Origin of the sequence: Pseudomonas sp. ok266 (genome assembly GCF_900110195.1) — a bacterium.
Taxonomy (GTDB): Bacteria; Pseudomonadota; Gammaproteobacteria; order Pseudomonadales; family Pseudomonadaceae; genus Aquipseudomonas; species Aquipseudomonas neuropathica.
The window spans coordinates 283,967-341,637 of the sequence record NZ_FOCU01000006.1; the positions used below are offsets into that span (position 1 = coordinate 283,967).

The following is a 57,671-nucleotide window of genomic DNA, read 5'->3' on the forward strand; positions in this document are numbered from 1 at the left end:
CGTTGGTGTGTAAGTTCGGCTGCCACTGGGTGAATGCACGGTAATATTACATCCCAGATTTCGAGCCAGTGAACGAATACCCCCTGCGCCCGGCAACCCACAAGCCTTGCACGGATCGCGGTCGACCCACATTTCGGCACTTTCGGCTTTACCTGCCATGCCCGCATTCACGGCATGTTGCACCGCTTCAGCCTCCGCGTGGGTTTTGGTTTGCGCATTTACCCGATCGAGGGTAATCGCCGTCTTGGGATTCTGATCACCTGAGTTTATACCCTCGAAACTCTGACCATTGACCCTCAATAAAGACAATGTCGATGTGTCATTGGCAGAACCTGCGACGGGTAGACCCAAGGCTTTCCTGCGGTCAGCCAGTTGCTGCCGTGGATCACAGGTTTCCAGGCCCAGCGGATCGATCCAGCCCGTCGGGTTTGGTGCATAGACATAAAGATTCAAGCCACCGGCATAGCTGATCGGGTCTTTGCTGATGAAACGACCGACCTGCGGATCGTAGTACCTGTAGCGGTTGTAATGCAGGCCCGTCTCATGGTCATGGTACTGCCCCTGAAAACGCAGTGGATTCGTCAGCCCTTGTTGCCTGGCACGATCTGAACGCTGTTCCTGAACTTGGCCCCACGCCTTGTATTGCGCACTCCAGACGATTTCACCTCGCTGGTCAGTCAGTTCCTGTGGCGTGCCCAAGTGATCGCACTGATACCAGCTCAACTCATCGATCGGTTGGGCCTTGGGTGCGTGGTTCCACAACGGATCATCGTCCAGTCGATATTCGTCGCTGTAGTCGGGCTGCTCCGACAGTTTGATTGCCTGATGCCGCAGTGCCTGAACGACAGGCACAAAGGTGCCAGGCTCGTACACGTAATGCACGGTACGACCATAGTCACCATCCACCTGTGCCAGGCTACTTTCCCAGGCTAGAACGTCACCGTCCCAACCGTATAACGTGAAGCCGCAACCCGACTCGCGCTGCTTGCGTGCGTATTCGTGATGGTTCCATTGAGAGCCGGCTTCAGGGTGCTGTTTAAAGTGCGCACGGGAGTGTTTGTAAACCCTGCGGCCCAGCGCATCGTAGGCGTAATCGACCTCCAGACGGGCGTCGTCAAAATGCACCAGACGGTCGAACAGATCCCAGCGCAGCCGGCTGTAACTGCCGTTATGCCAGCGCTGGATCAGGTTGCCCCGCTCGTCATACTCATAATGAGTGCCGGCGTACTCGCGCAGCAGGTTATCCAGAAGCTTGCTGCGGGTCGGGTCCTGATCCAGCGGGCGTCGGGTTTGCCGGGCCGTATCGTCGAGCAGATTGCCAGCCGGGTCGAAGGCAAAGGTTTCCACACCCAGGCGACTGCTCGCCTGAAGCAGACGACCGACCGGGTCGTATTGATAAGCCAACGTCCCTCGGCGAGTATCGTCAATACCGCGCAACTGACCTGCCGCATCGTACTGATACTCGCGTTTGAGGACAGTGCGCTTATCGTCGGCGCGCCCCAGCAGTTGCTCCTGCAAACGTCCGGCGGGGTCCCACTGCTGGGTTTGCAACAGATGATTGCCCTGATGCCGCGCAACTTCACGATGCAGGTCGTCGCGCTCGAAACCGATAAGGTCATGTTCATCGAGGCGCATGCCCAACAGATGACCGCTGCCGTAAGTCAGCCAACTGACCCGATGACCGTCCGGACGCAGCGTGGCCACTCGCTGATTGAGCGCATCGTATTCATGTCGCCAGATCGCGACCGAGGGTTTTTCCAACCCCAGAAAATGCTGATGTTCGCGCAGCAGGTTGCCAGCCGGGTCATGGAACCACTGCAAGCGGCTCTGATCGTTACTGGCCAGCACCAGGTTGCCGTTACCATCGTAGGCGAAGGTTTCCGCTTGCGACTCGCTGCCCTGCGTCGCCAAACGGCTGATCATCCGGTTCATCGGGTCAAACTGGAATTCGGTGAGGCGCTCGCCGTCGCGAATGGAGGCCAATCGCCCGGTCTCGGTGTCATAGCGATAGTGTTTGCTGCGCCCATCGAAGCCGGTTTCATGGAGCAAGCGCCCTACCGGATCGTACTCGAACTGCACCCGCTGCTGGTTCTCGTTTTCCAGGGCGGTCAGCCGCCCCAGTCGGTCCCAGCGATAGCGCAACGTCTGCTCCGTGGCATCCACTCGCTCGGCCACCAGCCCCGCAGCCGTGTAACGCCAGGAGGTGCAGCGGTCCAGCCCGTCGACATGCGCCAGCAAACGACCTTCAGCATCGTAAGTGAAACGTTCTTCGGTTTTATCCGGATGCCTGATCAGCACCCGCTGGCCGGCACGGTATTGGTACTCGGTACTTTGCCCGGCCGCGTCGGTGAAGCAAATCAACTGCCCAAGACTGTTGTACTCCCAGGTACTGGCCTTGCCGGAGCAGTCGGTATATTTCGTCAGTTGACCGGCATCGTTGTATTCAAGTTTCTTCTCGGCGCCGTTGGCGTCCTTGATCGCTTTGAGCAGGCCTGCCGAGGTGTAGGCGTATTCGGTCTGGTTGCCCAATGGGTCAATGGCTTTCTCCAGATTGCCGTGAGCATCATAGTCGCGCAGCCAGAGCCCGCCTTCGGCGTCGCTGATCTTGATCAACTGATCTTGATCGTCATACGCAAAATGCACGACGGTGTCGTCGGCACGAATATGCTCAAGCACATTGCCCCGTTCGTCATAGCTGAAGCGGTCGATGCTGCCGTCGGTGTGCACATGGCGCACGACGTTTTTCGCCTCATCGCGAAACAGCCATTCCGAGCGTTCATCCGGGTGTCGAATGCGATAGGTGTAGCCAAGGATGTCGTAGTAGTGCCAGGTCTCGTTGCCATGGGCATCGGTGACATACGTCAGGCGGATGTTTTCGTCCCATTCCAGCCGGGTATCGAAACTGCCGTCATCCGCCCATTCGCGGACGGCTTTGGCATCAGCGCCCTGACCTTGCCATTGCAGGTTCATCCCGCGCCCGGTGCGATCGGTGTAACGCGTGACCAGATGGTGCTGGTATTGATAATTCCAGGCCGCGCCGTTTTCATCCTGGGCCTGGATCAGATCACCGCTGGTGTCGTAGCGATAGGCACACAATTGACGCTTGGGTGCACCGTCGCGAATTTCCCAGAGACCGATCAGGTGTCCTTGCGCGTCGAGCAGGGTGCCGAGCTGCAAGTGGACGTTGCTGATATCGCCTTCGTAGGTAATCAGATCCGACAACACCGCCTCGTCGTCATGACGGTGTTCGTAGTGAAGCATGACCCCGGCACCGCTGCGCAGGACGATACCGATCAGCACGTAACGCTGACCGCGGCGCACGTAGGTTTCCTTGCGCTCGATACCGCTGCACAGCACCAGCCGGTTTTCGTCGACCCGCACCAGCGTCAGGCTTTCAACCGGGTCGTAATGGGCCTCACCGACTTTGGGCAGTGGGTAATTGTGGCTACGTCCATCTGCCGCGTGAAACACCAGGCCGTCATCGACGCGATCGAAACGGGTGGTGAATTCGGTAATCCAGCGAGCGCCCATGTCCCCTTTGTCATAGGCCTCCAGGCGCGAGTAATACGTGCGCGTCCAGTTGATCGGGAACGGGCCCGGCAGGCTGAAATCAGTGTGACGGAAAGTCTCCGAGCCCATCGAGAAACTGATGCTGTGCGCGGTAATCGGGCACACCACGTTTTTTCTGCAATTAGGGTCGGCTTTCGCCCCGGCTTGCTTGGACTGCATCTCAAGCTGACCTTCCCCGGCCTTGCGCTTGGCCTGGGTGGTGCCGCCGGGTTTGACGTTCGTACTCTGACCATGCGCCTTGCGCTTACGCCAGGTGACCACGGCGCCACCGAGCATCTGCAACAGCCAGCCGATGGAGTGTTGAACACCCGGATCGCTGAGCTTCTTCAGCTGTGTTCGCAGCTCTACGCCCAAAGTCCGCAGCATGGACGTATTGCTGAGCACCAATGCCTTGGCTTTTTCCGGCAGCAGGTTTTTCGCTGCGCTGTTGGCTACGCCTTTGCCGGCGGCCTTGTAGGCACTGAACGCTGCACCAAAGATGTTGCCGATGGCCGCTTTGGGGTCATGCAGTAACTGGCTGCGCGCCGCCGTGATCTTTGAACCCGCAGCGTTGAGGTCGCCCTTGGCATCGAGTTTGCCATTGACGACGGTTTCCAGCCCCTTGGCAATCTCGTTCACCGCGCTCTGGCCCAGTTTGCCAGCGTCGTCGAGAATGCCAGCGAGTTTGGGCTGCGCCTGTTTTACGAAGTCATCGATCGTGCCGACAATGGTCGCGTTCAAATGCCCGATCAACACTTCGATCAGCGAATCACCCAGAAGCATCTTCGCGCTGTTACGCAGTTCCTGGCGCACCAGGCCCAATGTCGGACGCAGCGTCATGCGTGCCGATGCCATGGTTGGAGGGGCCGGCAGTACGCCAATCAGGTTGATCCCCAGGCTGACCCAGTCCAGCACTTGGCGCTGCTTGCTTTTGGCCAGGGTCACGATGTCGCCAAGGGCGTCGACCAGCGCCATGATGTTACCCACCACCGGCAAGGCGCCGGCAACGTTCTTCACACGGTCGAGCGTGACAACCCCGCCACTGATCGACTGCAGCCAGGCATCGAATTTGGCGGCGCCGCGACCGACGTCTTGAATATCGATGGTGTTGAGCGGAACGACAGCAACCTGGGGTTCACGTTTTTTATCGGGCGCAGGAGTCGGAGTAGTCATGACATGAACTCATCTGGCAGCAAGCTTGAGGCCGGACTCAGGCCGGGCGTTTGAATCGCGTTTTTGGGCAACGAAACGGCAGGCAAACTCGGCAACTTGCCGTTCTTGCTCGCGGCGCCGAGGATGCTCGACGCACTCGGCAACGCCGCACTCGCCAATTTCGGCAATCCAGCCGCGCCACCCTGCACAACACCCTTAACCTGCTGCGCTGTTTGCATCGCACCTTGCGCCGTCTGCATCGCACTCATCCCTGTTTGCGCCATGTCCTTGCCCTTCTCCAACATGTCCCAACTCTTGCTCGGCAAGACCTGCGCGACCATCGCCTGCACTTGGCTCGGCACGTCTTCAGCCCCCGGCGGATTCAACGGCCACTCAGGTTTGCCGATGTAACTGCCATCGCTCCACGTATCCGCCGGATCCTTGCCGAACAGCACTTGCGCCGGCCCCGGTGCGGCGCCGGTGACGCTGGCGAAACCTTTGCCATCGAGCTTGCCCTTGATGCTTTTGCCCAGGGCATCGATGACTTCATAATCGCCTTCCTTGATGCCCTGACGCCCGGCGTACTGGTTGAACAATTCCAGGTTGCCCTTGCCCGGTTTCGGCGGTTCCGGGAATATCCCGGCCAAAGATTTCGCGCCGGTGTAGGCGAAGTTCGCCGCGTGCGCGGTGTACGGGCCGCTGGTGGCGTGGGTGATGCCGCCGGCGTTGTAGGTGGTGGCGCTGCCGCCGCCCTGGATCACCAGTTCGGTTTTCGCGGTGATGGTGATGCGGTCGGCGTTGGCGGTGATGTTGAGTTTGGCCAGCAGGTTGATGCTGTCCTTCAGCGCGCGCACATCGATGTCGCCGGAGGCCGCGACCAAGCGCCAGCCCATGCTTTGCACGAACAGGCGCATGCCCCGACTGGCGCTGGCCAGCAGGCGTTTGCCGATCGACAGGCTGGTGTGGCCGGTGCTGCTCAATGCCAAATGTTCGCCAGTGGCGATGTGGCTGGAGCGCGGCGTGGACAGGGCGATGCCGGCCGGGCTGGCGAGAACCAGATGCGGCTCGGTGAACTCGGGAAATTCGTTGGCGGTGAGGTTTGCCGGACCGCTGCCGAGCACGCCTTGATGCTGCGCGTGCAAGGCCTTGGCCACGTCGTCCTGGTCGCCCGCCTCCTGGGCTTGCAACTCTTTGGCTTGAACGGCGAATCCATCTTGCTGATCGCTCGCAGTCGCGAGACGCTCGGCGGTTTCCGGCAGATCCTTGTGGTGCTTCGATTCGTTTGGACGCGGCTCAGTCGTTATGAGAAGGCCGGCGGCCGCACGCACCGCACCTTGGCGGTCGGTTCGCAACTCGAAACCTTCACCGCGCGGCTGACCACCGCTTGGGCGCGGATGGGTCAGGTAACCGAGGTTGATCGCGCTCGCGCCGTGATCACTGCGCAGCGCGATGCTGATCTCGCTGGTGGTGTCGTCGATGCGCAGTTCGTTGGCGCGGCTGCCCTTGTATTCCTTGCTCTTGACCGTGGCCAGGGTCTTGAAATCCGGCAGCTTGTACGGCGGTAGATTCGCGCCGTGGTACAGGCAACCGGTGATCAGCGGCTGATCGGGATCGCCCTCGAGGAAGGTGATCAACACCTCCATGCCAACCCGCGGAATATTGATCGAACCAAAGGTTTCCGCCGCCCAGCTCGATGCCACCCGCATCCAGCAACTGGTCATGTCGTCGTGCTTGCCTTCGCGGTCCCAGAAGAACTGCACCTTGACCCGGCCATACTGGTCGCAGTAGATCTCTTCGCCTTCCGGGCCGCAGACCACGGCACTCTGGGTGCCGAGGACTTTTGGTTTCGGGTGATCGAGCGGCGGACGGTATGGCACGTCCCACGGGATCGCGCTGAAGCGGTTGCGGTAGCCCTGATGGAAATCGTCCTTGAGGTCGGTGGTGTCGCTGGTCACCGACTCTTCCAGTACTTGCGGTTGTTTGCCCTCGTGGAAGATTTCGGTGAGCAGCCACAGGTCGTTCCAGGTCGAGTTGGCGTGCTCGGTCAGGGCAAGGAAATGTCCGCTGACCAGAATCGGCTGATCGCTGTTGCCTTCGGCCAGACGATAGTCGCTGCGATGACGTTCCAGCGCGCGATTGGCCAGGTGTTTGCCGCGCTCGCGATCAACGAAACGACCCGGGTAATCGTAGTCCTCGAGGTCCGGCTGCGCGCTGCTTTTGGCGTCGCTTTCCAGCTCGATCTTCGGTTTGACGAAGTCGTAATCGCGCCGCGTGGTGCGGCTGGTGCGGGTGGCCAAACGCAGGCCGAAGCGCTTGACCACCGGTTTGTCGGCGACCAGTCCGGAGTCCTGCTGATAGGCCACTGGCGCGAGTTTCGGGAACACCGTCTGGTCATCGCCGAAGGTAAGTTTGTGGCCGCTGGCGGTGTGCTGGAAGTGGTAGTGAATGCCCTCTTCTTCACACAGGCGCTGGATGAAATCCAGGTCCGATTCGTCGTACTGCACGCAGTAGATCCGTTCCGGATAAATCGCGCTGAGCTGGAAGTGGTAATCGCTGGCGAGAATGCCGTGCTCTTCCAGCACCTGGCTGATGATCTGCTGCACGGTCATCTGCTGGAAGATGCGCTGGTTGACTCGATGCGCGAGGTAGGCCAGTTGCGGGCGCAGGTAAATCTTGTAGCGCGTCAGGCGCTTGCCCGCCTCGCCCTGGGCAATGCTGTAGACCAGCCCGTGAATGCCAGTGCCAGTTGGCGACAGCTGAAGAAACGCCAGTTTGTGCAGCACGCTTTCGAGGTTGATCGAGGCCTTTTCGCTGACCAGTTCCAGCTCGAATTCGAACGGCGTGTTAAGGGCCTCACGACCGGTGAACGACAGCACCTGAAAGTCGCTGTCGACACCATCAACGGTCAGATTGAAATGAGGCTGGTTGGCCGGTGAGAACATTCCCTTGTCCCTCGCGCAGTGCTGCAACACGCCTCAGGGTGCAAGAGCCTGAGGCGAAGAATTGCTTGATCGAACAGTGAACTCGACCAGTCAGACTGGTCGAGTCGGTATCACTATCAGCCGCGATTAAACGACTGGAGCACGCCAGTCATCGGAGCCCGAAGTACCGGAGACTTCGTGGGTCCAGGTGATTTTGCGGTAGGTGAACTGCACTTCTTCCAGGTGGGTGAAGTGCGCGTTGCCTGGATCCTGGCAGTTGTGCATTTTGTTGTTGATGGCGACGATGATCGCGTCTTCCAGTTTGGTGGTGTAGTAATGCTCTTGGGTGCCTTGCGCCGAAGTGCGGTACCACTGGATAACGATTTCGCTCATGCGCTCGCCGGAGGTCAGCGCTGCTTGCAGCAGCGGCGAAGCCTTGTCGTAGACCTTGGTGATCACAACTGGCTTGTGCACGCGCTGACCGGTTGGCTGACCGGATTGCGGGTCACGCGGGATGATCACGTCGTGGGTGAACGCCTGAACCATCACCTGGTCTTCGTGGCCTTCTTGAAAGGTGTTGCCAACGGAATCGGCAGTAAATGCGCCGGCAGTGATCAGGCCTTGTTTTTCGCCAGTGACGGACATGTACGCGGGGGTTGCCATGGAATGCTCTCCTTGCTCAAAAGACACAAGCGACAGGCACCATTGCCTGTCCGTGCGAATTTGGATATATCAACTTTCATGCCAGTCATTACATTGCCATTGTTCATCAACAACTTGTGTAAACAACTTCAACAAAAGTAGCTATTGCAGCCAGGAAGAGTCGTCGTAAGTGCGCAACTTCTTGCGCAGTACTGCGCAAGAAGTTGCGCACTTGGCTGCACGCCCTGAACGGCGTGGCCTGTAGCGATTTTCAGGAATGTTTTCTGGAAACAACTGCGCAACTTCTTGCGCAGTTGCTAAAAAGCGTTTTCATTGTCAATCGACGAAAAATTTCCAGATAGCCTTACTCTCGTTGACGTTGCATCAACGCAGTTTTGCTGAATAGGCAAAACATCGCGCGTAAAGAAAAGCCAGGCAACTGCCTGGCTTTTCTGGTCAGCGGAAATAATGTAGTCAGTGCGAAGAAGCCGTCACATTCGCCCGCGCCGTGTGCAGCTTTTTATAGCTCTCGATCAAGCGCAAATGCCGATCCAGTCCTTCCAGCTTCATGCTCGTCGGCGTCAGGCCATGGAAACGCACGCTACCGTTGACCGAGCCAATCGCTGCATCCATACGCTCGTCACCGAACATCCGGCGGAAGTTGGCTTCGTAGTCTTCCAGCTCGAGGTCTTCATCGAGTTCCATCTCCAGCACCACGTTGACCGCTTGATAGAACAAGCCGCGCTCAACGGTGTTGTCGTTGTATTGCAGGAAAGCTTCAACCAGATCCTTGGCCTGCTCGTACTTCTGCAGCGCGAGGCAGATCAGCAGGCGCAGTTCCAGAATGGTCAGCTTGCCCCACGGCGTGTTGTCGTCGAACTCGACGCCGATCAGTGTGGTGATCTCGGTGTAATCGTCCTGCTCGCTGTTTTCCAGGCCTTGGGCGAGGTTGCGCAGGCCGACCTTGCTCAGGGTGTGCAGGTTGAGGATGTCGGCACGGAATTGCAGGGCTTTGTTGGTGTTGTCCCAGATCAGGTCTTCGACCGGGTAGATCTCCGAGTAGTCTGGCACCAGAATCCGGCAGGCCTTGGCGCCGATATGCTCGTAGACCGCCATGTAGACTTCTTTGCCCATGTCTTCAAGGATACCGAACAGCGTTGCAGCCTCTTCGGCGTTGGAGTTTTCGCCATCGCCTGAGAAGTCCCACTCGACGAATTCGAAGTCCGGTTTGGCACTGAAGAAGCGCCACGACACCACACCGCTGGAATCGATGAAGTGCTCGACAAAGTTGTTCGGTTCAGTGACAGCCTGGCCGGAGAACGTCGGCTGCGGCAAGTCGTTCAAACCTTCAAAACTGCGGCCCTGCAACAGCTCGGTGAGGCTGCGCTCCAACGCCACTTCCAGGCTCGGGTGCGCGCCGAACGAGGCGAACACGCCGCCGGTGCGTGGGTTCATCAGGGTCACGCACATCACCGGGAATTCGCCGCCCAGCGACGCATCCTTGACCAGCACCGGGAAGCCCTGCTCTTCCAGGCCTTTGATGCCTGCGAGGATGCTCGGGTATTTCTCCAGCACTTCTTGCGGCACGTCCGGCAGGGCCATTTCGCCTTCAAGGATTTCGCGTTTGACCGCGCGCTCGAAGATCTCCGACAGGCACTGCACTTGCGCTTCGGCCAGGGTATTGCCGGCGCTCATGCCGTTGCTGAGGTAAAGGTTTTCGATCAGGTTGGACGGGAAGTACACCACTTCGTTGTCGGACTGGCGCACGAACGGCAGCGAGCAGATGCCACGCTGGGTGTTGCCGGAGTTGGTGTCGAACAGGTTCGAGCCACGCAATTCGCCGTCACGGTTGTAAATCTTCAGGGTGTACTCGTCGAGAATTTCGCTCGGCAACTCGTCCTTTGGCCCTGGCTTGAACCACTTCTCGTCCGGGTAATGCACGAACTCGGCGTTAGCGATTTCTTCGCCCCAGAACTGGTCGTTGTAGAAGAAATTGCAGTTCAGGCGCTCGATGAACTCGCCCAGCGCCGAGGCCAGTGCGCCCTCTTTAGTTGCGCCCTTGCCGTTGGTGAAGCACATTGGCGAATGCGCATCGCGAATGTGCAGCGACCAGACATTGGGCACGATGTTGCGCCACGAGGCGATTTCAATCTTCATGCCGAGGTCGGCGAGGATGCCCGACATGTTGGCGATGGTCTGCTCCAGCGGCAGGTCCTTGCCGGCGATGAAGGTGCCTGCGTCCGAACCGCCCACCGGCATCAACAAGGCCTGGGCATCGGCGTCGAGGTTGTCTACTTCTTCGATGATGAATTCCGGCCCAGTCTGCACAACCTTCTTCACCGTGCAGCGGTCGATGGAACGCAGGATGCCCAAACGATCCTTCTCGGAGATGTCCGCCGGTAATTCCACCTGGATCTTGAAGATCTGGTTGTAGCGGTTTTCCGGGTCGACGATGTTGTTCTGCGACAGGCGAATGTTTTCCGTCGGGATGCTGCGCGTGTCGCAGTACAACTTCACAAAGTACGCCGCACACAACGCCGACGACGCCAGAAAGTAGTCGAACGGCCCCGGTGCCGAACCATCGCCCTTGTAGCGGATAGGCTGATCGGCGATCACCGTGAAGTCGTCGAACTTGGCTTCAAGTCGAAGGTTGTCGAGAAAATTGACCTTGATTTCCATGCGGGATTACCAGAATACGGCTAAACGAATGGCCGCCATTATCCGGTTTTTGCGCGGGAAGTCTTGCCCTTTCGGGATTGGCCGCTGATCGGCGCGCTGCACTTGGGGAGGCAAATCACGCGGGTTTCACTACGCTTTCAATGCAGTCCCCCAGAAGAATCTGAACATTGCGCCCGCGCCGTGGCTCTAGATTCAGAAGACAGCGGATCAAGGACGAGCACATGGACCTTTCCAGCTTTGCAGCCCCGCTTCCACCGCGCCAGAGCGCCGTCACCCGCCGCCTGGCCTTCGCGGTCGGTGCGCTGTTTGTCAGTGGCGTGATTGCCGCCGCCGTTGCCTTGCTCGGCATTGCCGAACGCCTCGACAACGACGAGATCAACAAAACCCGCTTCTATTCCGCTCGCGCGCTGGAAAACCGCATCACCGCCTCGAAAAACTACATCACCAGCTACGCCTACTGGACCACGGCCTACGAGCATTTGAGCGGTCAGGTCGACACCGACTGGGCCTACACCGAGCAGAACCTCGGCAAGACCCTGTTCACCACCGACGGTTATGACGGCGTGTTCGTGCTCAACCGTGAAGGCACCCGTTACGCGGTGGTGCGCGGGCAAATGGTCGATGCCGAGTTGTCCGCGTTCGTGCAGGTGAGCGCCACGGAGTTACTCGATCAAGCGTTGGGCCAAGGTGATCTGACCAAGCCAGTCAGTCGCTATTCACTGTTCGAAGGCTGGCCGGCGCTGGTCTCGGCGGCAGCGATTATTCCCAACGATGAGCGACCACTCGGCGACCCGCAGAAAACTTCGGTGCTGGTGTTCGTCGACAAACTCACGCCGACCAAATTGCGTCTGATCGGCAGCGGTTACGGCTTGAACAACCTGACCCTGGCGCCGGACGAGACGCTCGACCCGCAGCGCCCACGAGTACCGCTGGACAACACCGGTTACAGCCTGATCGCTGATCTGGAGCGACCTGGGCTACATTTATTGTGGTCATTGTTGCCGCCACTCGGCGCGACGATAGTGGTGCTAATGCTGCTGACCGCGTACTTCTTCCGCCACGCGTTGCGGTCATCGCAGTACGTCGATCAGAGTTTTGCTGTCATGCAGACTTCCAATCACGCACTGGAGAACGCCAACCGCGAACTGGAAGCCAGCGAAGAACGCTTTCGCGCGGTGGCCGAAGCCGCGTCGGACTGGATCTGGGAAGTCGACCGCACCCTGGCACTGACCTACCTTTCGGCACGCTTCAGCGCAGTGACCGGTTACCCGCAAACCCTCTGGCTGGGGCAAGACATCGGTCAGCTTCTGCTTTGCGACACCACGCCTCTGGAACTGTGGCTGAGGAATCTCACCGAGCAAGACAGCGCCAGTGACTTGCGTTGCACCTACCGTGACCACGCCGGCCAGCAACGCCACTGCCGGCTCTCCGCCCGGCCGATCTTCGACAAGCACGCGGTCATCGGCTATCGCGGCACCGCCAGCGACATCACCGACGAAGTGGCAGCCCATGCGCAAATCCAGCATCTGTCGATGCACGACGCCCTCACCGGCCTGCCCAATCGCAACAAACTCGCGCGTTATCTGGATGAAGCGCTGCTGCTCAAGGAGCACGCGCCGCCGCTGTCGCTGCTGATGATCGACCTCGACAACTTCAAGCCGATCAACGATTCGCTCGGCCACCCGGCCGGTGATGCCGTGCTGCAGGAAGTCGCCGTACGCCTGCGTGAATGCACTCGCGAACTGGACATCGTCGCGCGTCTGGGCGGCGATGAATTCATCGTGGTGCTTAATGGCATGGACAGCCATCACGAAATCGACAAGTTCTGCACCCGCCTGATCGCCAGCCTGCATCAACCGGTGGTCTTCGAGCAGCATCCGCTGCACATCGGCGCCAGCATCGGCATCGCGCTCAGCCGGCGCCACAGTTATGTGCCCAGCGACCTGATCCGTTACGCCGACATTGCCCTGTATCAGGCCAAATCCGAGGGCAAGAACACCTGGTGCTATTTCGAAGCGCACATGAGCGATCAGATCCAGACCCGCCGACAACTTGAGGATGACCTGCGCCATGCGCTCAAGCACAACGAATTCATCCTGCACTATCAGCCGCGCTACAAGATCGATGGCAAGCACATCGTTTCGGTCGAAGCGCTGGTGCGCTGGCAACATCCGACCAAAGGCCTGCTCGGCCCTGACCTGTTCATTCCGTTGGCGGAGCAAACCGATCTGATCGTTCCGCTGGGTCGCTGGGTATTGCGCGAAGCCTGCGAAACCGCGCTCGGCTGGCCGGAAGACATCCTGCTCTCGGTCAATCTGTCGCCGGCGCAATTTGCCCTCAGCGATGTGGTCGAGGATGTTCGCGAAGTGCTGGTACAGACCCGTTTCCCGGCCAGTCGCCTGGAACTGGAGATCACCGAGAACGTGATGCTCAACGACACCGACTGCGCGCTGACCACCATGAATGCCCTGAAGGAATTGGGTGTGCGCCTGAACATGGACGACTTCGGCACCGGTTACTCATCGCTCGGTTACCTGCGCGCCTACCCGTTTGACGGGATCAAGATCGACAAGCGTTTTATCGCCTCGATCAGCAGCGGCACTAACGATCGCGCGGTGGTGCAGGCGATCATCGGCCTGGGCAAGGCCATGGGCCTGACCGTGACTGCCGAAGGGGTCGAAACTGAAGAACAGCTGGATATTCTCGGGGTCGATCAATGCAATGAGGTGCAGGGTTACTTCATGAGCCGGCCGATCGACAAAGCAGCGTTTGCGCGGTTGCTGCAGGATTCCAGAGGTGCACAGTTGAAAGCGAAGACAGGTCGTGTGACCTGAACGGCTACAGGGCGGATCCATCGCTGTAGCCGTTTGCGGCGGGTTCAACCGTTTGATCGCCCCGTATCCCCGATGAACACATTGCCCGCATCCCGCACCAGTTGCCGCCATTCGGCGCTGGTGATCAGTCCCTGCTCCTCCATTTCATCGGCTGCCTTGAGCAGTTCGTCGTACTGCTCTTCCGGGTCCAGACGCATCTGCGATTGCGTCGCCAGCTTTCGCCATGCCGCCAGTTTTTCTTGTTTGCGCTGATCGAACATCGGGAATGATCTCGTGAGGGACTTCCCCGGTAGAAAGAAAGGTCAGCGCAGTGGTTCAGCGCAGTCGACGGATGGACTGTTTGCTTCGGATACACCACCGAACCCTGTAGGAGTGAGCCAGCTCGCGATAGCGGATTGTCTGTGGCGGATGTGTTGGCTGAAACACCGCTATCGCGAGCAGGCTCACTCCTACAGGGATTGTGGCAGTTTGTCAGAACTTCTCGGCCACGCGCCGGTATGGATAATGCGGATCCCGGTACTTGCCCGGTTTCTGCCGTTTGGGCAGCTCGATTTTCTCGCGTTTCACATCCTCATACGGAATGCGGCTGAGCACATCGGTGATGATGTTCAGCCGTGCGCGGCGCTTGTCGTTGGAGTCGGCCACCAGCCACGGCGCGTGTTCGGTGTCGGAGTGTTTAAACATTTCATCCCGCGCCCGTGAGTAGTCGTACCAGCGGCTGTAGGACTTCAAGTCCATGGGTGTCAGTTTCCAGGTCTTGCGACCATCGTTGATTCGCGCTTCGAGCCGGCGGGTCTGCTCTTCGGGGCTGACTTCCAGCCAGTACTTGAGCAGGATTACTCCGGACTGGACGATGGCGTGTTCAACCAAGGGAATCGATTTGAGAAATTTGTCAGCCTGCTCGTCGGTGCAGAAGCCCATCACCCGCTCGACACCGGCGCGGTTGTACCAGCTGCGATCGAAGATCACTACTTCGCCCGCTGCCGGTAGATAAGGCAGATAACGCTGCACATGCATCTGGCTTTTCTCGCGATCGGTCGGTGCCGGCAACGCCACCACGCGAAAGACACGCGGGCTGACGCGCTCGGTCAACGCCTTGATCGTGCCGCCCTTGCCGGCGCCATCGCGCCCTTCAAAAACGATGCAGACCTTGACGCCCTTGGCGATCACCCATTCCTGCAACTTGACCAGTTCGACATGCAGTTTGCGCAACTGGTCGAGGTAATCCTTGTTTTTCAGCTTCAGACTTTCAGGCGCTGTGGCGGCCTTCTTTTTGCCTTTTGCCATGACCTTGGCCCTCTCCAATAAATGCAGAAACAGACTGTTGATTGACGGGATACACCAGACACGTGAGGTTAGTTCATGCCGTGCTGTTTGCCATTGCCGGGCAAAAAGCAAAATTGCCATGTGTTTCCTTCGTTCTTTGTTGCGTCGCACTGTTCATTGCCCTGCCCTTGTCTGCCTGGAGTTTTCTCGATGCCCGCGTCCAAATCCCTGCCCGCCGCCCTGCTCGGTCTGGCTCTCGCCGGCCCGGCAATGGCCGAGACTCAAGGTCTGGAACTGGGGCAAGTGCTGATTTCGGCCGACGAGCAAAGCGGCTCAGACGCGAGCATTGAAGAGGCCAAAACCCGTCTTGAACAGGTCCCCGGCGGCACCAACGTGGTCGACATGCGTCAGCCGTTGCAGGGCCGCGTGGCGAGCAATCAGGATGTGCTGGCGTATCAGCCCGGGGTTTATGCGCAGTCGGCGGGCAACGAAGGCGTGAAGATCTCGGTGCGTGGCTCGGGCATTAACCGCGCGCCGGGCGCCCATGCGTCGGGGCTGTACACGATGCTCGACGGTCTGCCGCTGAGCGGTCCGGGCGGCACGCCGTATGAATTGCTTGAACCGCTGTGGGTCGATCACGTTGAAGTACTGCGCGGCGCCAACGGTTTTGATCGCGGTTCGCTGGCGCTGGGTGGCGCCATCGATTACGTCAGCCACACCGGTTACAACGCACCGAAACTGCAGGTACGCTACGCCACCGGCAGCCACGGGTATCAGCAGCGCCAGGTCAGTTCCGGACAAGTGCTAGGCGACTTCGATTACTACGTGTCGCTCACCGACTCCAACGCCGACGGCTACCAGGATCACACCGCCAGCGAAAGCAAAGGCGTGATCGCCAACTTCGGCTATCGCTTCAACCCGAACCTGGAAACCCGCTTCTATATCCGTTACCGCGAGACCGACAACGACCTCGCCGGCCGCGTGACCAAGCACTCCATCGAGCACTCGCCTCGCGCGGCCAATCCGTCCTATGTGGCACGCGATGACAGCCGCAAGCAGCCGGGCAGCACGTTCATCGGCAACAAGACCACTTATTACATCGACGACGATTCAAGCATTCAGACCGGTCTCGTTTACCACGACTACCCGATGGACCTGCGCGAAGGCCCGAACCGCTTGAAAGTCGCCTACACCGACGTCAGCGGCACCTTCGACTACAAACGCCGCGACACGATTTTCGGCATGGAAAGCCGCAGCAACGTCGGCCTGCGCGTGACCAAACACCTGCCCAACGACGGCGCCAGCGAGTTCGTGCGCATTCCCACCGCGCCCAACACCGTCAGCTACGTGCCCGGCACGCGCATGCGCAATTTCACCTATCAGGGTTCCGACACCGTTCTGCACTTTGGCAACGACCTGGAAATCGCCGACGACCTTTGGCTGACCACTGGCCTCGCCGCTATCTACACCCGCCGCGAAAGTGCCGTGACCTATCCGCAGAGCGGCGGCAAAACCAGCATGAACGACTGGGATTACGCGCCACGCCTCGGCCTGCGTTACCAGATCACCCCGGATCTGCAAGTATTCGGCAACCTCAGCCGATCGGTTGAAGCGCCGCATCCGTGGTCGCTGATCTACAGCTCCAACGTGCGCTTCCCCGCCGGCAATGGCGCGGCGACCGGCACGCAGAAAGACCCGATCAAACTGCAGAACCAGACCGCGACCACACTGGAACTGGGCGGTCGTGGTGACAGCACAATCGGCGATTGGAGTCTGGCGTGGTATTACGCGCAAGTGCGGCATGAATTGTTGTCGGTGTTGCCAGATGCCAATGCCGTCACGCCGTATGAGTTGAACGCCAGCCCGACCGTGCACCAAGGTGTCGAAGCGAGTCTCAACAGCCAACTCTGGTCTGCCGCCGATGGCCGCCAGTTGCGCCTGCGTCAGGCGTATACCTTCAGCGATTTCCACTATCGCGACGATGATCGTTTTGGTGACAACCGCTTGCCGGGATTGCCGATGCACTACTACCAGGGTGAGCTGCGTTACGACTGGCCGCAGGGGTTCTTTGCCGCGGTCAACACGCAACTGGTGTCGAAAGTTGCCGTGGATTACGCCAACAGCTACTACGCCGACCCTTACGCATTGTTTGGCGCGACGCTGGGCTACAACGCGCCGAAAGGTGACTGGCAGACGTGGGTGGATATGCGCAACCTGACCAACAAACACTACGCGGCAACGGTCACGCCGGGGTATGACGACAAGGGACTGGATGCTGCGCGGTCTACGCCGGGTGAAGGGATGGGGGTTTATGTCGGGGTGTCGTGGAGTTTGCTCTGACACGAGCCGGTGGCGAAAACCCAAGTCAGCAACTTTCTAGCGAGTCACGGATGGACATTATGGATAACCCGCAAGAAAACCCACTGGAAAAATCGCTCAGGCTGGCCGCCGACGAGCCCGCGCACCGGCCTGAGTTCTTCACCACACTGCTGAACTCGCCGGTTTACATCCTCGGCACTACGGGCACGGCAGACGGCGTGGTCAATCTCGAAGCCGGCAGCAACATCAGCATCGCGCATTGGGAAAAACCGGATGGCACCTCGGTCATTCCGTTCTTTTCGTCACTGCAAACCCTGCAACAGTCGATCAACAGTGAAGAGACGTATCTGGAGTTGCCGGCCAGGTCTCTGTTCGAGATGACGCTGGGCGCGCAGCTTTTTCTGAACCCGAAATCGCCTTACGGCAAAGAGTTCTTCCCGCAGGAAGTGGCCAATCTGCTTTCCGATGAAGTCGGCCAGACCGCCACTTCACGCACCGTCGAAAAAGAAACCAAAGTCCTGCTCGGCCAGCCTTCGCAATACCCGACACAAATGATCCATTCGCTGACGCAGTTACTCGCCAAACATCGCAATGTGAAGCGTGGGTTTCTGGCGTTGATGCACGACACTTCGGTGGACGAAAAACCGCACTTGATCGTCGGGATCGAGGCGGACGGCGATGTTCAGCGGGTCATGCGCGAAGCCGGCAATGTCGCCGGGGACACGGCGCCGGATGGCGAGCCCGTTGACCTGTTCCGCGTCTGCGAAGGTGAGTTGGGGCTGAGCGATTACTTTCTCAAGCAAACAACGCCCTTCTATGAGCGCAACTGGGGCAGCAAGCTGCGTTCATTGTTTGGCCTGGGCAAAGCTTGAGCGCTGGCGCTCTGTTGGCAAACGCCCGCTCGCAATCAGCAGATCAATAAAGTCAGACGCCCGTCTGATCGTGAATCAACTTTGAGTAAAAACAGGTTTTATCGATGAAAAAGATTGTCCTTCCCTTGGTCATGGCGCTGTTGTGCCTGCAAGGTTGCGCAGAAATGCCAGCGTATTCCAACGTCGGCGCCACCACCGCAGCAGACGAGTCGCGCTACACCGTGGTCGAAACCGACACCTATGCCGGCAGGCCCCAGCGGCACTTTGCCGACGGCGAGGCGAACCTGAACATCATCCGGATCAACGATGAAAAAGTCGGCAACATCCCGTTCTCCACGTACTACTACAAAAACGATTCGCCGCAGCGCGCGGTGCTAAAACCGGGCACCTATACCATCCAACTGGAATACCGATTGCCGCTACATTTCATGTATGCGGATCTGAAGTTCGATGGCAAGCCGGGCCAGAAAATCATGGCGCGCTCGCAATACGTTGGCCTCAATCGTCTGCAAGTCTGGCTGGAGGACACCGCCACCGGGGAAGTCGTGAGTACGCGTGTGAATTGAACACCGTTGCCGCGCCACTCGGGCGCCATCCTGCAACAGATGGCCCCGAAAGGAGGGCTTCAGCCCAGTCGCATCGACAGCTCAATGTCAGTGCTTATGTGCTGGCGCTGGATGGGCGACAGATCGCCCAGCCCAGGTCTCTGTAGGACGTCTTGTCTTGTTCGGGAAAGTCAGTCCGGTACTCGCCCCACTGCATGTGCGCATAGTACTTGGTCATCGCTTCGAAATGACTGTCAGCCTCGACCTCCCAAACAAGCTTCGCGTCCGAATCCATAAGTGCACGCGCACCATCACCTTGAGCACCGGCCAGACAAAAGGTCTGACAGCCATCAGGTTCCTGCCAAAGCTCATGATTCATATTTGAGGTTCTGTCGTTTTAGGTCGTTTTGGACTCACCCGCGTTTCGGCAACTTCCAGTTCGGCCGAATGAAATGGCAGGTGTAGCCATTCGGAATACGCTCGAGGTAATCCTGATGCTCCGGCTCCGCTTCCCAGAACGGCCCCGCCGGTTCGATTTCGGTCACCACGCGACCTGGCCACAGTTTTGAGGCGTCGACGTCGGCCGCGGTGTCTTCGGCAATGTCGCGTTGCGCTTCGCTGAGGTAGTAAATCGCCGAACGATAGCTGCGCCCGAGGTCATTGCCCTGCCGGTTGGCTGTGCTCGGGTCGTGGATCTGGAAGAAGAACTCGAGGATCTGTCGATAGCTGATCACCGCCGGATCGAAGGTGATTTCGATAGCTTCGGCGTGGTCACCATGGTTGCGATAAGTAGCGTTCGGCACTTCGCCGCCGGTGTAACCGACGCGAGTCTGCAACACGCCGGGATAGCGCCGCAGCAGATCCTGCATGCCCCAGAAGCAGCCGCCGGCGAGGATGGCGGTTTCGGTTTGAGTGGTCATGGGTTGTGGCTCCTCTCGGAAGTAGTACGCGAGTGTACTTTTACAGGTCAGTGATGAGTACCATAAACGCAGATTCCAGACCGAGGAAACGCTATGCCGCTGCTCACATGGGACCCTTTTGACCTTATTGCTGCGCTAGGCGTGATTCCCGATCAGGACGGGCATGGAACATCCCATCAATACTTGATCGAACAGGGTTCTATCAGCCTGAAGCTGACGATCTGGCAATACGATTCGGATGTAGAGATTCAGGTCTGGGAAAGATCATTACCCAACCCCATTATCAAATACACAATGCTGGGCTGCCCCGGTATCCGTGTGATTGACGATAAACGCGGGAAATTTGTTGAATTCGCCGCGTCGGACACCTTCACCGGGCGATATGACGGTTACTCAGTCATTCCCTTTGGCCTGAGATTGTGGGTGGATCCACAGATTTTTCTGGAGCCGTTCAGCTATCCAGCGGCCTAGGTTCAACAGCGTTTAAATACGCCTGGTGCAAGTCGGCCTTCAGTATCCCTCAAGGCTGGCGATAACCTGTTCGGTTGTTCAGTCGGGCGTGGGCATTTTCGCACTGATTCACCCGCCAATCCTCTATTGATCATGGACTCTCCAATGCTCCACCGTATCCACGCCGATTATCACCAGGCGAAATGCAACCGTAGCGCCTGCGCCTGGCTGTTTATCGACGGCATCCCCATCGAGCAATGGCTCAACGAGCATCTCGAATATCCCGACCTCGACTTGAATGGTTTGTCGTTGATGTGGTTGCTGGACGAGGAAGAAGACGCCCTCGCCCAACGCCGTTTCGCGCCTGCAGAACACGGTTCGTCCACGCTTGTACCGCTGCTGGTCTGCAGCGATGACATGAACTTCGATTGCTTTGTGCTGATGACCGAACAGGTGATCGATGGCGACACTTTGCACTGGCGTCGGTTTGGTTTGAGCGTTTCCAGCGGCCTGGAAGTCGGCATCAGCACGCGGTGGGACGCCGATAGCCGCCCGGCCAGTTTTTCCCTGGCACAGTTTCGCGGCGCGCTGGAGGATTTTTACAGGCTGATGAAAGCCGGGGGCGCCGAGTAGCAGGCTACACCGCCACCGCCCGACACCTCCGGGCATCAGTGCCCGGCAACCGCCGCCGCTCCAGCAACACGCGGCCCCGACCTGAACCCGTGCACCCGTGCGGCGAACGCAATGGCAAACCCCACACTCACCAGCACCACCATCGCCCACGGAAACGAGGCAACACCCCATCGATCCAGCAGCACCCCGCCGACCACGCCGCTGCCCGCGATCGCGCTATTCCACGCCACCACATTCAACGACAACGCCACGTCCGCGCCATCCCCCGCCGCATCCGCCAGAGCCGTCTGCAACAGCGTCGCCGCACCGCCAAAACTCAATCCCCACACCAACACGCCCAGATAAATCACCTCCGGCACCCGTCCGTAAAAGCCGAACCCTACGCACACCAGTGCAAACGTGGCCAGACTCACCAGAACGGTCTTGCGCAACAGCGGCTCAACCAGTTTCGCCGTCAGCCAGATCCCCGCCAACGCCGCGAGACCAAACACCAACAACACCAGATCCACGCGATCCGCCAGCCCCGCCGGAGCCACAAACGGCGCGATGTAGGTGTAGAGAATGTTGTGCGCCAGCATCCAGCTGATCACCACCGCCAGCACCGGTCGGACGCCCGGCGTCGTCAGCACATCGCGCAGCGACAGGCGCTGATGCGCAGGCTGTGGTGGATAGTCGGGGACTTTCACCAGCACCCAGACGATCAAAATCAAAGTCAGCCCGGACATAATGCCGAACGTCGTACGCCAACCGACCAGCCCTCCCAGCCATGTGCCGAGCGGCACCCCCAAAGACAAGGCAATCGGCGTACCGACCATCGCCAGTGCCAACGCCTTACCCTGCTGATCAGGGTCGACCATCCGCCGCGCATAACCGGCCAACAAACTCCACGCCAGACCTGCCGCAACCCCGGCGAAAAACCGCGCCACCAGCGTCACACCATAATGCGACGACAACGCCGTGATCGAATTGAACAGCAGAAAACCAACGATGGTCAGCAGCAACACATTGCGCCGACGCCAGCTGCGCGTGGCAATGGTCATCGGAATCACCGCCAGCACCGAGCCCAGCGCATACGCGGTGACCATCTGCCCGGCCATCGAAGGCGAAATCGCCAAGCCTTCGCTGATCAGCGGCAACAGCCCGGCGGGCAGGGTTTCGGTAACGATGCAGATGAAACCGGTCATGGCCAGCGCCAGCAGCGCGCCGATGGGCAGGCGTTTGGGCGCTGCCGATAGAGTCATTGAGGGTGTCACGGGGAACTCCTTGAGTTTTGAATATCAGACTTTCGTACCGATCGATATAAAATACTGGCGGCAGTCGAGGCACGTTGTCAACGACTTATGTATCGACTAGTATCCAAATCACTTTCCGAGGAGTTTCAGCTATGGCCAGAACCGGCCGCCCCCGCGCTTTCGATCGCGACGACGCCGTCGACCAGGCCATGCAATTGTTCTGGCAGCACGGCTACGACTCGACCTCCCTCGCCCTGTTGAAGGCGCAGTTGGGCGGCGGCATCTCCGCGCCAAGCTTCTACGCCGCATTCGGCTCAAAAGAAGCCTTGTTCGATGAGTGCGTGCAGCGTTACCTCACCACCTTCGCCCAGGTCACCGAATGCCTGTGGGACGAAACCCTGCCGCCACGCCAAGCCATCGAGACCGCGCTGCGCCAGTCGGCACGCATGCAATGCGATGACGGCCACCCCAAGGGCTGCATGGTCACCCTCGGCGTCATGAGCGCGCCCAGTCCGGAAAACGCCGGTGTCGTCGAAGTCCTCACCCACTCCCGCGCCCGCACACGCGCCGGGATTCGAGCGTGTGTCGAGCGAGGTCTGCGTGAGGGTCTGTTAGCGGAGAACACGAACGTAGCCGCCATGGCGACGGTGTTCGACAGCTTCCTACAGGGGATTTCCATCCTGGCTCGGGATGACACGCCGCTGGAGAGCATTGATGCGGCGATTACGCAGGTGATGTGGACTTGGGATGTGATGGCGAAGAGTTGACGTCTACATTGCCCCCACTTAATCTGCGCCCATCTCGCCCAAGGCAGTACGCGGTCCTAACCATCCAGGACACGCCAAACCCTTGGGCGTTTTACTATCCGGAAGAAAGCAGGACCACTGTGGGATTGAATCTCAAGATGCGTTCAATGCGGAACAAGCAACAAACCTTGAGCGCTACGCGACCACCTCAACATAACTCGACTGCCCGCCCCCTCGGCCCCCGACAACCAACCCCACACAAACCGCAACGTCGTCCGCCCCGCCTCATCCCCCCCCACAACGCCCCTCGACCAATCCGCACGAATCTCGCCATCCGTGGTGATGCACTGATAAAGCAGCTCGACACTGTCAGGCCCGGTCACTCGGCCAACCTGGTTACCCATGGGAATATGCCCACCCGCGTAAGTCCCCCAAACTGCCGCGCCTTCGACGAAGTAGTGAAACACCGTGCGCGCATCGGACCACCCCTGAGCATTGCGGATTATGGGCGGTGAAGCTGTTTACCACGCCAACGCGGTGACACTCACCCTGGGCGTCGGCGCCTGTCTGGCAGGGAAATTCTCTGGGAAATTTCCTACAAGCCAGCGGGAAGCCGGCTATTCAATGCGCGCCTCGTGATCCTGATAATTCAGCCCTTCGTTGGCCGACGCCAACAACGTCCAGATGCAGTCAGCCTGCATTGAATGGCCGTTTTCTTCTCAGGAGGGCACACACCATGAAGATCGGGTTAGGGATGCTGGGCGGGCTTGGCGCATCGGCGTTGATGCTGATGGCGGCGCCGGCGATGGCGGCTTGCACCTGGGCGACGGGCAACAATACGGTCAAGCAGTTGACGCTCACCGGCGGCGCGGTATTCGCGCCGCGAGACGTACCGATCGGCACCACGTTGAACACCAACGGCACCATGCGCCAGCTGAATTTCGGTGACACCTTGCAGTGTTATGGGACCGCTTCCTATAACACGACACTGGTCGGTCCGGTGGCGGTGAACATTCCGGTGGACGTGATGAATGTGCCAGCCAATGCCTTACTGCAGACCAACGTGCCCGGCATTGGCCTGGCCATCTACATGACGGGTTTCGCTGCCGCCTGGATTCCGCCGCCGGGTAACCCCAGCCGATTCATTCCCTTCAACATGAATCGTACCGCTCCAAGCCAGGCGAACATGAACCAGGCGATGATGCGTTATGCGCTGATCAAGACCGGTGACATCGCGCCCGGCACCCACACCATCAATCAACTGGTCGCCACTGGCACTTCGGACATGGGTCCAATGTTCGACCTGACCTTCACCGCCACCGTAACCCTGGCCGGTTGCTCTCTGCCGGCCGCACCCGGCAACCAGATCAACGTGCCAATGGGCACCTGGGAAAAACGCGTATTCAACGGCAAAAACTCCACCACCCAAGCCCAGCCGTTCGCCATTACCCTCAACGCCTGCATCGCCGGCAACAACTATCCGTCGAACACCAACGGCTACTTCAACGGCAACTTCGCCAACATTCAGATCGATGCCGACAAGACCTCAACCATCCTCGACGCGGCCAACGGTGTCCTGAGCCTGTCGCGCGATTCGACGGCGCAAGGCGTGGCCATTCAAGTGTTGCAGGACAACGGCACGCCGATGAATCTGGGTCAGCCCGTGCGCCTCAATCGCATCGTCAACGGCGTGACGTCAGTGCCGCTCCGAGCCCGTTATATCCAGACCGGCGATGGGCCGACGCCGCAGCCCGGCACCGCCAACGGCCATGCGAGTTTCACCGTAACTTACCGCTGAAATCCGCCAACAAAAATCCACCTGTTTTTCCCGACGCTCCCCTTTGCCATCGCCTATTTCGCGCGGTGCCAAAGGCGGGGCGTTTTTTTGGCGACGACTTATTGATCGCATAGCAGCGCTAGGAATTTTCCTACAAGCAAAGGGATTTTCCCTACATAGCGCCCGGATCCGCATCCCGATAATGAGCCTCAGACGCCACGCTCTACCCCGACGGGATGGCGACGTCGATCCGTCTCAGGGCCTTCGGGCTTCAGGACATTTACTCAATATCTGGAAGTGATCATGAAAAATTTTGCGCTCAAAGGTTTGTCCCTGGCCCTGGTTCTGGCAGCCGCTTCGCAAGCTGCAATGGCCGCCGACGGTGAAATCAACTTTGTCGGCAGCGTGACCGACAACACCTGCCCGGTCGTGGTTTCCGACCTCAACGGTTCGGCCGGTGCCGGCGACGTTGGCCTCGGCAGTGTGCCGGCGACCTCTCTGGCCACGGCCGGTGCAGTGGCGGGTGGCGGCGCGTTCACCCTGACCATTGACACCACCGCACCGGGCTGCAACGTCACCGGCAAGAAAGCCGTGGTCAAGTTCCTTTCGCTGAGCGGCAACGCCGGCTCCAGCGGCCAGTGGATCGGCCTGCTGCCGGAAGCCGGCGTGGCCACCAACGTCGCCGTGCAGATCAAAGATGCGTCCGGCAAAGACGTGCAACTGGGCCTGGAATCCTCGCCTTATCTAGACCTGACCCAGCCGCTGCGCTTCACCGCCAACTACGTCGCCACCGGCGCAGCCACTTCCGGTCCGGCCAACGCCAAAGCCGCGTTTACCGTCGACTACCAATAAGTCCGGTCAGCCTCCGGCGGCGATTGGCGCCGCCGGATGCCCTTCCCTTTGCCACGGTTTTTGTGGCCGTGCCGACAAGAGGATGAACGCAATGAACCCAGTAAAAAACCCCTTCAAAACCGCATCGGTATTGGCCGTGTTGTTGAGCGCAACGCTGCTCAGCAGTTTCAGCCAGGCCGGTGTGATGCTCGGCGGCACGCGTATCGTGTACGACGGCAACAAACGCGATGCCTCGATCACGGTCAGCAACACCACGGCCGAGCCCTACGCAGTGCAAGCCTGGATCAACACCGAGGCCGACGACAACACCACTGCGACCCCGTTCGTGGCCACCCCGCCGCTGTTTCGCCTCGATCCGCGCAAAGAGCAAATGGTGCGCATCCAGAAAGTCCCCGGCGATCTGCCGCAGGACCGCGAATCGGTCTTCTACTTCAACGCCCAGGAAATTCCGCTGGCCGGCAAGGCCGACGCCAACACCCTGAAAATCGCCATGCGCACGCGGATCAAAGTCTTCTATCGCCCGCCCACCCTCAAGGGCAGTGCGATGGATGCGCCGCCACAACTGCGCTGGAGCCTGCAACAGGAACAAGGCAAACCGGTGCTGGTGGTCAACAACCCGACAGCGTTTCACGTGTCGTTTATCGGCGTGAAAGTCGAGGCCGGTGCGCAAGTCGTTGAAGTCAACGAACCAAAAATGGTCGCACCGATGAGCAGCCAGCGTTATGCGCTGCCGGGTTTCAGCGGCCGCAGCGGCGCGGTGGTGTTCTCCGCGATCAACGACTACGGCGGTTACAGCGAGCCGAAAAAAGTCGAGCTGAGCAGCGCCCCGTAACACCGTCACCCCTTTCCTTGCGAACCTGCCTGCACGCTGCCGATGCCGCGTGGCGGCCGAGTGTTGAGTATTGTCATGCGAATCGAAGCCCTGAACCGTCATCGTCAGTCCGCGCCTTTTGTTCCATTGCATCTGTCGGTCGCCATCCTCGCGGCGCTGATGGGCAGCTCGGCGAGCGCAGACGAGCCGGCGAAGTTTGATGCCAGCTTCATGCAACCCTTCGGTGGCGCCAGCGCCGGGCCCAACCTCGATCTGGACGCCATCGCCAACAGCGGCAGCATCGGCCCCGGCACGTATCCGGTGGTGATCCGGCTGAACCAGAGCTTTTTCGACCGCCGCGACATGACCTTCGCCAAGGACGCAAAAAGTGCTGAAGTGCGCGCCTGCCTGTCCGAGGCGTTTCTCAAGGAACTTGGGGTCAAGGTCGAGGCGTTCCTGACCCCGGGCGAAACATTCCCGGCGTGCATCGACCTTGCCGAACTGATCGAAGGCGCTTCGGTGAGCTTCGACGCCGGGCGGCTGGCCCTCGACATCAGCGTGCCGCAGATCGCTCTGCGCCGCGATGCCGCCGGTTATGTTGCCCCCGAAGAATGGGATCGCGGGATCAACGCGGCAATGCTCAACTATCAGTTCTCGGCGGCCAACACCCAGTCCGACGCCCGTGGCAACGGCACGCAATACAACCTCTACGCCAACGGCGGATTCAACCTCGGCGACTGGCGTTTTCGCTCCAGCTCCTCGTTCCGTCAGGACGAAGACGGCCAGCAGGATTGGCAGCGCAGCAACACCTACGCACAGCGCGATTTGACCGCGATCAAAGGCACCCTGACCCTCGGCGAAAGCTTCACCCCGGGCGACGTGTTCGACAGCATTCCGTTTCGCGGCGCCCAGGTGGCGTCCGACATGGGCATGCTGCCGGACTCGATGCAGGGTTATGCGCCGATCATTCGCGGCATCGCCGAAACCCAGGCCAAAGTCGAAGTGCGCCAGAACGGCTACTCGCTGTACACCACCTACGTGGCGCCGGGCGCATTCGAAATCGACGACCTCAACGCAGCGTCGGGCAGTGGCGACCTGGAAGTGATCATCACCGAAGCCGACGGCCGCGAACGGCGCTTCACCCAGCCGTACGCCACGCTGGCCAACATGCTGCGGGAAAAAACCTGGCGTTACAGCGCCACCGCTGGTGAGTACAACGCGGTCGACGGCGGCCAGCGTCCGGTCTTCGCCCAGGCGTCGCTGGCGTACGGTTTGCCGTTCGACCTGACGTTGTATGGCGGCCTGTTGGGCGCTGACTTCTATCGCGCCGGCGTCGTCGGCGTGGGCAAAAGCCTCGGCAGTCTGGGCGCCGTGTCGCTGGACGTGACCCAGGCCCAGACCGACGTGCCAAGCGGCTCCGGCGTCGCGGCCGGCAAACAGAAAGGCCAGAGCTTTGGCGTGCGTTACGGCAAGGCTTTCGAAACCGGCACTTCGGTACGCTTCGCCGGCTATCGCTATTCCACCGAAGGCTATCGCGACTTTGATGAAGCGGTGCGCCTGCAAGAGCCGAATGAATTCAACACCTTCTCCAAGCGCAGCAAAATCGAAGCCAGCATCAACCAGGCGCTCGACAGCTACGGCTCGTTCTACCTGAACATGAGCAAACAGAATTATTGGGGCACCTCGCGCGAAGACAAACAGATGCAATTGGGCTTCAACACTCAGTACAAAGGCGTGACCTACGGCGTTTACGCGAGCAAGACCCTGACCGACAACTTCGGCCAGAACAATCAAGTGGTGTTCACCGTGTCGATGCCCATCGGCCAGACGCGCAGCACTGGCACCTACACCGTCACGCGCAACAACGACGGCAGCCTCGACCAGCGTGCCGGCCTGAGCGGGCGCGACGGCAACCTCAATTACAACGTCAACGCCAACCGCTCCGACAACGGCGGCAACAACGGCTCGGCCCTGATCGGCTATCGCGCACCGTTCGCCCAACTCGGCGCGGGCGTCAGCGTCGGCAGCGGCTACCGTCAGACCTCGGTGAGCGCCGCCGGCTCCGTGCTCGGCCACAGCGACGGCCTCGAATTCGGCCAGACCCTCGGCGAAACCGTGGCCCTGGTCGAAGTCAAAGACACCCCGGACGTCGGCGTCCTCAACGCCCCCGGCACCCTGACCAACGCCAAGGGTTACGCCCTCGTGCCGTACGTCACGCCGTACCGCAAAAACCGCGTGGCCCTCGACACCGGTGAGCTGGACAACAACATCGACATCGAAGAAGGCGTGACCAACGTCGTGCCCCGTCGCGGCGCCGTGGTCAAAGCCAGCTTCGCCGCCAGCCGCTCGGAAAAAGCCCTGCTCAACGTGCGCCTCAAGGACGGCCAACAACCGCCGTTCGGCACCCCCATCACCAACGAAAAAGGCGCCAGCGCCGGCGTCGTCGGCCAGGCCGGTCAAGTGTTGCTGTCGGTGGGTGAAGGCAAGGTCTACCAAATGAAATGGGGCGAAAAAGCCGAACAGAGCTGCCGCATCGAACTGGATGTAAGCAAAGCACCCATGGTGGATGGTTATCGCGTGGCGGACGCCGTGTGTAAGTAAAACCGGGGTTTTATGCGCGGTGATGATCGACGCTGTTTAAGGATGCCAGGCCTCACACGCCTGGCATTTCAACGACGGGTTTAAAAACGTTCCGAGATACGTCCGACAGGCTACAACGCCTTGCGCCGTTGCCTACGACTACGCCAGAATCCGCCGGCTTGTGCGCCGGGTGGGCGGGTTCTATCGTGGGTCGGTCACTGAATAGCAGTGATCGGGTTTGGTAGCCCGTGTATACAAGGTGCGCAATTCCACTATTGGCGAGAGTTTTCGCCTGGCTTTTATGGTGGTCATGCGCAGGGCGCTTTCGAGCGCGCCGGTTTTCCCTGTGTCCCGGTCTACCAACCTGTGCATGGCCGCCACCCATCGTTTGGTAGCGAGTGGGTGATGGCTCCTTTTAAGCGACACAAGGGAGTTACATCATGTTCAAGATCACACCGAATCCACCAGAAACCGATCCAATCTCAGGCGACGAATCCCCCGACGCCAAGAAATTCAACGAAGCCGTCGACCGCGCCCTCTCTCATTACCTCGGCCCTGCCCCGGAAATCATGCTCACCCCGTACCAAACCAACAAGATGTTTATCGCCAACCCGAACACCAAGACTGAGGAACTGCTGGTGAATGCCAGTGAATCACTCGGTTCGGCTTCGGTGATGCTTGGGGATGTTATCGGGCTGGTGCAGGGACCGGCACGCAAGACAATGCAAGGCATTGCGCAGGTGGTGATGCTTGGGGAGTTGGCGGTGAATCGGGCTTTGGATAACGTGGTTCCGGTGGAGTAACGAAAATTCCTCCATGACGGCTAGGATGTCGTCATGGAGGGGACCAGACTACGTCCCAGGACTGAAAATAAATCCATCCCCTTCTTCACGGTTGCCGTCCGGCCAAGTCACCTACTCGCACCATACATCGCACTTATCGCGTGTTCTCAGGTTTAGAAGCTCTGCACTTGTACATGCACCGACCGGGCTTCCCTCTAGAAATAACACTTCGTCTCCTTCTTCCCAGCCCAGGCAATAAGTTTGTGATTCGAATTTTTCCCCGTTGATAATGAAAAGCTCATCGTTATGAGCAACCTCGATTTTATAGCTCTCACGACCTGAGCTTCTGCTTGGTGTGCTGTAGAGTTTGCGTGGAACAGGAGACGCAACTGCGCGAGGTTGTTGGGAGCCGGATTGTGTACCACGAAGAGCTGCCGATTCTCTTTGAACGCATGCCACAAATAGCGAAGGCCCCAGCGATGTAGAGCAGGAGCTGAGCAACCATTGCTTTTGCTCTTCGGTAAGAGACGAAATGTTTGGCAATCCGCCTACCAAGGCAGCTTTCTCGCGTGTGAGGCAGTTAATGGTAAGAGACGGGCCGAGGGAGTCGGAGCAGCTTCCTATGACCCAAGCCCGCATCTCCGGATTTAGACTGGAAAGGTCTGGTTTTCCATGTGAAGCAGCTGATGCTTCCCGCACAACGCAGCTAGACCAAAGAGACGGTCCGAGGCTGCGAGTACAAGAGCGATTCACCCAATCGCGCGCGTCGGGAGATAGCTTAGATAAGGCCGCGTCAGGATCCTGAGCTATCGCTGGCTGAGCGACCAAAATCGTAAGAGTGGTTAAAAGCTTAAGTTGTAGTTGCATATGCCTCCAGCATCTAGCTGCCCTTTAGCAACATCGCTATCGCATTTAAACGCGAGGGTAATGTCGTATAACGTTCCTTGATTTCCCGTACGTCTTTGCTTTCCCTAGGCTGGCTATGGACAAAGCGAGCCTTCTCAAGGAGAAACACGATACAGATAATCAGCCAAGCTGCTTAATCAGTGTAGGCATCAAATTAAACAACACTGCCAGCATGCCAGCAGTTTCATTGACCGACTTTGGCGGAAAGCAGAACTAACGCCAGCTACTCACCACTCAGCACGTAAAAAATGACCATGCCCTTATACACGTCGTCGCCTCATCCTTTCTTCTTAAACACCTTCTCCACGTAATACCTCAAACTCCACCGATCCTTCGGACGCGGCTTATAGTGCGTTTTATTCCTCTGCCCCGGATCAACCCCCACCCCACTCGCCGTGTAGTAATAAAGCGCAATCGACCGCCGAGTGATGTGCTCCGGCGTAGTCAACGGCTCCGGATGCCCGTGATTGCTGTCCTTGTCCGTATTGAAAATCACACACCGGTTATAAATCGGTAGCACCTTCTTCAGACATTTCTTCATCCCCACATCCCAAAGCTCCAGGTTGCCGCCGTACGCCTCCTGCCAGTCCTCGGTCAGGTAAATGATCACGTTCAACCGCCGCTCAACGTTGAGCTTTTTGTTCAGCCGAAAATCCGAGTGCACGCCGAGGAAGCCGCCGGTTTTGGTTTCGTGCAGGCCGCCGCCCGCGAAATACGGATCAGGAATCAGCCCTTGAATGCCGGTGAGTTTTTCGAGGAATTCCAGCATGGGTGCGGAGTTGAAGGTGTTGAAGACGTTCTTCAGGTACGGGCTGCAGGCGTTGGGGCTGATCTGGCGTTTGAGTTGGCCTTTGTAGCCGCGCTCGTAGGTCTGTTCGTTTTGGGTCGGTTCGACCGGGAAGTGTTCGCGGATGCTGGCGATGACGTCGGCTTGCAGGAAGTTGTCGATGACGATGTGCGGGAATGGCGTGGCCTGGGTGTATTCGCTGGTGAGCGATTCGCCGAAAGCGCTGGCGGCGGTTTGGTCGAAGTCGAGTTCCGGGGACAGGCTGATGGGGAGTGTTTGTGTGTTGGCTTGCATTGCCGCTCCAATTGACTTGAATGCTTTCAGGTCTCGGTAAACAAGGCTAGGCGCTCGGCGCGATACCTTGGTTTTTTTGCTGAGTACGGATGCGAGCAGGTTGCCATGTCGGCCATAGCCTGCCGAGTGTCCGTTGCGTAAACGTGGGGCGGCGCTGTAACGGCATGTTTCTGACTGTCACAAACGCGTCATATTGCCTCTGCTAATCTGCTCGGCGCCCTGCCCTACACCCCAGTCCTAGAGCCCCCAATCGAAGGTGCCGCCAAGGTGTTTCCGACTCCCGTTCGCCAGCAAATCATCCTGCGCTCCGACAATCTCCGTTCCGATGACTTCGGCGCGTTGTTCTCCCGATTCTTCGGCAACCGTTATTCCGACTCCCCGCCGCTGCCGTCGAACATCATTATCGGCGGCGTTTACGGGCGGCACGATGGCGTCAGTTTCCGGCGCATGCATTACCACGGTGATTTCAGCGTTTCGTTTCCCGATCCGCAGGATGAGATTACGTTTGTGATCCCCACGGCGGGCAAGATTGTTTTCAACCACGCGACCGAGTCCATCGGTGTGACGCATGTAGGCCTGGCGGTTGATAAGGCCGATATTCGCTCGATGCGCTTTGTTGATGATCATGCGCATCACGGCATGTCGATCAATCGTCATCAACTCACAGAGCGGTTGTCGATGCTGTTGGATAAACCGATTCTGCAAAAGATCGTTTTTGCATCCAGCGTGGACCTGAACACTGCAGCGTTTCAGGGGATTCGGGCGTTGATTGATCTGGCAACGGGGGCGGAGTTTGATCTGTTGCTAAACAGCGGGACATTGATGCCGTCACGGTTGCGCGAGATGTTGATTGATGCGGTGCTGGAGGCGTGGCCGCATAATTTTTCCGAGGCATTGCAGCGGCCGACGCCGATGGTTGCGCCACGGCATGTGAAGTTGGCGGTGGAGTTTATTCAGGCGCATCCGGAGCAGTTGGTCAGTGGCGTGGATCTGGCGCGGTTGAGCCATGTCAGTCAGCGCGCGTTGCAGGAGGGATTTCGGCGGTTTGTCGGGATGTCGATTGTGGCGTATCAGCGGCAGGTGCGGCTGGAGCGGGCTTATGCGGTGTTGAAACAGCGGGGTTCGGGGTCGGTGACGGAGGTGGCGTTGCGGTTCGGGTTTAGTAATGTGGGGCGGTTTTGTCAGTATTTTCAGGGGGCTTTTGGGGTGAGTCCGGCGGAGTTTCGCGGGCGGAATTGATCGGTTCATAAGTTGGAAAGCTGACTGTGGGAGCGAGCTTGCTCGCGAAGGCGGTGGGTCAGTCGATGTTGATGTTGACTGGTCTGGCGCTTTCGCGAGCAAGCTCGCTCCCACATTGGTTTTGGGTTGTTTTCTGGATTTGGGTCGTCACTAAACTGGCAGTTGGATTGCGTGGACAGGGTTGATCGGTTCATAAGCTGGAAAGCTAACTGTGGGAGCGAGCTTGCTCGCGAATGCGGTGGGTCAGTCGATGTTGGTGTTGGCTGATCTGGCGCTTTCGCGAGCAGGCTCGCTCCCACATTGGGTTTTGCGGTGTTTGTTGGATTGGGGTCATCCTTGATCCCGTGTGTCTTTTAGAAGGCGTAGCTGGCTTTTAGACCGCCGTTGAAGCCGTGGCTGTCGCCGCCGCCATTGGCGCCGATTTCTGCGCCTAGGCTCAGGGCGCCGAGGCTGGCCATCACATTCACACCGCCGCTGAACTGGTCGCGATTATCAAACGCGGCGCGTTGTTCGATGTCGAGGCCCAGCAGGTGGCTTTGGCTGTCGACTTCGTTGTCGCCCAGTGTGCGTTCGTAACCCACTTGCACGCCCGGCACCAGTTGCCATGCGCCCATCGCCACTGGTGCGAAGCCGACGTTGAGGTTGGCGACGGCGCTGCGGCGGGTGGCGCTGTTGTCGTCGACGTCGAGTGCCAGTTCGCTGCCCTTCTCTTTGAAGCCGTTGAGGTCGAGGTGGCTGACTCGGAAGCCCAGACTTGGCTCGAAGATCATGCCGTTGACCGGAGCGCGGTAGCCGAGGGCGACGGTGGCGCCGGTGAGGTTGCCATGGGTGTCGCCTTTCGCGGTGCCGAGGCCGCCGCCGAGGTCGCGTTTGCTGTCGTAGTCGATGTAGCCGGCGCTGGCGTTGGCGTCGAGAAACAGGCCTTGTTCGAGGCTGGTGAAGCCGTAACGGGCGCCGACGTTGAGGAAGGTGAAGTCGGTGTCGGCTTCGCCACCCGCGCCGCCAACCGTGCCTTTGCTGTAGCCGAAGCCGCCGCGTGCGCTGAGTTGTTCGCTGAAGCGCTGGGTGATGCCGACCATCAGGCCTTGGCTGTGTTCGTTGCTGCTTTCGGCGTGGGCCGAGCCGTCGGTGCCGAGGTAGCCGGCGAGCGCGGTAGTCCAGAGGCGATATTGGCCGACCTTGAGGTCAGTGCCGCTGGCAAACGGCGCGGCGGCTTGTTCGATCATCGCGTTTTGCCGCAGCAGGTAGCTGGCGGCATCGGCGTGCACCTGGCCGCCGACCTGCGATTCGACACCGCCGAGGGTGCCGGCGTCGATGGCCGATTGCAGGTAGTAGTTGTAGGCGCTGTAGGTGCCGGACAGGTTGCTGTTCTGCAATTGCCTGAGCAGTTCGGCGCCGGCGGCGGCGTTGCCGATCAGCCCGGCCTGACCCGGCAGGCTGTTGTATTCGACCAGTTTGCCGCGCAGCACATAGATGGTTTCCTGCGACAGGCCGAGGCCTTGTTTGAGGTAGTTGTCCATGCTGCCGTATTGCGCGGTGACTTCGTCGAGGCCGGCTTGCAGGTAGCTGGCCTGCACGCCGAGCAGCGGCTCGTAGATCGCGGCCATGCTCGGCGGCAGCGCTTTCAGCGTGGCGGCGACGCGGGCGGCGGTGTAGTCGTTGGTGGCGAGGTAATTGGCCATGATGGTCGCGTTGTCGACCCCGGCGATGCTCTGCAACACGGCGGCGGTCCAGCCGGTGCGGTCCTTGCCGGCAGTGCAGTGGAACAGTTGTGCGGCGTCGACGCCGGCGAGTTCATTGAACAGCTTGCCGAACTGGCCGCGCATGCCGGCGTCACTGACGAAAGCGCGGTTGGTCTGTTCCATCATGGCGATGGCGTCGGCGGCGCTTTTGAAGGAGATGTTGGTGATATTCGAACCGGAGGTGGTGCTGCCGATGATGTCGATGTTCTGCCAGGTTGCGCCGCTGATCATGGTGTCGGGGGTGGCGGCGATTTCGCTGGGGGTACGCAAGTCGTAAACGGCTTTGATGCCGAGGCCGTTGAGTATCGCCAGATCGGCGGCGGTCGGCGTCAGCGCGTTGGAACGGTAGAACACCCCGGCGCGCATCGTGCCGTCGTGGGCCGTGGTGTACGCGGTGGTGATGCCGGCGACGTCGCGGAAGTTGTCGATGCCTTGCAGGCGCGGCGTGTCGAGCGGTACAGCCTCGGCAGCATGGGCGGCGGCGATGGACAGGCTCAGTACGGACAGCGAACACAGAAGACGTTGAAACACAGTGCAGCCTCATTTCGGTTAGCGTTGGGCTGCCTACTATCTGCACTGAACTGACACGAAATATGACAAATTCGCGTAGCACGAGAATGCCTGCGCGAATGGGCCGTGGGGTGCGTAAATTGTCCATCGGGTCGGATGGTGGAGTTTGAGCGGCGACACTGTGGGAGCGAGCTTGCTCGCGAATGCGGAGGGTCAGCTAAGGTGATATTGGCTGACAGGGCCCCTTCGCGAGCAAGCTCGCTCCCACAGGGTTCTTCGGGATGCTGGATATCTCGGTTTTCACACAAAAACTGTAGGAGTTCGGGATTGCTGGATATCCTGGATTTGACACAAATTTTGTAGGAGTGAGCCTGCTCGCGATAGCGGTGGGTCATTTAGCAAAGATGTGGCAGATAGACCGCGATCACGAGCAGGCTCACTCCTACAGGGTTCTTTGGGCTACTGGAGATCTGTGGTTTGCCACAAACCTGTGGGAGCAAGCCACAGGGATTGAAGGCCGGCATTGGAATAGTTGATCTACAACAATATCCGCCGATCCCGGCGGCAGTATTCTGAATGGGCTGAAAAAGCCGTGCTGTGCGCACGTCACAGGCCTTGTGGCCAAGGTGGCGCTAAATGAACAAAAAACGCATTGTCTGGGGGAGCATTCTCCTGGGCCTTCCGTGTGTCTTGCTTCCGGTACTTTTGATGGGTTATGTCGCCTGGATGTTGAATCTGGCGGCGGCGCAGCAACGTCTGGAAACCCTCGCTTCCGTCGCCTCCAGTCGCGCCCACGGGACTTTCAGTGAAGCGGCCGGTGCACTGAAATCCATCGCTGGATCGCGTCTAGCGCCGTGCACCCCGGAAAGCATCGACGAGATGCGTCTGCTGACCATCAACACCCTCTCGGTGAAGTCGATCGGCTACGTCGAAGAAGAGATTTACGCCTGTGGTTCCTGGGGACCGGTCGGGCAGCACGCGACGCCATGGCGCGAGGATTTCACCACATCGGACGGCGTGCGCGTTTCACTCGGCGTGCAGTCGCGCATCGTTGCGGCGAAACCGATGATGGCGCTGCAGTATGCGGCGTTCAACGTGCTGGTCGATCCCCAGCAGTTCCTGCATGTAACGCTCGATGAGGATCTGCACCTGGCCGTCGGCACCGCTGCCGGGCAACTGGTCAGCGCCTCGCGCCCCGGCGCGGAACACTTTCTTGCTCGCGTACATTCCGGCCCGCACTCGGGCCTTGCCGACGGCTACCTCTACACCCTCGTGCACAGCGGCGACTGGGTCGCCATCGCCGCGCTGTCGCGCCATGAGCTGATGCAAGGCTTGATCCGCCGGGAGTTACTGCTGTTGCCCATCGGTGGTTTGCTCGCCGGCGTGCTGGTGTTGCTGATCGTGCGCCGCACCCGGCAACGTCTGTCGCCGCTGGCGGAACTGCAACTGGCGGTGCGCAATCGCGAGTTCGTTGTTCACTATCAACCGATCATCCGCCTCAGCGACGGTGCCTGCGTTGGCGCTGAGGCACTGGTGCGCTGGCAGCATCCGGATGGCTCGCGGGTGTGCCCCGATGCGTTTATTCCGCTGGCCGAGCACAGCGGTTTGATTCTGCCGATCACCGATCAGGTCATCGACAATGTGATGCGTGACCTCGGCCCGTTGCTGGTCAAGGAGCGCAGCTTGCACGTGGCGATCAACCTGGCGGCGAAGGACGTCAGCAGCGGCCGCTTTCTGCCGATACTCGACGCTGCGTTACGCCGCGCCGACGTGCAACAAAAGCAGATCTGGCTGGAGGCCACCGAGCGCGGCTTCGTTGAGATTGATGCTGCCCGCGCCACCGTCAATCGCGCCCGTGAGCTGGGTTATCTGGCGGCTATCGATGATTTCGGCACCGGGTTTTCCAGCCTGCAGCATTTGCAGCAACTGCCGCTGGACGTGCTGAAGATCGACAAGTCGTTTGTCGACAATATCGATCAGGATGCCGCGACCGGCACCGTGACCGGCCACATCATCGAAATGGCCAAGAGTTTACGTTTGCAGATCGTTGCTGAAGGTATCGAGACCGAAGCGCAGCGCGACTACTTGCGCCGTCAGGGTGTGCAGTTTGGGCAGGGTTGGCTTTTTGCCAAGGCGATGCCAGCGGAGGAGTTTTTACGGTTCTATCGAGAGTGCGCGCAAGTGGAGCACGATGCGCAGGAAGCAGCGATGCCGGTTTAAGCGCGCATAAACACGCGGGCAAACCCATCTTCGGTGGCGCGATGGGTTTGCCGTCAGCCTGCTTCAATTGGTCTGGCTGACAACCTCAATGTCCGTAATTCCTACTCGCTCGGCATGTTCAAGAATCTGCTCGGGCGTTGAATCCGCTGTAGGCATGATCAAGCCGTTTTCCGCATCGCCCAGATGCAGTTCCAGCAAATGCATCGCGGCCTCGTGCTTGGCCAACTGCTGCTCCTTGAGTTCAAGCAGAAAAGTCCGAGGCTCGCCGTTGAATAGATATTTGATGTGATAGGTGTACATGATGTCATCCACGTCAGTAGGAAAAGGCACTGATCATCCTGACGTGACGGTCAGTTTTTAGTTCAAATTGAATCGCCTCTCTGACCAATCCGGAATTCATGGCAAACTTTTTCCTTGCCGAGGCGTCCCTTTCTTAAACCCCCAACCGGCTGATTTCAGCCAAGGACTGGCGATGACCTTTTTCATTTTTCTTCTGGCCTGCGCAGCAGCGGCAACCACCGGCGTGATGTTCAAACCAGGGCCGTGGTACGAAGGGCTGAACAAACCCGGTTTCACCCCGCCCAATTGGGCATTCCCGGTGGCCTGGACGATTATCTACCTGCTGCTGGCCTGGGCCGGTTACCGTTTGAGCCTGATCCCTGGCAGCCAGACTGTGCTGGCGCTGTGGGCGGCGCAGATTGCGTTGAACACACTGTGGACGCCGGTGTTCTTCGGCGCGCATCAGGTGTTGGCGGCGATGGTGATTCTCACGGTGCTGTGGCTGGTGGTTGCGGCGATGGTGGTGCTGGCGATACAACTGGACCTGATCACTGGCTTGATCCTGTTTCCCTACCTGGCGTGGCTGTGCGTGGCGGCGGCGTTGAATTTTTCCATCCTGATCAAGAACCGCTGATGACCAGTGCCAATCGGGGCAGTGCAACGCCATGGCCGCAGGGCGAGCGCGAGTTGGCGCAGGTGCGCGCCTTCAACCGCAAACTCGCCTGGCTGCCGCGTTTCAAGATCCGCAACCGCCTGACGCCACGCTTGATTCAGGCGCTGTTGCGTGTCAGCCAGATCGGCGGCTCCGGCGTGTTGCGCAAATTTGGCCTGACAGCTGAGCGCCGACTGATCGATGAAGTGCCCGTGCGGATCATCCGCCCCAAGGGCCCGGCGAGAGGCGTGGTGCTGGATTTTCACGGCGGCGGCTGGGTGATCGGCAATGCGCAGATGGACGACAACTTCAACGCGGCCATCGTCGACAGCTGCCAGGTGACCGTGGTCTCGGTGGATTATCGACTGGCGGTGTCCACGCCCATCGAAGGACTGCTGGAAGATTGCCTCAACGCCACTCGCTGGTTATTCCACGATGAGGAGTTCGCCGGCCTGCCCGTCGTGGTGGTCGGTGAATCGGCGGGCGGTCATCTGGCGGCGGCGACCCTGTCGGCGCTGAAACAATGGCCCGATCTGCTGCAAAGAATCTGCGGCGCATTGCTGTACTACGGAGTCTACGACCTGACCGGCACGCCAAGTGTGCGCAGCGCGCCTGCCGACACGCTGGTGCTGGACGGCCCGGGCATGGTCGAGGCGTTGCGCCTGCTCACGCCTGAGCTGACTGACGAGCAGCGCCGCCAGCCACCGCTCTCTCCGCTGTACGGCGACTTCAGCGGCTTCCCGCCGGCGCTGCTGTTTGCCGGCGAACTCGATCCGCTGCGCGACGACACCCTCGACATCGCCAGGCGCTGGGCGCAATCGGCGCCGGTCGAGATGTACCTGCTGCCCTCCTCGCCCCACGGTTTTATCCACTTTCCCACGGCCATCGCCGAGGGTGTGCTGGCGTACAGTCGGCAATGGATTTCGGCGCGCATAGGGAACGCTGGCTCGCCACAAACGCCAGCAGCTTCACCGTCTACTTAGCCCAAGCGTCACCGTTACAGTAAGATCTGTGCGCACCTCCTTGGCCAAGGAGACAGGCGAATGAATACGAAGGGATAACGTGAACCTACGAGATCAAATCGAGAGGACTTTTCAAGGCAAAGCCTTTGCCCGACCTCTTTTCTATTCCTGCCCCGGAGGTCTGCGCTTCGAGCTCTCCGAAACGGGTGGGATCATTGAGCAGTTCCTGACCGCCCTACGAAAATCGACAACGATCTGCAGCGATATCTTTTCTGACGCGGCAACGTTTGTGGCGTGTCTGCGCACTCACTCAGGCAACCATGGCTTTACTCATCGGGCCGCGATTCGGGCATTTCGATCTGCCGGCATTGATATTCCTCCTGAACGCTCAATCTGGAGCGAGGAGATAGATGTCGAAGAATGGTATTGCGAAGAAGAGCCTGAGTACTGGATCAACATCGCGTTCGAAGCGCCAATCACAAGCCTTCAAGCATTTCTCTGGTGCGCGTTGACTAAAGATTTTGGCGCTATTGAGCCCAATCCCCACTGTGATGTGTATCTGTTCAATCTGCCGAAACAGGTCATGGTTTTTCCCTACGACGACAGAGGCATGGATGTCGTCGGCCCTAATGCACCGCTACTTTCGCAACTGTACGAGCGGCACAATCAATACCTGCTTGACTATGACCGCTCGGCCATGGACGCCACGTTCGCAGGGGCGCGTTAGTCGCTACACCGGACGCTGGCATCAGCGACGAATCCAAAAAGGGAGCTTTTGGGCGTGAGCAATACTGGGGGCGCAATATGGAAATAGATCGTCTGCTCAAGAAGCGGCAACTCAATGTGCAGGAACAGAATGCGGTGACTGCCCATCGCCTGACGGAAACCGCTCGATTCTGGCGTGATACCAATATTCCCGAGGCCTTGGCACGTTTCGGTGAGCGCCAAGGTGTTGATTGGTCAGAAACCGTCGTACTCGATCTTGAAGTCGACTTTCCCGGAATGCCACGCCTGTATGGCTTGATCCTCGAGCAAGCGGAACGGTTCATAGCGTTTCAAATTGACACCGACAGCGATCATCAACACGTTGATTTCGTAAGCCAATGGGAGGATGTCTCGGCGCATCAGAACTATTCGGCTTCCGAGCGCGGCACTGGCAAAGGCTTTGCTGTGATTGCGTTGCAGGTCAGGCGTGAAGTACTTGCACATCGATAGGCGCCGGTTTTCAGGCATAGGTTTCCTCTCCCTTGAAGGCCGACAATCGCCGCACTCAGGCGATGTAGAAGAAGTACAGCGCCAAACCCAGCAACTGCATGAGCAGCAGAATGGAAAGCAAATGATTACAGCCCTTCCAGACATTGCTCACCGGTTTGTTTCTGGCGACTCGGTAACGCAGGTAACTGTCGAGTGACAACGACGCCGTGGGGATCAACACGAACAAAAACGTCAAAAAGAAATTAAACATTTCCTTTGTCCATCGACTCCCAACATGAAACCGGATTTGTTCGCTGCATCGTGCACTGCTCAAGTCGTCTGAGCAGACAGCTTAGCTGATCGGCATGTACCCGGAATCCTTGGGGTTATGCACCGCAGTGATCCCGGGCGATAACGCTTGGTGGGGACAAGTCAGTGACATGCAAACCCGCAACACCGCCATTCAATGGCAGAATCCCCTGACCCTGATGATTTCGGAGACCACAATGCTGCGCGTGTTTGAACAACGGCTCGACCCATTTCCTCCCGACGAAACACCACCCCCGCCGGTCGGCCTGATGCGGTTCCTGTGGGCCTGCACGCGCGGCGCACGCGGTTACATCCTCGCGTTGGCGCTGCTGAGTGCCGGCGTGTCGATCTATGAAGCCTGGCTGTTTTCCTTTCTTGGCCAGGTCGTCGATCTGCTCTCGACTTGGCAGGCCGGTGGCGGTGTCAATGCGCAGGAAAGTCGCGTGCTGTGGGGCATCGGCATTGTGTTGTTCATCAGCATCGGGCTGGTGGCGTTGCGCACCATGGTTCAGCACCAGGTATTGGCGATCAATTTGCCGCTGCGGCTGCGCTGGGATTTCCATCGGCTGATGCTGCGGCAAAGCCTTTCGTTCTTCTCCGATGAGTTCTCCGGACGGGTCACGACCAAGGTCATGCAGACCGCGCTGGCCGTGCGCGAAGTCTTGTTCACGCTGATCGAAATCGCACCGGGCATCGGCGTTTACTTCATCGCGATCATCGCCCTGGCTGGCGGCTTTGCGCTGAAACTGATGCTGCCGTTCATTGCCTGGCTCGCGTTGTTCGGGCTGGCCATGCTGTACTTCGTGCCGCGCCTGGGGAAGGTCGGCCAGGAACAGGCCGATGCTCGATCATCGATGACCGGGCGCATTGCCGACGCTTACACCAACATCACTACGGTGAAACTGTTCTCGCACTCCAAACGCGAAGCGCACTTCGCCCGTGCAGCGATGGAAGATTTCAAACTCACCGGTTTTCGCCAGATGCGTCTGGTCAGCCAGTTCGAGATCGTCAATCAGACGCTGGTGGTCGGGCTGATTATCGGTGCCGGCGGCTATGCCCTGTGGCTGTGGCATCTGGGTCAGGTCGGCACCGGCGCCGTCGCGGCGATCACCGCCATGGCGTTGCGCATCAACGGCATGTCGCACTGGATCATGTGGCAGATGACGTCGCTGTTCGAAAACATCGGCACCGTGCAGGACGGCATGGCCACCCTCACCCGTGGCCCCAAAGTGCAGGATGCGCCGAACGCCGGCGTGCTGGTGCCGGCTGGCGGCGCGGTGTCTTTTGACAAGGTGAATTTCAACTACAACGGCGAACGCCAGGTCCTCGACAACTTGAGCCTGCACATCCGCCCCGGCGAAAAAATCGGCCTGGTCGGCCGCTCCGGCGCGGGCAAATCGACGCTGATCAATCTGCTGCTGCGCTTTTACGATGTCGACAGCGGTGAGATCCGCATCGACGGGCAAAACATCGCGCACGTAACGCAGGACAGTCTGCGCAGCGCAATCGGCATGGTCACCCAGGACACGTCGCTGCTGCACCGCTCGATACGCGACAACATCGCCTACGGCCGCCCGGACGCCACCGACGAAGACATCCGCCGCGCCGCCGCCAATGCGCAAGCCGACGGTTTCATCAGCCAACTCAGCGACAAGCAAGGCCACAGCGGCTACGACACCCTGGTCGGCGAGCGCGGCATCAAGCTCTCCGGCGGCCAGCGCCAACGCATCGCCATTGCCCGAGTGATGCTCAAGAACGCGCCGATCCTGCTGCTCGACGAAGCCACCAGTGCGCTGGACTCGGAAGTCGAAGTGGCCATTCAGGAAAGCCTCGATGAAATGATGCAGGGCAAAACCGTGATCGCCATTGCTCATCGGCTGTCGACGATTGCGGCGATGGATCGACTGATTGTCATGGATGAGGGGCGGATTATCGAGCAAGGGACGCACACTGAGTTGCTGAGCAGAAACGGTATTTATGCGCGGCTCTGGCAGCATCAGAGTGGTGGGTTTCTCGGTGAGGATCAGGGCGTGGCGGCGGCGATGGATCAGGCTTGAGGGTGTGGGGCTGAGTGGGGAGCAGTCGCTTGTGAGCGACTGCTGTCGTCCATTATCGGAAAGTGGTCTAAACGTCCAATGGCCAACAAAAACGTCAATTGCATATTAGTCATTTGCCCCAATTGCCTCAGGTGCGCTTACTTTCCTGGGAAGGAATCGTTTCTTGTTTGAAATAACGAAATGAACCTGCCGATTGTCATCAACAAAAATACAAACGAACAAGACCCGAATTCAAAGATCCGGGTACTGTTCGGTTTATCTGAAACTGCCTTCAGGAGAGGCTTTTACCAAGCGTAGCGGTAGCCGAGGTTCACCGAATAAGGCTGTTCTATGCCATCGCCCTTGGTGTATTCCGCGTCGATGAAGAACTTGTGCTTCTCGGCGGTTTGCAGGATCGCCCCGCCACCGATTTCGGCCCGCGAACCTGGCAATTTGCTGTCCAGACTTACGTCGTTGACGCTCACATGGCTGTCACCGGCATGTTCGGTAATCCACGATGCTTTGGCGTATGGCTGCACAGTCATACCGTTATCCAGCTTCATGTTACGACCGAACAGGCTGCCAACTCGGCTCTGAACAGAAGTAACGGCATCCTGCTCAACTTTCAAGCCATTGCTTGCGGTGTAGTCGCCACTGCCCACGCGGAATGCTTGCACTTCCAGTTGTGGTTCGACGAACCAGCCTTGTCCAAGATCGATTTGCTTGCCAACTTCTACGCTCGCCGCAATTGCGTGATTCTTGTATTTACCGTCGACCTTCTGGCCCATATTGCTGGTGATGTCGACCTTGTTGTCCAAATGGGTGTATTTCAGCACGCTGTCAACGTACACGCCGTTTTGGTCGATGTAGGTTGCATAGGTGCCGAGCATGGCGCTGTCGATGTGGCCTTTGCTGCCTTCGCCGAAGTTCTGACGAGCCTCACCTTGTCCGGCCATACCGCCGAGGTACAGCTTGCCGTTGTAGAAAGGAATGGCCTTGTCGGCGCCAATCTCGAAACCGTTGACCTGCTGCTCAAAGGCACGGCTGGAACCTGTATCGATTCGCTGCTCCTTGCCGAAGCCACGTGTCCACAGACCGCCCTCATCATTGCCCATACGCAACTCGCCAAGTCGTTTGGTCAAGGCATTCATCTGCGCACCGATGAGTCCCGTGGCCGCCGCCTGTTGAGCGATGGCAGCGTTCGCGCCCTTACTCAGGTTCTCTGGTTGAGGATTGCTGATAATAGGTTCAATGGGCGCAACGATGTCTCCGGCACCGCCAGCGGTATCACCCACTGGCTCCTCGCCACCGCCCGCATCCTGTGCAGTACCAGCCAGGTACCAGTCATCGCCACGCTGTTCGAGGCCATAACGGAAGGCACCCACGTCGACTTTGCCGCCGTACAAATCGAACTTGCCCGCGCCGCCGTTGGTATCCACCAGCATCAGTGCACCACCTTGGGCCTGGTGGCCGGAATCGGCAACGATCAGCGTGTGCTCCCCGTCAACTTGTCCTTCAACCTTGAGCAAGTCGCCTTGCAGCGTTGCCAGGTCAGTGTTGAGCAAGAAGCTGCCATTGCCGCTCAAATTGCCCACCGTCAGCGTTTTGAACAAGCCGTTGGCGTGGTCGAAATTGACACGGCCGTCGTTCAACGAAAGAGAACCCAACGAAGAGTCGCCAGTCATTGTCCAGGCGCTTCCACTGTTTACACCCAGTTTATCCAGCCATTGCGCTGCACCTTGCCAGGTCGAACCATTTTCAAGGTTGATGCTGCTGTCTAGCGTGTGATCATGATCGATCGACACGTCGCCTTTCAGTCGCGACCCATTGGTGGCGGCCAGTGTCATACGTTCGATTTTCTTGCCGCTAGTCTCCACGCTACGGGAGCCCATCAAGATGTTGCCTTCAATCGTTGAACCGTCAGCGGTCACATCAACACCGGCGAGAACCCCTCCCTTGATGGCATAGTCATTGGAGCTGACCAGGCTGTTTTTGAGATGAACGCTATGCTGGCCCGATGTCAGAGCGGCGATCCCGACAGCGGTCGTGCCATTGACCACAACACGTGAGTCTTCGAGGCTCAACGATGAACCGACGTCCGTGCCTACATAGACACCGTAGCTGCCATTACCATTGAGAGCGATATCGACATTCTTACCGATGACAGTACCTCCAGATGCAGAGTAGAGACCGATGCCGCCGTGCTCACCGTGGATGCGGACATTATCGAACGTTGCTTTCCCGCCATCGATTTTGCTGCTCCAGAGGCCGTGTTCCCCTAAATCCACTTCACTGTTAGTCAAGTTGAGGGTTGAGCCTGCAGATGCCCGGAGCATAGGTCCTGATCCGTCGCTGGTGATCTTCACATTGTTCGCATTGACCACACCTCCCTGTTTGGCCGAGATGGCAGTGGCCGTGGAGTGCAGGTTTGACGACTCGACATTCACCGTCCCTCCAACATCAGCAAATACAGCTTCGGCGTTAGAGTTGATGTCCATGTTCTTGACATCAACGGTCGCCCCTTGGGATGCCTGAGCACCATAGGCGTACCCTGATCCGGTGGTGGTTATGCTGCCGCCGTCCAGACTTATGTAAGCCCCCTCTCCTGAGGCCAGTGCTCCACGACTGTTGTCCCCTGAAGTACTGATCGCAATATCGTCCGCCACCACCGTCCCGCCTGCGGTGGCGTATATTCCATAGCCCCTGCTGTTGGTGGTTTTAATGGAGCCTCCGCGAACGTTGACGTTGCTGGTCCCCGTTGTTGCAATTCCATACCCGTTGGCTCCGAGGGTAACGATATCGAGATTGCTGACATCAGCCGTCGCATTCGTCACGAGCAGGCCCGAACCTGTGCTATTGATCTGCACATTGTTACCACTTAGCTGGCTTGCTTCTTTGATATCCAACGCGACGCTGTTGCCCAGCGTAGCGACCTCGGTGTTTTGAAGGTTTACCTTAGAGCCACCAGACGCCACCAACCCAGGCGTATTGGCCATGAGGGAATTCACGGTCATGCCGATCAAGTTCAGCGTGGAGCTGGTTTCTACCAGCACAGCGCCCAAGCCAGTGCCTGAAGTGCTGAGAATACCGTTGCTCCAAGTCGCATCACCGACATTCATAACCCGCAATGCAGGGTTGTTGTCACCTGATGTCACCATTTTCCCGGTACCGTTATAGATCGTACCGTCGACGAGCACACCAGTGGCGTGCCCCATGCTGGAAAAGGCCAACAACAAGCTGGCAGACAACGTGCTCAAGGGAAAAGCCGGGGCTCTTGAAGTTAAGCGCGCAACGCTGTTTCGCGATTTTAATACGCCAGACGCCGACTCCGACGGCACCGTAAAATAGGTGCACGTGCGATTCCATATAGTTCGGTAGATGCTGTTCATAAATCTCTCATTCATTGATTTTTTTCAGGACAGGCTTAAACAAGCCGGCGCTCGAAAGTCACTGAGGAGAAATTTGAACAGGAAATTTAGCGGCAAAAATTCAGGCTTTTCCGACGGAAATGTAGGACTTTTCCTACGAGTGAGCTGATCTTTTTGGCACTCAGCCACTCGTATCACCGTCTACTTCCAGATGAACCTAGCGGAATCGAGTGGCCAGTATTGGTTGTTTCCAGCCCTTGGTGATCGGCGACGATGGATCAGGCTTGAGGGTGTGGGGCTGGTTGGAAGCAGTAGCTTGTGGGTGACTGCTATCGGCCGGAAGCGGACGATCAATTAGGAGTTGTAACAAAGAGTTGTCCGCCATTTAATGAGTGATCGAACATCAGGTTGATGAACCGAAAATGAGTAAATTGGGTTGCACATGTGGCCATGTGATTACCGATCAGACCGACGGCTTGCCCTATAAGGCGAGCCTGCTTCGCGACGAGGTAGAAAATGAATTTTGGGATGAGGTGCACCGTGAACTCAAACCCCTGGTAGAGGCTGCGGAGTCCGGAGACAAGGCTGCGATCGCCGATGCATTTGGCGAGTTTGCACCCTGGTTCAGCGCTGCTGACAAGCTGCAAGACCGGATATCCAGCCTCTACATTCGCCGAATGTCGAGTGCCTACGAGTGCCAGAACTGTGGACGCCTTTGGGTGCAAAAAGATGACAGTGAAAGATTTGTTTCCTATGTCCCTGAGGAAGGCGCATATGGCGCAATCCTGGCAGTAGCATCAGGAGGATCTGAAAATCTGAATTAAGCGTTCGCGATTGGTCGGCAGCGGAGACTGCAATCGGCAGCAGTCGTCCAGTGGACACAGACCTTTACAGGGAGTTAGGGTCGCTCTTTAACTAAGAGGCTGCTCCATGGATGTTATTGCCGATTACTCAAACGAACACCATCGAATGCCTGTCATGGCGCTATGGGAAACCGTTTTCGGTTACGAAACCGCGCACAACACGCCGAGCCTTGCTATCGATAAGAAGCTGGCCGTCAAGGACGGCCTCTTCTTTGTCGCGCTGTCCGGAAATGAAGTAATAGGCACCGTTCTCGCGGGATATGACGGTCATCGTGGTTGGTTATATTCAGTTGCTGTGCACCCTGCACATCGCAGAAAGGGTTTGGGCGCACAACTCGTTAATCATGCTGAGCGCGCCTTGACCTTGCGCGGCTGCATAAAAATCAATCTGCAAATCGTCAACACCAATGAAAGCGTTAAAACCTTCTACGAATCTCTTGGCTACTCGACCGAACCGCGCATCAGCATGGGGAAAAAGGTCGATTCGAATATCGCAACGCTCGGGCGGTAGTTTAGAGAGCGTCCACTGGCCGACAGCAGTCGTTCGTGAGCGGATATCGCCTCATCCAAGACATGCAAACACTCACCCGCTATTGCCCAAGACGCAGTCCATCGATGATCCACCGCTTGATGAACACACATTTTCAACCCATCGGCACCGCAAACACCGCACTGGCCCGCGCAACCGTACGCTCCCCAACATGCAAACTAACGGCAGCAAACGCCAGTTGCCGGCCTTTTTTCGAGTACTCCAAACGCACTTCCAGCCACTCGTTCATCTGCACCGCGCCGAGATAATCCAGCGTCATGCTCGCCGTGATCAATGGCTGTGGAGGGTCGCTGGAAACGCCATGGCGTAACCCATCCCGACATCGGCCAACGTCGCCAATACGCCGCCATGCAAGGTGCCACGGCCATTGGCATGGCGTGAGTCGGTCAATAAACCCAGTTCCAGTTGCAGCCCGCTGCCCCTCGCGTAGATCGGGCCCAGCAAATCCAGCAACGGGCTGCTGCGGGTAAACGCAGTGAAACCTTCGGGAATTGCGATGGTGTCCATGGTCCCTCCTGGTGCCGGTGACTCACCGGCTTCATTGACCTTAATGGGAGGGTTTATTGGCAATCGTCTGATGGGGCAAGAACTATACGGATGCGGAATCTCCAGTGATCAACTGTCGAAGCAGGACCGACCGATCATCCCGTGGACGCCAGATCGCCACGTTCCATCATTCGAACACTGGCAAACGTCGATTCGTTGCGCGCTTGGTCGAGCGTCGTCAGCGGTTTGATTGTTGACGGCTGCGCTACCGGTTTGCGACTCATCTCAGAGCCGGAGCGCTCATCACTCGGCGGCACGCCAAAGTGCTCGCGGTAGCATTTGGAGAAATGCGGCGTTGAGACGAACCCGCACACGTACGCCAGCTCAACGATCGACAAGGACGTCTGCTTGAGCAGTTGTCGTGCGCGAATCAGCCGCAACCGCAAGTAGTAGCGCGACGGCGTGCATTGCAGGTATTTCTGAAACAGCCGCTCCAGCTGTCGACGTGACAGGTCGACGTATTCGGCCAGGTTATCCAGGTCGATCGGCTCCTCAAGATTGGCCTCCATCAACGCCACCACTTCTTGCAACTTGGGCTGATGCGTGCCGACCACATGCTTGAGCGGTACGCGTTGGTGATCCTGCTCATTGCGGATGCGTTCGTAGACGAACATCTCGGAGATGGCGGTGGCCAGTTCACGACCATGATCGCGCGCAATCAGGTGCAGCATCATGTCCAGCGGCGCGGTGCCGCCGGAGCTGGTGAAGCGGTTGCGGTCGAGGGTAAACAGACTGGTGCTGACATTGACGCGCGGAAAAGCTTCCTGCATCGCCGCCAGAAATTCCCAGTGCACGCTGCACTCGTAGCCGTCGAGCAACCCGGCTTTGGCGAGCGCCCAGCTACCGGTGCACACCCCGCCCAAGCGCTTGGACTGTCGCGCCAAGGCTTGCAGCCACGTCGTGTGCTCGCGGGTAATTGCGCTCTGGATGCCGACGCCACCGCAGACGATAACCGTGTCCGCTACGGAGGGATTGCTCCACGACCCATCCGGGGTGATCGGCACGCCATCGCTGGCCCAGACCGCCGCGCCATTGGGGCTGAAGGTATGCCAGCGATACAGCGTTCGCCCCGTCAGTTGATTGGCCATGCGCAAGGGCTCGACGGCGGACGCCAATGACATCAGGGTAAATTTGTCCAACAGCAAAAAACCTACGGATTGGGTTGCACCGTCGGCTACGGAGGGGGTCGATGACATCATGGCCTCATAAAAATCGGTCGCGACGCAGGCGTCTGCCATTCCCTCCGACATACGTGGAGGGAGTATCAGGTTCGGCGCAACCGCCTACCCCACCGACGTGACCCTCGCCGTCGGCGCAGGATGACGCGACGTCAACAGGCCAATGAAGGAAATCGCCAGCGCCAGGCCAATGGTTGTCGTGACTTCAGTGCGGTGTTGCGGGGTGATCATCATCACCGCCAGCGCGGCGCAGATGAATACGATCACCAGCCACGTCAACCAGGGAAACAGCCACATGCGGAAGGTCAGCTCGACGTTGCGCTGCTGCAATATCCGCCGCATGCGCAACTGCGACACCGCGATGGCGAGGTACACCAACAGGGCAATCGCTCCGGAGCTGGCCAGCAGGAATTCAAACAGCCCGGCAGGCATGAAGTAGCTCCACACAGTGATCGACGCACCGAGCACGGTGCTGGCGATAACCGCTGCGCGCGGCACACCTTCGGAAGAGGTCGCCTTCAGCGCTTTCGGCGCATCGCCACGCCGGCCCAGCGAGTACAGCATCCGCGAAGCAATGTAGATCGAGGAGTTCATGCAACTGGCCACGGCAATCAGCACGACGACGTCGACCATGAACTTGGCGTGGGGAATGTTCATGATTTCCAGAGCGCGCTGATAAGAGCCGACCGAGGCCAGCAACGGATCATTCCAGGGCACCACGGAGATCACCACGAAGATCGACAGCAGGTAAAACACGCCGATACGCCAGATCACCGAACGGGTGGCCTTGGCAATGTTTCGCGACGGGTCATTCGATTCGGCGGCGGCGATGGTCACCGCTTCGGTACCGATAAAGCTGAACATGATGGTGATGAACGCACCGACCACCGCTGACAAGCCGTTGGGTGCAAACCCACCGTGCTCGGCCATCAGCCCGCTCAAACCGCTGACTTCTCTGTCGGGAATCCAGCCCATCAACACGGCAAAACCAACGCCGATAAAACCGATGATTGCCACGACCTTGGCCATGGCGAACCAGAACTCGAATTCACCGTACTTGGCCACGCTGAACAGGTTGGTCACCACCAGCGCAATGATTGAGCCCAACGCGAACAGCCAGGCATCGACCTGCGGAAACCATTGGTTCAGCACATGGCCGGCGGCGAGCGCTTCGATGGGAATCACCAACACCCAGAACCACCAGTACAACCAGCCGATAGTGAAGCCGGCCCAGCGTCCGATGGCCTGGTCGGCATAGGTCGAAAAAGAGCCAGTGTCGGGGTTAGCCACCGCCATCTCGCCGAGCATGCGCATGACCAGCACAACGAGCAAACCGGAGAACAGATAAGCCAGCAGAACCGCCGGCCCCGCCGCCGCAATGGCATGTCCTGAACCTACGAACAATCCGGCGCCGATAATCCCGGCAATGGACAACATAGTGACGTGACGAGGCTTGAAGCCCTGCGCCAATTGGCTACTCGAATCCGTTGAGTTCGGGCTGATCATTGGTTTTTTTATTCTCTGCTGAACGACATTCAAGCGAGTTGACCAAGGCAATCGAGCACTGTCGTTGCCTGCCGAGCCCCCCGAAAGAAGCCCCCTTCAACCGCCGCAGTTCTTATCAACCCCATGATCTGGATGGGATTATTTTGATGTGAAGACGCGTCACCTTACCCGGCCTGTCAGATGATTCAGTAGCCTGATTGCGTCATGGTTGTGTCTGATATCGACATATCGAAACCAATCGGTCGCAATGAATACCGATAAGTCACCCAGTATCTGACGACAGATACCCTCATCTCGCCCTCACCTCCCCGCACACCCCGGCAACGTAAACACCACACGCGCCCCACACGGCGCGTTCGCCTCCGCCCACAAGTGACCGTCATGGGCTTCGATGATCGACCGGCAGATCGACAACCCCATCCCCAACCCGGTGACTTTGGTGGTGTAGAACGCGGTGAAAACCTCCTCCACCTGATCGCAGGCAAATCCCGGTCCCGAGTCGCTTACGACAATCCGCACGTCTTTCCCGACAGACTCGCTGACAATGATTAACCGACGCTCGCCCTCCTCGATCACCGCCATGGCCTCCAGACCGTTGATGATCAGATTGAGCAGCACCTGTTGCAGCTCGACGCGGTCAACCAGCACGGCAGGCAAATCGTTGACAAGGCGCGTGGTGACCGCCGCGCCATAGCGGGCCGCTTCACCCCGGGTAAACCCGACCATCTCGCCCACTACCGCGTTGAGGTCCACCGGATGTCGTTGCGGCGGTGTTTTGCGGATCAATGCGCGGATACGTCCGAGCACGTCGGCCGCGCGGTTACCGTCGTTGATGATGCGTCTGAGGCCCTGTTCAACTTCATCGGTGTTCGGCGGTTGCGCGCCGAGCCAGCGCAACGCCGCGTTGGCATTGATCACGGTGGCGGCGATTGGCTGGTTGACTTCATGGGCAATGGACGCTGCCAACTGGCCCATGGTCGCCACGCGATTAGCGTGGGCCAGTTCCGCTTGTACCTGGCGATATCGGCGCTCGCCTTCGCGCACTTGCTCTTCGGCCTGTTTGCGTTCGCTCAGGTCAAGCACGAAGGCCACGCCCTGCTGCTGACTGGCTTCGAATGCGGCCAGACCGACGATCACCGGCAGGCGAGTGCCGTCCTTGCGGATGTATTCCTTCTCGAACGGCTGGGCGCGCCCGGTGCGGATTGCCGTCGCCAGCGCGGCTTCACTTTTCATGCGCAGTGGCGGCGGTGTCATGTCGCGCCAATGCACCCTGCCTGACAGCAGATCGTCGCGCTCGTAACCGACCATGCGCAGGAACGCGTCGTTGGCCTCAATGATTTCACCGTCGACACTCCAGACGATGATGCCGATGATATTGGCGTCGACCAACCGGCGAATCCTCGCCTCGCGCTCGGCGACGTCTCGATACAGCCGCGCGTTGTCCAGCGAGATCGCCGCCTGCGAAGCCACCAATCGCAATACGGCAATGCGCGCCGGACTGAACACACCCGCAGATAGATTGTTCTCCAGGTACAGCGCCCCGGCAATCCGGCCCTGATTCATCAACGGCAGGCACAGGATCGAGCGAGCGCCGCGTTGATGAATGTACAGATCAGCGGCAAATGCCGGATCGGCGACGGCATCGTCCAGACACAGATTTTCACCGGTGCGCAGGGTCTGGTAGAGCACCGATTCGGCCAGCATCGATGAACTTACCGGCTCATGGCAAAGCAGCGCGCTGTCGTCACCGACACTGGTTTTCGCGGCGATATACGGCGCCTCGCCTTCGATCAGAATCAGCCGGCCATGCTCGGCGCCAGCCTGTTCGATAGCGGTGCGCATGACCATTTCGATCAGTCGATCCAGCACGATCTCGCCTGAAACGGCCTGGGACACCTTGAGAACCGTGGCCAGATCCAGATGCTCGACCGGGGTGGCGATGGTCGCAGTCGGACCGGGCACCGTATCTTCATTGCGCAGATAACGGTGCTGTAGCTCCAGTTGCCGCACCTTGCCCTCTGCCCCCCAGCGCAAGTAACCGTAGCGCGCATCTTGCAGGTACAGGAGGGCGATTTTGCTCAGACCACGGGCACTGTAGAACCGCGCTGCGAGTTCGTTGGCCAAGGCTTCGACATGCACAAAGCCGTTGTCCCTGGCCAACTGAATCGCTTGCTCGTACAGCATCTCGGCTTCGATCAACTGCCCGGTGACCCGAGCGATTTCGGCTGCGACCAGCGCCGTCTGACTGGCGAAGGTTTCCGCACAGTGTTGCGCCCAGGTTTGCAGTTGATCGTGGTGCTCGCCCAAGCGTTGCAATCGGTCGGTATCGGCTTCGCCGTGGGCAGCCAACGTTAACGCTGCGTAAAAGTGAAATTCGGCCTCTTCAAAAAACGAGGAGATCACCCACAACAGTTCCCGGGCCTGCGCCGCGCAATCGGCGGCCGCTGCGTAATCCCCGGCCAGATAACGCGCCTGCAACTTGCGCACCCAGTACTTGCCCCGAGCCAAGGCCAGGTCCGGAGCAGCGAGGTTCGCCTCAAAGCGTGTCTCATCGAATTCTTCATCATTGAAACTGCCAAACACCGGGGTCTGCCCTCGCAACATGCGGATCAGTGCCCGTTGGCAACTCATGAAACTGATCACCAGACCGAAGCGGATTCTTTGCGAGTAAGCCAGACCCGTTTCAGCCTGCACCTGCACTTCCGCCAGCGGCTCGCCAATGAACAGCAAGTCGGAAATCAGGCTATTGCCAGCGTAGGCTGCATAGGGCAAATCGCCGGTGCGGTTGCCGGCGCTGAGCGCACGCCGCAGCAATTCGCGGCACTCGCGCACCGGGCGCATCCAGCGCACCACGAAGATCGAAAAGCACAGGTAGGTACGCGCTTCGTATTGCGCAAGGCCACGGCGGTCGACCAGATCGCAGCCCAAGCGGCCAAAGCGGTAACCGCTGGCATAATCGCCGAAGCGCCGCCCGGCAACCCGCACAACATTGGCGTAGAGCATGCAGGAGGCGTCGCAATTACCGTGCTCCAGGCTCAGGTTAACGGCTTTGCATATGGTCAGGCAGGCGAGGTTCGCATCGGACTGCAACGCCGGGGCCAGCAGTTTGCTCAACGCTTCCAGTGTCACCAGCGTGGCCGGATCCTCCATCAGTGGCAGGTCGATCAACTGCTCGATGCTGCGCTCACCCAGTTGCCTCCAGATGTGTTGGTATTCGGCGCGCACCTGCTGATCGTCCGGATGCGCCGTCCAGTCGATACCGACCTGACGTAAATACGTCAGGCACACATTCACCGCGCGGTCACTGCGGTCGAGCAGCAGGCAGACATCCATCAACAAACAGGTGACTGCCGCCCGCTCTACCGTGGTCTCGACGCGCTCGGCCAGTGCAGTCAGGCGCGCATCGGCCAGTGCCAGTTGCCCAGTGAGAAATTCGCACTCGGCGCGGTTCAGCTCCAGAGCAAACCCCAGTTCATGGCGACGGTCATCACCGTGCTCGCCGAGCAACGCCGCACCCGTGCCCAAGTAGCTCAATGCTGAGGTGTAAGCGGTCGAAGCCTTGGCACGCTGACCTGCGAGCAGGTTGAATTCGGCCAGCTGTTCGCGTTCGGCCCGCGCGCTGATCAGACTGGCGCCGCGATTGAGTTGCCCGACGATTTCGAAGATCGCGTCTTCACGCCCCTCCGCTGGCGTCTGCAGGGCGAGCAAACGGCCGATGCGCAGATGAGTTTGCGCACGTTCGGTTTCCGCGGTTAGTGAGTATGCCGCCTCGTGGATACGGTCATGGACAAACGCACAAGTACCGTCGTGAAACTCCACCAGTTCCTGGCGCACCGCCGGCCACAGCGCCGCGTGCACCCGCGCCGTCGGCAGGTCAAGCACGGTGGCCAGCGTATCAATGCGCGCTACGTTGCCCAGGCAGGCCAATTGTTGCAGGGCCTGACGCGTGTCCAACGGCAGACGCGCCAGTTTGCCAACCATCAGATCGACCACGTTATCGGTGTAGCCCTTGGCGTTGATGAGTGCCAGATCCCAGCGCCAACGGTTGAATTGGTGGTCGTAGATCAGCAGCTGTTCTTCGGCCAACGCGTGAAGAAACTGGATGACGAAAAACGGATTGCCGCCGGTCTTTTCCAGCACCAGGCGCGCCAGGGCAACGATGCTCGCGGGTGGGCAGCGCAGGGATTCTGCGATCAGTTGCTCGATGTGCACGCTGGCCAGCGAGGTCAGGCAGATCTCGTCGATATGCACGCCGCCATTACGCAGCACTTTGAGTTTGCCGCTGAGCGGGTGGTCGGCATCGACCTCGTTATTGCGGTACGCGCCCACCAGCAGCAAATGCCCAAGCTCCGAGCGGGTCAGCAGATCTTCGAGCAGATCGAGGGTCGCTGCGTCGAGCCATTGCAGATCATCGAGAAACAGCGTCAACGGATGTTCCGGCCGAGCAAACACGCCGATGAAACGCTGCAACACCGCCATGAAGCGCTGCTGCGCCTGCTGCGGTTCAAGCTCCGGCACCGCTGGCGGTTCACCGATAATCAACTTGAGTTCCGGGATCAGCTCGGTCATCAACCGTGCATTCGGTGACAGTGCCTGCAACAACGCCGCACGCCAGTCAGCGAGCACCTCGCGACGCTTGCCCAGCAGCGTTCGCACCAATCCTTGAAAGGCCTGGACCAGCGTCGCATAGGGGATGTCGCGCTTGTACTGATCGAACTTGCCAGCGGCGAACAATCCCCGCGACGGCACCAGCACTTTGTGCAGTTCACTGACCACCGAGGATTTACCAATGCCGGAGTAACCGGACACCAGCACCAGCTTCGGCGAAGGAGCCTGCACCACCTGGGCGAAAGCATCGATCAGGGTTTGCACTTCGCGTTCACGACCGTAGAGCTTTTCCGGGATCAGCAAGCGATCGATCGCGCCCTGCTCGTTCAACGTGAACACATCGATCCGCCGCGCCCGACGCCAGTCGTCCAGACAACGACGCAAGTCATGTTCGACGCCGGCGGCGGTTTGGTAGCGCGCTTCGGCGGTCTTGGCGAGCAGTTTCATGACTACCCGCGAGAGCATCAACGGCACCGTGGCCACGCGTTCGCATGCAGGCATCGGTTGCCGCGCAATGTGGCAATGCACCCACTCCATCGGGTCGTTGGCGTTGAACGGCAGCGAGCCGGTAAGCATCTGGTACAGCGTCACACCAAAGGCATACAAATCGCTGCGCGAATCGATCGAACGATTCATTCGACCGGTTTGTTCCGGCGCCATGTAGGCCAGGGTCCCGGCAATGGTTTCTGGCGGCGCGGGGGCCTGACGTTCGCGCGGCAGTCGCGAGGCTAGACCGAACCCCATCAACCGGGCTTGTCCGTCGTGGCAGTTGACAAGGATGTGCTGCGGTTTGAGATCCTTGTGCACCAGCCCACACAGGTGCAAACGGCCAAGCGCTACGGCTATGTTGATTGCGTGCAACAGACAGGTTTCAGTGTCCAGCGGCGTGATCAGCAGACGCGACAGCGGCTCGCCGCCGGGGTCGTCGAATAACAAGTGCGTGGTTCCGCCCGCGCGTTCAAGGGCTTGCGGTTGCAGCGCCCATTCATTGTGCAGAGCGTCTTTGAGGCCGTATTCATGCGCCAGCCGGTCGAGGGTTGCGGGCAAAGGCTGAGCGATTGCCGGACGCACTATCAGCACGCTGGCGCTCTCCCCCTGTCCTCGTTTGCGGGAGAACACCCGCTCGCCGTCGTCCCACAAAATCTGTTGTTTGCTGGCCATCGGAGTCGACACCGTCAAAGGGGTTTCTGTCACGCGCTGAAGCTCGGTTCAGCTTGTCCGCAGCGCCGGCTCGATGCCCAGCGATTCGGCAATACGCACCAGATCGGCGACCGAACGTGCAGCGAGTTTCCTCATGACCTGCCCGCGATGGACTTTCACCGTCACTTCGCTGAGATTGAGTTGCGCGGCGATCTGCTTGTTCATCAGCCCGCCAATGACGAAACCGAGCACTTCGCGCTCACGTGCCGTCAATGTTTCGTAGGCTTGACGAAACGCCGCGCCGGATTGTTCGGCGAGTAGTCGCGCACTGTCGCGGGCCAAAGCACTGGCCACCGCATCGAGCATGTCCTGATCACGAAAAGGCTTGGCCAGGAAATCCACCGCGCCGGCCTTCATCGCCTTCACGCTCATGGCGATATCGCCGTGACCGGTCATGAACACGACGGGAATGCGCAGGCCGTTTTTTTCCATCTGCTCCTGAAAGGTCAGGCCACTTTCACCGCGCAAACGCACATCGAGCACCAGACAACCGGGCACGTCGCGTTTGGCCGAAGCGAGGAAGTCTCGGGACGTTTCAAAGGTCTGCACCTGCAGGCCGATCGAACGCAGCAAACCGTCGAGGGCCTGACGCATGGAGGCGTCGTCGTCGACCACATAAACCACCGGTTCCCTCAGCACGGACGGGGCTGCGCTGGGGCTGGAATGCGACCACAGGGTCATCGTGAGTCCTCGGCGAGATCGCAACGTGTGCGATGTGCAGGTGAATAAATCTAGTCCATGATGGCGAACGCAGCCAGAGGCCAGCCAAACGGTCGCGCAGCAGGCTAGCAGTCGACGCGCATTGCCGACAGGCCAGAAACCCCTGAAAATCGGCCATGCCCTTTCCCCTCCTTCTTCAGCCGTTTGAACAGGCAGGATTTCAATGTCCAGCATTCCCTTCACCGCTACGCCCGAACCGCGCGACGTGGTGTTTATTGCCTACCCGCGAATGAGCCTGCTCGACCTCAGTGGCGCGCAAACGGTGTTCTGGGCCGCGAGCAAAGCCTTGGCCGAAAGATGCCAACCCGGTTATCAGTTGCACACCGCCAGCCTTGAGGGTGGTTTGGTCAATACCGTTGAAGGTTTGGCCGTGGACACCCGAGCGCTGCGCGAATTGGACATTGCCGCGCTGCACACCCTCGTCGTACCCGGCGCACCCG

Annotated in this window: 40 protein-coding genes and 2 pseudogenes (2 of these 42 running past the window's edge); 22 read left to right on the forward strand and 20 right to left on the reverse strand. The window is 59.1% G+C overall.

Translation table 11 applies throughout. The annotated features are described in order from the left end of the window. From BMY54_RS13365 to BMY54_RS13380, 4 genes are all read right to left on the reverse strand, one after another. Positions 1-4,722, reverse strand: the 5' portion of a protein-coding gene (locus BMY54_RS13365) for an RHS repeat-associated core domain-containing protein (protein WP_093433221.1). It extends 6 nt beyond the left edge of the window; the window shows 4,722 of its 4,728 coding nt (coding positions 1-4,722); it begins with the start codon at positions 4,720-4,722; its stop codon lies beyond the left edge, outside the window. Then, the gene (locus BMY54_RS13370) at positions 4,719-7,643 is read right to left on the reverse strand and encodes a type VI secretion system Vgr family protein (RefSeq protein WP_093433224.1); all 2,925 of its coding nucleotides are present in this window, start codon (positions 7,641-7,643) and stop codon (positions 4,719-4,721) included. The genes BMY54_RS13365 and BMY54_RS13370 overlap by 4 nt, the downstream gene beginning before the upstream one ends. A 126-nt stretch (positions 7,644-7,769) precedes the next feature. Next, the gene (locus tag BMY54_RS13375) at positions 7,770-8,285 is read right to left on the reverse strand and encodes an Hcp family type VI secretion system effector (protein WP_008084998.1); all 516 of its coding nucleotides are present in this window, start codon (positions 8,283-8,285) and stop codon (positions 7,770-7,772) included. A gap of 453 nt (positions 8,286-8,738) precedes the next feature. Next, positions 8,739-10,943, reverse strand: a complete 2,205-nt coding sequence (locus BMY54_RS13380; RefSeq protein ID WP_093433227.1) for an OsmC domain/YcaO domain-containing protein — start codon at positions 10,941-10,943, stop codon at positions 8,739-8,741. Between the two features lie 221 nt (positions 10,944-11,164). Here BMY54_RS13380 and BMY54_RS13385 point away from each other — a divergent pair, with 221 nt between their 5' ends. Further along, positions 11,165-13,777: a bifunctional diguanylate cyclase/phosphodiesterase gene (locus tag BMY54_RS13385; protein ID WP_093433230.1), complete on the forward strand. Its 2,613-nt coding sequence runs from the start codon at positions 11,165-11,167 to the stop codon at positions 13,775-13,777. A gap of 44 nt (positions 13,778-13,821) precedes the next feature. Here BMY54_RS13385 and BMY54_RS13390 read toward each other — a convergent pair whose 3' ends face one another. After that, positions 13,822-14,037 (reverse strand): hypothetical protein, encoded by a 216-nt coding sequence (locus tag BMY54_RS13390; protein WP_093433233.1) that lies wholly within the window; start codon positions 14,035-14,037, stop codon positions 13,822-13,824. Between the two features lie 211 nt (positions 14,038-14,248). Then, entirely contained in the window at positions 14,249-15,064 is an 816-nt protein-coding gene (ppk2, locus tag BMY54_RS13395) for a polyphosphate kinase 2 (protein ID WP_093433236.1), read from the reverse strand. Between the two features lie 189 nt (positions 15,065-15,253). Here ppk2 and BMY54_RS13400 point away from each other — a divergent pair, with 189 nt between their 5' ends. The 3 genes from BMY54_RS13400 to BMY54_RS13410 all read left to right on the forward strand — a co-directional run bounded on the left by BMY54_RS13400 (position 15,254) and on the right by BMY54_RS13410 (position 18,800). Continuing rightward, the gene (locus BMY54_RS13400) at positions 15,254-17,383 is read left to right on the forward strand and encodes a TonB-dependent receptor family protein (RefSeq protein WP_093433243.1); all 2,130 of its coding nucleotides are present in this window, start codon (positions 15,254-15,256) and stop codon (positions 17,381-17,383) included. Between the two features lie 59 nt (positions 17,384-17,442). Beyond that, a complete protein-coding gene (sseB, locus tag BMY54_RS13405; protein WP_093433247.1) occupies positions 17,443-18,234 on the forward strand; it encodes an enhanced serine sensitivity protein SseB in 792 nt (263 codons plus the stop codon). A 104-nt stretch (positions 18,235-18,338) separates the two neighbouring features. Continuing rightward, a complete protein-coding gene (locus BMY54_RS13410) occupies positions 18,339-18,800 on the forward strand; it encodes a hypothetical protein (RefSeq protein ID WP_093433250.1) in 462 nt (153 codons plus the stop codon). A gap of 94 nt (positions 18,801-18,894) precedes the next feature. On the opposite strand, the gene BMY54_RS13415 is transcribed toward BMY54_RS13410, so the two are convergent. Then, positions 18,895-19,158 carry a hypothetical protein gene (locus BMY54_RS13415; protein ID WP_093433253.1) on the reverse strand — a complete coding sequence of 88 codons (264 nt, stop codon included), beginning with the start codon at positions 19,156-19,158 and terminating at the stop codon, positions 18,895-18,897. Between the two features lie 34 nt (positions 19,159-19,192). Further along, positions 19,193-19,699 (reverse strand): peptide-methionine (S)-S-oxide reductase MsrA, encoded by a 507-nt coding sequence (msrA, locus tag BMY54_RS13420; protein ID WP_093433256.1) that lies wholly within the window; start codon positions 19,697-19,699, stop codon positions 19,193-19,195. Positions 19,700-19,792: 93 nt separating this feature from the next. Here msrA and BMY54_RS30740 point away from each other — a divergent pair, with 93 nt between their 5' ends. Further along, on the forward strand, positions 19,793-20,170 hold the full coding sequence (locus BMY54_RS30740; RefSeq protein WP_093433258.1) for a hypothetical protein: 378 nt from the start codon (positions 19,793-19,795) through the stop codon (positions 20,168-20,170). A 144-nt stretch (positions 20,171-20,314) separates the two neighbouring features. Continuing rightward, positions 20,315-20,782, forward strand: coding sequence for a hypothetical protein (locus BMY54_RS13430; RefSeq protein WP_093433260.1), 468 nt, complete (start codon positions 20,315-20,317; stop codon positions 20,780-20,782). Between the two features lie 35 nt (positions 20,783-20,817). Here the strand turns inward: BMY54_RS13430 and BMY54_RS13435 are convergent, their stop codons facing one another. Then, positions 20,818-22,035 (reverse strand): MFS transporter, encoded by a 1,218-nt coding sequence (locus tag BMY54_RS13435; protein WP_093433262.1) that lies wholly within the window; start codon positions 22,033-22,035, stop codon positions 20,818-20,820. A 131-nt stretch (positions 22,036-22,166) separates the two neighbouring features. Here BMY54_RS13435 and BMY54_RS13440 point away from each other — a divergent pair, with 131 nt between their 5' ends. Further along, positions 22,167-22,781, forward strand: coding sequence for a TetR/AcrR family transcriptional regulator (locus tag BMY54_RS13440; protein ID WP_093433264.1), 615 nt, complete (start codon positions 22,167-22,169; stop codon positions 22,779-22,781). 174 nt (positions 22,782-22,955) lie between these two features. Here the strand turns inward: BMY54_RS13440 and BMY54_RS30880 are convergent. Further along, a pseudogene (locus BMY54_RS30880) lies at positions 22,956-23,266 on the reverse strand (hypothetical protein). Positions 23,267-23,496: 230 nt separating this feature from the next. On the opposite strand from BMY54_RS30880, the gene BMY54_RS13450 reads away from it, so the two are divergent. The 5 genes from BMY54_RS13450 (at position 23,497) to BMY54_RS13470 (ending at position 29,583) form a co-directional block, all read left to right on the forward strand. Further along, positions 23,497-24,558, forward strand: a complete 1,062-nt coding sequence (locus tag BMY54_RS13450) for a fimbrial protein (RefSeq protein ID WP_256573891.1) — start codon at positions 23,497-23,499, stop codon at positions 24,556-24,558. 282 nt (positions 24,559-24,840) lie between these two features. Continuing rightward, positions 24,841-25,389, forward strand: a complete 549-nt coding sequence (locus BMY54_RS13455) for a fimbrial protein (RefSeq protein WP_093433268.1) — start codon at positions 24,841-24,843, stop codon at positions 25,387-25,389. A gap of 91 nt (positions 25,390-25,480) precedes the next feature. After that, complete coding sequence (locus BMY54_RS13460; protein WP_093433270.1) at positions 25,481-26,221, forward strand: fimbrial biogenesis chaperone; 741 nt, start codon at positions 25,481-25,483, stop codon at positions 26,219-26,221. 75 nt (positions 26,222-26,296) lie between these two features. Further along, positions 26,297-28,801 carry a fimbria/pilus outer membrane usher protein gene (locus BMY54_RS13465; RefSeq protein WP_093433272.1) on the forward strand — a complete coding sequence of 835 codons (2,505 nt, stop codon included), beginning with the start codon at positions 26,297-26,299 and terminating at the stop codon, positions 28,799-28,801. Positions 28,802-29,220: 419 nt separating this feature from the next. Continuing rightward, positions 29,221-29,583 (forward strand): DUF6124 family protein, encoded by a 363-nt coding sequence (locus tag BMY54_RS13470; protein ID WP_093433274.1) that lies wholly within the window; start codon positions 29,221-29,223, stop codon positions 29,581-29,583. 1,162 nt (positions 29,584-30,745) lie between these two features. Here the strand turns inward: BMY54_RS13470 and BMY54_RS13480 are convergent. Further along, a complete protein-coding gene (locus tag BMY54_RS13480; RefSeq protein WP_093433278.1) occupies positions 30,746-31,549 on the reverse strand; it encodes a 2OG-Fe(II) oxygenase in 804 nt (267 codons plus the stop codon). A gap of 267 nt (positions 31,550-31,816) precedes the next feature. On the opposite strand from BMY54_RS13480, the gene BMY54_RS13485 reads away from it, so the two are divergent. Beyond that, positions 31,817-32,788 carry an AraC family transcriptional regulator gene (locus BMY54_RS13485; RefSeq protein ID WP_093433280.1) on the forward strand — a complete coding sequence of 324 codons (972 nt, stop codon included), beginning with the start codon at positions 31,817-31,819 and terminating at the stop codon, positions 32,786-32,788. 353 nt (positions 32,789-33,141) lie between these two features. Here BMY54_RS13485 and BMY54_RS13490 read toward each other — a convergent pair whose 3' ends face one another. Beyond that, on the reverse strand, positions 33,142-35,061 hold the full coding sequence (locus tag BMY54_RS13490; protein WP_093433282.1) for a tyrosine-protein phosphatase: 1,920 nt from the start codon (positions 35,059-35,061) through the stop codon (positions 33,142-33,144). A 687-nt stretch (positions 35,062-35,748) separates the two neighbouring features. Between BMY54_RS13490 and BMY54_RS13500 the strand changes: the two genes are divergently transcribed. Then, positions 35,749-37,260: an EAL domain-containing protein gene (locus BMY54_RS13500; protein WP_256573892.1), complete on the forward strand. Its 1,512-nt coding sequence runs from the start codon at positions 35,749-35,751 to the stop codon at positions 37,258-37,260. 63 nt (positions 37,261-37,323) lie between these two features. Here BMY54_RS13500 and BMY54_RS13505 read toward each other — a convergent pair whose 3' ends face one another. Next, positions 37,324-37,590, reverse strand: coding sequence for a hypothetical protein (locus BMY54_RS13505; protein ID WP_093433290.1), 267 nt, complete (start codon positions 37,588-37,590; stop codon positions 37,324-37,326). A 142-nt stretch (positions 37,591-37,732) separates the two neighbouring features. Between BMY54_RS13505 and BMY54_RS13510 the strand changes: the two genes are divergently transcribed. The 4 genes from BMY54_RS13510 to BMY54_RS13525 all read left to right on the forward strand — a co-directional run bounded on the left by BMY54_RS13510 (position 37,733) and on the right by BMY54_RS13525 (position 40,368). Beyond that, complete coding sequence (locus tag BMY54_RS13510; RefSeq protein ID WP_007916213.1) at positions 37,733-38,173, forward strand: tryptophan-rich sensory protein TspO; 441 nt, start codon at positions 37,733-37,735, stop codon at positions 38,171-38,173. Continuing rightward, the gene (locus tag BMY54_RS13515; RefSeq protein WP_093433293.1) at positions 38,173-39,174 is read left to right on the forward strand and encodes an alpha/beta hydrolase; all 1,002 of its coding nucleotides are present in this window, start codon (positions 38,173-38,175) and stop codon (positions 39,172-39,174) included. Before BMY54_RS13510 ends, BMY54_RS13515 begins: the two co-directional genes overlap by 1 nt. Positions 39,175-39,253: 79 nt before the next feature. Beyond that, a complete protein-coding gene (locus tag BMY54_RS13520) occupies positions 39,254-39,880 on the forward strand; it encodes a DUF3885 domain-containing protein (RefSeq protein WP_093433296.1) in 627 nt (208 codons plus the stop codon). Positions 39,881-39,957: 77 nt separating this feature from the next. Then, on the forward strand, positions 39,958-40,368 hold the full coding sequence (locus tag BMY54_RS13525) for a hypothetical protein (RefSeq protein ID WP_093433299.1): 411 nt from the start codon (positions 39,958-39,960) through the stop codon (positions 40,366-40,368). A 55-nt stretch (positions 40,369-40,423) separates the two neighbouring features. Here the strand turns inward: BMY54_RS13525 and BMY54_RS13530 are convergent, their stop codons facing one another. Then, a complete protein-coding gene (locus tag BMY54_RS13530; RefSeq protein WP_093433302.1) occupies positions 40,424-40,618 on the reverse strand; it encodes a hypothetical protein in 195 nt (64 codons plus the stop codon). A gap of 235 nt (positions 40,619-40,853) precedes the next feature. Here BMY54_RS13530 and BMY54_RS13535 point away from each other — a divergent pair, with 235 nt between their 5' ends. Further along, positions 40,854-42,713 (forward strand): ABC transporter ATP-binding protein, encoded by a 1,860-nt coding sequence (locus BMY54_RS13535; protein ID WP_093433592.1) that lies wholly within the window; start codon positions 40,854-40,856, stop codon positions 42,711-42,713. 284 nt (positions 42,714-42,997) lie between these two features. Here the strand turns inward: BMY54_RS13535 and BMY54_RS13540 are convergent, their stop codons facing one another. Continuing rightward, entirely contained in the window at positions 42,998-46,081 is a 3,084-nt protein-coding gene (locus BMY54_RS13540; RefSeq protein WP_175559596.1) for an autotransporter outer membrane beta-barrel domain-containing protein, read from the reverse strand. Between the two features lie 401 nt (positions 46,082-46,482). On the opposite strand from BMY54_RS13540, the gene BMY54_RS13545 reads away from it, so the two are divergent. Continuing rightward, positions 46,483-46,884, forward strand: coding sequence for a hypothetical protein (locus tag BMY54_RS13545; RefSeq protein ID WP_175559597.1), 402 nt, complete (start codon positions 46,483-46,485; stop codon positions 46,882-46,884). 106 nt (positions 46,885-46,990) lie between these two features. Next, positions 46,991-47,434 carry a GNAT family acetyltransferase gene (locus BMY54_RS13550; protein WP_093433311.1) on the forward strand — a complete coding sequence of 148 codons (444 nt, stop codon included), beginning with the start codon at positions 46,991-46,993 and terminating at the stop codon, positions 47,432-47,434. A gap of 133 nt (positions 47,435-47,567) precedes the next feature. Here BMY54_RS13550 and BMY54_RS13555 read toward each other — a convergent pair. The 5 genes and pseudogenes from BMY54_RS13555 to BMY54_RS13575 form a co-directional block, all read right to left on the reverse strand. After that, positions 47,568-47,980 (reverse strand): annotated as a pseudogene (locus BMY54_RS13555) (PaaI family thioesterase). A gap of 134 nt (positions 47,981-48,114) precedes the next feature. Next, positions 48,115-49,215 carry a choline metabolism transcriptional regulator GbdR gene (locus BMY54_RS13560; protein ID WP_093433595.1) on the reverse strand — a complete coding sequence of 367 codons (1,101 nt, stop codon included), beginning with the start codon at positions 49,213-49,215 and terminating at the stop codon, positions 48,115-48,117. An 87-nt stretch (positions 49,216-49,302) separates the two neighbouring features. Further along, positions 49,303-50,703, reverse strand: coding sequence for a GABA permease (gene gabP / locus BMY54_RS13565; RefSeq protein ID WP_093433314.1), 1,401 nt, complete (start codon positions 50,701-50,703; stop codon positions 49,303-49,305). Between the two features lie 300 nt (positions 50,704-51,003). Then, on the reverse strand, positions 51,004-56,472 hold the full coding sequence (locus tag BMY54_RS13570) for a trifunctional serine/threonine-protein kinase/ATP-binding protein/sensor histidine kinase (RefSeq protein WP_093433317.1): 5,469 nt from the start codon (positions 56,470-56,472) through the stop codon (positions 51,004-51,006). Positions 56,473-56,520: 48 nt separating this feature from the next. Next, entirely contained in the window at positions 56,521-57,192 is a 672-nt protein-coding gene (locus BMY54_RS13575) for a response regulator transcription factor (RefSeq protein ID WP_093433320.1), read from the reverse strand. Positions 57,193-57,394: 202 nt separating this feature from the next. On the opposite strand from BMY54_RS13575, the gene BMY54_RS13580 reads away from it, so the two are divergent. Further along, positions 57,395-57,671, forward strand: the 5' portion of a protein-coding gene (locus tag BMY54_RS13580) for a GlxA family transcriptional regulator (protein ID WP_093433323.1). 731 nt of this gene lie beyond the right edge of the window; 277 of the gene's 1,008 nt are visible here — the first part of the coding sequence; its start codon is at positions 57,395-57,397; the stop codon falls past the right edge of the window.

Excerpts from the sequence above, each read along its gene's own strand:
- msrA (WP_093433256.1), bottom strand. The coding sequence starts at position 19,699 with ATGACCACTCAAACCGAAACCGCCATCCTCGCCGGCGGCTGCTTCTGG.
- ppk2 (WP_093433236.1), bottom strand. The coding sequence starts at position 15,064 with ATGGCAAAAGGCAAAAAGAAGGCCGCCACAGCGCCTGAAAGTCTGAAG.
- BMY54_RS13440 (WP_093433264.1), top strand. The coding sequence starts at position 22,167 with ATGGCCAGAACCGGCCGCCCCCGCGCTTTCGATCGCGACGACGCCGTC.
- BMY54_RS13455 (WP_093433268.1), top strand. The coding sequence starts at position 24,841 with ATGAAAAATTTTGCGCTCAAAGGTTTGTCCCTGGCCCTGGTTCTGGCA.
- BMY54_RS13450 (WP_256573891.1), top strand. The coding sequence starts at position 23,497 with ATGAAGATCGGGTTAGGGATGCTGGGCGGGCTTGGCGCATCGGCGTTG.
- BMY54_RS13570 (WP_093433317.1), bottom strand. The coding sequence starts at position 56,472 with ATGGCCAGCAAACAACAGATTTTGTGGGACGACGGCGAGCGGGTGTTC.
- BMY54_RS13515 (WP_093433293.1), top strand. The coding sequence starts at position 38,173 with ATGACCAGTGCCAATCGGGGCAGTGCAACGCCATGGCCGCAGGGCGAG.
- sseB (WP_093433247.1), top strand. The coding sequence starts at position 17,443 with ATGGATAACCCGCAAGAAAACCCACTGGAAAAATCGCTCAGGCTGGCC.
- BMY54_RS13560 (WP_093433595.1), bottom strand. The coding sequence starts at position 49,215 with ATGTCATCGACCCCCTCCGTAGCCGACGGTGCAACCCAATCCGTAGGT.
- BMY54_RS13545 (WP_175559597.1), top strand. The coding sequence starts at position 46,483 with ATGAGTAAATTGGGTTGCACATGTGGCCATGTGATTACCGATCAGACC.
- BMY54_RS13535 (WP_093433592.1), top strand. The coding sequence starts at position 40,854 with ATGCTGCGCGTGTTTGAACAACGGCTCGACCCATTTCCTCCCGACGAA.
- BMY54_RS13470 (WP_093433274.1), top strand. The coding sequence starts at position 29,221 with ATGTTCAAGATCACACCGAATCCACCAGAAACCGATCCAATCTCAGGC.
- BMY54_RS13410 (WP_093433250.1), top strand. The coding sequence starts at position 18,339 with ATGAAAAAGATTGTCCTTCCCTTGGTCATGGCGCTGTTGTGCCTGCAA.
- BMY54_RS13510 (WP_007916213.1), top strand. The coding sequence starts at position 37,733 with ATGACCTTTTTCATTTTTCTTCTGGCCTGCGCAGCAGCGGCAACCACC.
- BMY54_RS13530 (WP_093433302.1), bottom strand. The coding sequence starts at position 40,618 with ATGTTTAATTTCTTTTTGACGTTTTTGTTCGTGTTGATCCCCACGGCG.
- BMY54_RS13550 (WP_093433311.1), top strand. The coding sequence starts at position 46,991 with ATGGATGTTATTGCCGATTACTCAAACGAACACCATCGAATGCCTGTC.
- BMY54_RS30740 (WP_093433258.1), top strand. The coding sequence starts at position 19,793 with ATGCCGCTGCTCACATGGGACCCTTTTGACCTTATTGCTGCGCTAGGC.
- BMY54_RS13465 (WP_093433272.1), top strand. The coding sequence starts at position 26,297 with ATGCGAATCGAAGCCCTGAACCGTCATCGTCAGTCCGCGCCTTTTGTT.
- BMY54_RS13430 (WP_093433260.1), top strand. The coding sequence starts at position 20,315 with ATGCTCCACCGTATCCACGCCGATTATCACCAGGCGAAATGCAACCGT.
- BMY54_RS13575 (WP_093433320.1), bottom strand. The coding sequence starts at position 57,192 with ATGACCCTGTGGTCGCATTCCAGCCCCAGCGCAGCCCCGTCCGTGCTG.
- BMY54_RS13380 (WP_093433227.1), bottom strand. The coding sequence starts at position 10,943 with ATGGAAATCAAGGTCAATTTTCTCGACAACCTTCGACTTGAAGCCAAG.
- BMY54_RS13390 (WP_093433233.1), bottom strand. The coding sequence starts at position 14,037 with ATGTTCGATCAGCGCAAACAAGAAAAACTGGCGGCATGGCGAAAGCTG.
- BMY54_RS13400 (WP_093433243.1), top strand. The coding sequence starts at position 15,254 with ATGCCCGCGTCCAAATCCCTGCCCGCCGCCCTGCTCGGTCTGGCTCTC.
- BMY54_RS13415 (WP_093433253.1), bottom strand. The coding sequence starts at position 19,158 with ATGAATCATGAGCTTTGGCAGGAACCTGATGGCTGTCAGACCTTTTGT.
- BMY54_RS13500 (WP_256573892.1), top strand. The coding sequence starts at position 35,749 with ATGGGTTATGTCGCCTGGATGTTGAATCTGGCGGCGGCGCAGCAACGT.
- gabP (WP_093433314.1), bottom strand. The coding sequence starts at position 50,703 with ATGATCAGCCCGAACTCAACGGATTCGAGTAGCCAATTGGCGCAGGGC.
- BMY54_RS13385 (WP_093433230.1), top strand. The coding sequence starts at position 11,165 with ATGGACCTTTCCAGCTTTGCAGCCCCGCTTCCACCGCGCCAGAGCGCC.
- BMY54_RS13540 (WP_175559596.1), bottom strand. The coding sequence starts at position 46,081 with ATGAACAGCATCTACCGAACTATATGGAATCGCACGTGCACCTATTTT.
- BMY54_RS13370 (WP_093433224.1), bottom strand. The coding sequence starts at position 7,643 with ATGTTCTCACCGGCCAACCAGCCTCATTTCAATCTGACCGTTGATGGT.
- BMY54_RS13375 (WP_008084998.1), bottom strand. The coding sequence starts at position 8,285 with ATGGCAACCCCCGCGTACATGTCCGTCACTGGCGAAAAACAAGGCCTG.
- BMY54_RS13525 (WP_093433299.1), top strand. The coding sequence starts at position 39,958 with ATGGAAATAGATCGTCTGCTCAAGAAGCGGCAACTCAATGTGCAGGAA.
- BMY54_RS13460 (WP_093433270.1), top strand. The coding sequence starts at position 25,481 with ATGAACCCAGTAAAAAACCCCTTCAAAACCGCATCGGTATTGGCCGTG.
- BMY54_RS13480 (WP_093433278.1), bottom strand. The coding sequence starts at position 31,549 with ATGCAAGCCAACACACAAACACTCCCCATCAGCCTGTCCCCGGAACTC.